Consider the following 57,671-nt stretch of genomic DNA (forward strand, 5'->3'; position numbering starts at 1 on the left):
TGGATAGCCTCGGCTTCAAGACCGCAAAGGCATTTAGCCTCAGAGTTAGGTTTAAGAGTCAGTGTAATAAGTGATGCTGTCTGGTGAGACTTTACTATTTTAAAGCCTTCCCAGAATGAAGATAGGAAAGTATGATTCGGCATGAAAACGGTAGTTTGTGTATGATTTTTGTTTGGCGACTAAACCATATCACTTACTACCGTTTTTGTTTTTAGTTCCCGCTAATCCGCGATGAACCATAAAAAAGCCTCGAACGAGCGAGGCTAAGTATATTTGTTGCTTCAAGCAAGTCTAACCAATGATGGCGCGTACTGCTTCCAAGTCTTCTGGAGTATCAACCCCTGCAGCTGGCGCTTCAACAGCAACATCTACGTGAATCTTCTCACCGTACCAAAGTACACGAAGTTGCTCTAGGCACTCGATACGCTCTAGGGTACTTGGTTCCCAGTTGATGTAGGTGTTGATGAAACCCGCTCGGTAAGCGTAAATACCAATATGGCGAAGTAATGGAGATTCAGCAGCAGTGCCGTTGTTAGCGTAAGCGTCACGATCCCAAGGAATCGTCGCTCGGCTAAAGTACAGCGCATAACCGTCTTTATCCGTTACTACTTTTACAGCATTAGGGTTAAACACCTCATCAACGTGAGAGATTTCCACACCAAGTGTGGCCATCGGTGCTGTGCTGTTTGCTAGGTTATTTGCTACCTGATTAATAATCGCAGGTGGAATAAGTGGCTCATCCCCTTGTACGTTCACAATAATGTGGTCGTTAGGGATGTTCATCACTTCAATCACTTCAGCTAGGCGTTCAGTACCAGACTCGTGATTCGGTGATGTCATACACACAGTCGCACCAAATGCTTTTGCAGCCTTTTCAACGCGAACATCATCGGTTGCGATAATAACGTTATCAGCCCCCGCTTTCATTGACTGTTCGTATACCCATTGAATCATCGGCTTGCCGCCAATGTCAGCCAAAGGCTTACCTGGCAAACGGCTCGATTGATATCTTGCTGGTATAACTACCGTGTAAGACATTACTTGCCCTCGTCCATTGAAAGAGTACGAGCTTCAGGTTCAAGAAGAACAGGAATACCCTCTTTAATTGGGTAAGCTAGGCGATCGATTTTACAAACAAGCTCTTGCTTATCCTTGTCAAAAGTTAGTTTACCTTTACATACAGGGCAAGCAACGATCTCAAGCAGACGGTGATCCATAGTATTCCATAACCTCTTTTATTCTTTTTAAAATTTGCTGTTGCGCTTCTTCTTCGAACTGCGCAGAAACTGGAAGATACCACCAGTTGTCTTGAGCATATTCTTCGCATTTTACAGCGTCTTTTTCTGTCATAATCATATTCATACCTTTCTTTGCTAAGGCATGAAGTTCATCTTTATTAAAATCCTGATGATCGGCGAAGCCTTGTGTGTAAACCACATCACCATCAAGATCGTCTAATGTTTTGAAAAAGCGTGGCGGGTGCCCTATTCCAGCAAAAGCCACCAGCTTTGATAGTTCTGAAACTGGCTTTTTCTGACCAGTCTTTAGATTAACGGCTTCACTCGGCGCCAAAGACATTGAGAACTCTCGCCCTTGTACCTTTCCACCATTGTTAATCAAGAAATCGACGTCAGCCAAACGTGATACAGGCTCTCGCAACGGGCCTAATGGAATCAGACTCTCGTTACCAAAACGCCTTACACCGTCGATAACTGAAAACTCAATATCACGCTCAAGCGCATAGTGCTGCAGGCCGTCATCAGTAATAATGACATTCACACCTTGATTCAATAAAGCCTTTACCGCGTTAGCTCTGACTGGGTCAACCGCTACCGGCGCGCCCGTTCGCTTTCTAATTAGACGCGGTTCATCACCCGAGTGTTCCGCGGGCGTGTTCTCATCCAAAACCAGAGGGTAACTCGGCGCTTTTGCACCGTAGCCACGAGAAACGACACCAGGTTTAAAACCATTGGCTTGAAGCATCTCTACCAACCAAATCACAACGGGGGTTTTACCGTTGCCACCAGCGGTAATGTTACCAACAACAATTACAGGTAGAGGTGGTCGATAGGTTTCTTTCTTTCCAGATAGATAAGCATCACGACGCTGCCCACTGATCATTTTAAACAGCAGACTCAATGGCCACAATAGCGGCCAAAGAAGGTATTTTAACGGGTGATTGTTAAACCAAATCTTTTCGATCACAACAAAGACCTAATCTTATCCGCTGAACTGAATTCGATGCAGTTGAGCATAGGCGCCGTCATGAGCGATTAGCTCTGCGTGAGGACCTCTTTCTACAATCTGACCATCATCAACCACTAAGATTTCATCAGCTTGTTCGATCGTCGACAATCGGTGAGCGATTACCAGTACCGTTTTGTCTTTTTGCAGTTCTTCTAATGCAGATTGAATCGCTCTTTCTGACTCAGTATCCAGCGCAGACGTCGCCTCATCAAGAATCAGAACTGGCGCGTCTCTCAACAGTGCTCGCGCGATCGCGATACGTTGTCTTTGACCGCCAGACAGACTCGCACCGTTTTCCCCCACTATAGTATCAATACCATTTTCCATGCCTTCGATGAATTCAGTCGCATGAGCAAGCTTGGCAGCATGTTCGATCTTTTCGCGGGTGTACTTCTCTTCAGCAGCATAAGCGATATTGTTCGCAACGGTGTCATTGAATAGGTGTACGTTTTGAGAAACCAGAGCAAAGTGTTCACGCAGGTTTTTCAGTTCGTAATCACGAATATCATGGCCATCCAGTTCGATAGAACCAGAATCTACGTCATAGAAACGAGTAAATAGGTTAGCAATGGTACTCTTACCTGAGCCCGAACGCCCAACAAGCGCAACCGTCTTACCTTTAGGTATATTGAAACTCACATTATCAAGTGCAGGCTTCTCGGCGCCTTCGTAAGTAAAGGTCACGTCTTTTACTGCAACATCACCACCGACAGTTTCAGGTTTCAATGTACCTGTGTTCTGCTCGGTGTCTAAGTCCATTAAGCCAAACAGTGTCGTACTTGCCGCCATACCACGTTGGAATTCAGAGGTTACGTTAGTTAATGCTTTTAGTGGACGCATTAGGCCAAACATTGCTGAGAACACCACCGTAAACGTACCCGGAGTTAGCTCAGCCTTAATTGAATCAACGCTTGCCAAGACAAGTACAACAACAATAGCAACCGATGCAATCATCTGAATGATCGGGTTAGCGGCCGCTTGAGCTGTTACTAGCTTCATGCTCTGTTGGCGCATCTGGTTACTAACTTTATCGAAGCGATGTTTTTCTAAATCCTGACCGCCGTAAGTAAGCACCACTTTGTGCCCTTTCAGCATTTGTTCTGCTGAAGAAGCAACGTGGCCCATACTGGTTTGCATGTTTTTAGAAATCTTTCTGAATCGCTTCGATACTATGCTGATTGCCCAAGCTACCAGTGGAGCAACCGCAAATAGAACCAAAGACAACTGCCAGCTGTTCCAGAACATCAAGGTTAACAAGCCAATGATGCTTGCGCCTTCACGAACAATACTCACCAGTGCTTTGCTAGTTGCTGCAGAAACTTGCTCTGAATCGTAGGTGATTCGAGACAGCAGAGCCCCCGTCTGTTCTTTATCAAAGAAAGAGACTGGCATGTGCATAAAGTGACTGAATATTTTACGGCGGATTTCCATCACCACATTGCCAGAAACCCAGCTCAAGCAATAGGTAGATACGAAACCGCTAACGCCACGAATGAACATCATGGCAAAGATAATAAGAGGAAGTGTGCGTAGGAAATCAGATTCTGCACTACCAAAGCCTTCATCAAGTAATGGCTTTAGCAAAGAAATCATGTAGGTATCAGAGACGGCATTTATAATAAGCGCAATAACCGCAACACCAAGGCCAGCCTTATATAGTCGAATATAAGTCCAAAGTCGTTTAAATGTGACCCAGGTAGTTTCATCTGTTTGTGTTGACATAAAATCGCTTAATTTTCTCACAATAATCTATCTATTCTACTCCCTTACGAAGCATCTGCCTATACCACTGCCGCCCTTGTTCCTCTCTAATCGTATGATAATGCCAACCTTCTTGGTCAATAGTGATGGTTATTTGTCCACTTTCACCCGTATCAAGCCAGGCACTTCCACTTTGTAGGTAACGCTGAATGACAGACTCACTTGGCATCCCCCATTGATTACCTTTTGCCAACGAAGCGATCGCTAACTTTGGTGAAACGGCTTCGATGAAGGGCGTAATAGATGAGGTGTCGCTGCCATGATGGGGCACTAGCATGACATCGCTTTTTAGCCGTTCGCCTTCGCGAGCAAGTAACCACTCACTCACGAGTTCAATATCGCCCGTGAGCAACATTGAAAAGCCCGAACCTGGTTCAATAATCCGTATGACGCAAGAGTGTGGGTTATACGCCCGATTCACTAGTTTTGGGGGCCACAACACCTCGAACGTCACGCTCTGCCATTGCCACACCTCACCTAGCGTACATGCTTGAACAACTGAACCCATTTGATGATTCAAACTCTGGCTAGCTTTTATCCATTCAGGCTGATAGTACTCAAGCAGCGCTGGGTAACCACCAGCGTGATCGGAATCGAAATGGCTAATGATCACTCCTTGAATTTCATCAATACCTCTTTGCGATAAAATAGGAATCAATAGTGACTCGACCATCGACCCTCCCGGCCACGCGTTACCTAAATCGTACACCACCACGTGACTGTTCTTTTTGAGGATGAGAGACAAGCCATGCCCTACGTCCAAAACATCAATAGTTAATCTGTCCTGTTTAACTTTGCCAAATTCCCACCACAACAGGAATACAGAAATGATGACAGCAGCTGCTCCACGTTTAAGGTATCGAGCAATAAAACCGAAGAATAAGATAAGAAAAACGAGCAACACGGTTACGTGATTATCTACCTGAATCCAAAACTGTTCAGAAAAAGGCAAGCTAAACACCAAGGGGTCAAGTGATAAATCAACCAGTTTCCATAACTGCGTAGAAAAACGAGCCATTGAGTCGCTCCCACCAATTAAAGACTCAGTGATCAAACTCAGAAACATCGACAAAAACAGTAAAGGTATGGTCACCATTGATACCCAAGGCAATAGCAGCAAATTGTAGACGATCGAAATCAAACTAACGCCTTTGAAAAACAACATCGAAAAGGGCGCAATTAACAAGGTCAGCATGACCTGTATTTGGATGAGCTTTAGTACTCGTTCAATAAAGGTAGAATTTGAAGAAGAGGTATTACTATTGAACGCAATAAAGAGAACCGCACCCAATGTACCAAAAGATAGCCAGAAACTACTGGATAACGCAGAAAAAGGCCAAATAACGAGGACAATACACAAGCTAACTAGAACATAGCGAACCACACCGATACTTTGTCCACGCCACAGAAAGTAACTCGCCACGACACACATCACTAGCGCTCTCAGGGTCGGCAGTGTAAATCCAGCAAACCAACTGTAGAAATAAGCGAAGCCTAAACCAAACACTGTCGGACACCATAACAACTGAGGAGACAACAAACGCACTAGCTTCCCCACCTGATAACCGATACCAAAGGCAATACCAATGTGAAGCCCTGAAATCGCCATCAAATGAATCAAGCCACTGCTCTTTAGCAAATCCCAACGCAAAGAAGGAATAAGCTCTCGGTAGCCGAAACTCAAAGCGACTATTAGGTCGTTATTGCTTAGCTGGCTAAGATTATCAAGACTGCGCTCGAACCACCGAGCACGTAGATGATTGCTAGAGTGGATTCTATATTTAGTATTCGTTCGGTAATTCGCATTTGCCGTAACCCCAGTGCTAAACAGGTGCTTTTCCAAGTCAAAGCCCGCTTCATTAAGCTTCCCAAAAACAGGCTTGATACTGACCGACAAATGAACGTCATCACCCAAAGTGAGCTTGAAAGGCGTAAACAATCGCAATTTTATCAATTGAGGAAAGGTTAATTTTTCACCGTCAATTGATCTAACTACTACTACGCTTTCAAAACCATGGCTATTTTTACTAAAAAGACTAACTACTGAGGCATTTATGGTAGTATTCTGCCCTGATTGAAATAAGCGACTTGTTTGGATTTCAATCGCATTCCCTAGGCATACAACGAGTATCAACGCAGTAGCTAGACCTCTTGTACGTCGGAAAACGCTATACTTTATTGATGCGATTAGTAATAACAGCATCAATGGTGCCAAGACCCAATGTGGCATCACAGGCCAGAAGCTGGCAGACACAACTGTCGCAGCAAATGAAATCAAGAACCAAGTGTTAAACAAGAGAGTAGCTTCCTCCTATGCCAAGAAAGTTTATCAAACGATTTATGCCTGACCATGAGCTCATCAAGCGTCAGAAAGCATTAAAAGTTTTTGGCAATGTTTTGTACAACCCCAACTTATGGTGCCTTAATCGTCGCTCCGCGGCCGGCGCGTTCGCTGTTGGGTTATTCATGGCGTTTGTCCCTCTACCAAGCCAAATGATTATGTCTGCAGGCCTAGCCGTTGTGTGTGGTGTTAACTTACCGCTGGCTGTCGCTCTCGTTTGGATCAGTAACCCTGTAACCATGCCGGTCTTGTTCTACTTTGCTTATAAAGTGGGAGCATTCGTCATGCATGTTCCGCCGCAAGCCTTTCACTTCGAACTGTCTTGGGACTTTATCTTGGCGCAAATGAGCACCATCGGACCTCCGTTCCTGCTGGGCTGTATGATTTGTGGTGTAATTTCAGCAATGATTGGTTATTTCGGTATTCGAGGCTTATGGCGCTACTCAGTAGTAAGAAGCTGGAAGAAACGACAAGCAAGATAGTGAATCTATACTGACGCGCTCTCCATTCTTAATGGATAGCGATCAAAATCAGACAAGTTATAAGCCATCAGATGATAGGCATGTAATGAAAGTCTTAGATAATACAGTTTGAATTCAATAAAAAAGGATCCCACAAGGGATCCTTTTTTTGTATCTGTCGAAACATTAGATTTGTTATTTGGAGCTCAACACAGAAGCAGGGTTTAACTTCGCTGCTCGAGATGCTGGGTACCATGTCGCCAGCAAACTTAAAGCGATCGCAGTACCTGATACCACAACGACATCCATCATATTCAGCTGTGATGGCAAGAAGTCGACAAAGTAGATATCACCTGACAGGAATTGGTGGTCGATCAACTTCTCAAGCCCTTTAATAAGAGTGGTTAGATTGAGTGCAACCAAAACACCTATCGCACTACCGACTAAGCTACCTAATACGCCAGAGAACACGCCCTGCCAAACAAAGATACGCTTAACTAAGCCATCAGAAGCGCCCATGGTTCTTAAGATTGCAATCTCCGAAGCTCTATCTTTTACCGCCATCATCAATGTCGAGACAATATTGAAACAGGCAACACCAATCACCAACACCATGACTAAATACATAATGGTGCGAACCAATTGAATATCTCGATATAGGAAGCCGAACTTCTGTTGCCAACTGCGCAAATAAACATACACATCAAGCTGATTACCGACCTCGCGGACAATCTCGTTCGCGTTCAGTACATCTGTTACTTTCAAAGAGACACCTGTCACTGCCTCCCCCAAGTTCGCGTAAACTTGAGCATCACCAATCGGAATGAGCGCTAAGCTATGGTCAATTTGTCCATTAAGTGTCAGTAAGCCGGCAACTTTTACTCGTACCCGCTTGGGCGCCTGAACCTTAACCGAACCGTTGACTGTGGGGATCATCAAGGTCAAATAATCACCCACTTGAGCACCAAGCACATTCGCTACACCAGAGCCTAAGATGATCTGCTGCTGTCCTGCTTTAAAATCGTTCCACACTTGCTTATCAATGAAGCTTGATAGACTCGACACCTGTTGCTCAAGCTGTGGGTCAACACCACGCACTTCAATCGCTTTAAGTTCTTTGCCCTTTTCAGCGAGCGCTGTGATTTTCACATAAGGCGCAGCTGCAACGACTTTGTCATTTTTTTCAGACTGCTCTACCACATGCTCCCAGCGAGTTACGGGTTCATTAACCCCTTCAAACTCACCATGTGGAATCACAGACAGCACGCGGGATTCTAGCTCACGCTCAAAACCGTTCATGGCTGACAAACCGATAATGATCACCGCTACCCCAACCGCAATACCAATCGTCGAAGACAAAGAGATGAAAGACACCATCTTGTCTCGCTGTTTAGCACGACTGAAGCGGCCGCCTATCAATAAAGATAAAGAAGAAAACACTTAACTCTCCTCTTTTTCTACGTTAACCAGCAAACCATCTTGCATGTGCAGTTGACGATCCATTTTAGCTGCGAGTTCGCCATCATGGGTCACGACTAAAAAGGCAGTATCGTACTCTTGGTTTAACTCTCGCATTAAGTCATAAATAGAAAGCGCAGTATTGTGGTCAAGGTTACCCGTCGGCTCATCCGCTAGTACAAGAGCTGGCTTGTTGACTAATGCACGGGCAATCGCCACACGCTGTCTTTCACCACCAGAAAGCTCAGAAGGTCGGTGATCAACTCGATGGCTTAGCCCCACTTTATCAAGTAGCAACTGTGCTTCTTGTTTCGCTTTCGCAGGCTTTTCACCACCTATCAGCAGTGGCATGGCGACATTTTCTAGTGCTGAAAAGTCGGATAATAAATGATGGAACTGATACACAAAACCAAGATGCTGATTACGAAGCTTAGCCTGCTTGTTTGAGCTCAGTGACGCTAGGTCTTGACCAAGAAAGCTCACGCTCCCCGCAGAAGCATCATCAAGCGCTCCTAAAATGTGCAGGAGCGTACTCTTACCAGAACCAGAAGTACCAATGATAGAAACCAATTCACCTTTTTCGATCTCAAAGCTCACCCCTTTGAGGACTTCAGTATCCAACGAGCCTTCACGGTACGTTTTACGGATATCATTACATTGAAGAAAATTACTCATAACGAAGGGCCTCAGCAGGTTTCACAGAAGATGCACGGTAAGAAGGGAAAATAGTAGCAATCAAGCTAAGTGCAATAGCAAGTACCACAACAACGGCGATTTGAACTGGGTTAATCAAAATTGGTAACTGACCACCAAACGAGAATAGAGCAACACCCATCGCTTCTAAAATCGGGTTAAGATTCATTGCTAAAACAACGCCTAATGCGCCACCCGATAGTGCGCCAATCACGCCGCTACTCGCGCCTTGAACCATAAAGATGCCCATCACTTGACCATCGGTCATGCCTTGGGTTTTAAGTATCGCGACCTCAGATTGCTTCTCCATCACCACCATAATCAGCGCAGAGATAATATTAAATGCGGCAACCCCGATGATCAGACCAAGCATTAGGCCCATCATGTTTTTCTCCATACGAACCGCTTGGAACAGCTCGCCACGTTGGTCGCGCCAATCGCTCCACAACCATCCATCTGGTAACGGTTGGCTCGATAGTTCCGCGACTTCAAATGGGTCTTCAAAAAACAGTCGCCAACCTGAAATGGTGTCTGACTTATAACGCATCAAACGCCCAGCATCTTGGATATCCGTCACCATAAGTTGAGCATCAATATCCGAGCCCGTATTAAAGATACCGGCTACCGTGAAATTACGTTGGCTAGGAATACGGCCAAGAGGTGTGTACTGGCTTGCGCTGGTCACCATTAGACGAACCTTGTCGCCCATCGATACTTTTAGGTTTCTCGCCAACGTGTGGCCAAGGAACAGCTGATATTGCCCAGCTTTTAGTGAAGACAGTCTACCCGCGATTAAGTGGTCTTGAAGTGGGTCATCAGAATTGGGTTGGATGCCAATCAACAGGCCGGCTGACAGCTGAGCAGGGCTCTGAATCACCGCCTCACTGCGAACAATCGGCTCAACGTGACCATTAAGCGAGATTTGCTTAGCAAAACTAGGGGCCTGTTCAGAGAGTAGCGTCTTACCACCTTGCTCATAAACCACTGCCTGAGGTAAAACGCCGAGAATTCGGTCTTTTAATTGCGCTTCGAATCCATTCATTACCGACAAAACAGTAATCAAAGACAGCACACCAATGGTGATACCCGCTGTCGACATATAAGAAACAAAACGGCTAAAGCGATCACCTGAACGGCCTTTCAAATAACGCAGGCCAACAAACATTGAAATAGGATGAAACATACTTTGAACCATCAAAAAGGGATGCGGGTTAATGTAACGGGTATTGCTGTTACTGTGTAGGGGTTAATTGAAAATATAGAGTGAATTAACTCAATTAGTTAGGCCTGAAAAACAGAACCCTGTCAAAACACCAAATTTCAAACAACTATTTGATAGTTTCAATTAACTGACCTTGATTACTGCCGCCACATAGCGATAATCAATAGATCACTTCAAGGAACTAACGCATGACAGAACAAGAGTTTTTCACTGTTCACCACAGTCTTACCGCTAATATAGAACCGATGGAAAGTAACTTCACTTTACCCTCTCAAATTCAGTTCGAATCCGAGATCCCTGCCCCTTTTGTTGTGGCGAGTGAATTTAGCCAGTTGGACCTATTAGCCGACAGTGCTCGCGCTGAACTGAAAAACAGCGACTTGAAGAATGTCACCAGTTTATTGGATGCACAGAACTCCAAATTAAACCTGCTGTTGAGCTTTATGTTATCGCAGCAAGATGATGAGAAGTTTCGAACTCACACCTACTCCTTCGGTGCGAGCCAATTTTCCTGTTTTTCTAAGACAGACATCGAACCAGGTCGCTTGGTAAAGGCAAAGCTGTTCTTGGAACATCCTGCCGCAGCGATTTACTGCTACGCGGAAGTGTTTGCAAGCCAACCTAAAGATTCAGGTTTCGAAATCAACTTCAAATACGCTCATCTTCGTGATACTGACCAAGACCTGCTGATCAAAGCGGCACTTCATCAACAACAGAAACTTTTGCGTCAACGCTCTCTAGACCGAGATAACAAGTAAATTAACATGACCAAACAATCTATTTTTACCCTACCAACCCTCAAAGGAGCCGGTGACAAAAAGCACATTGGTAACCTTGTCGGTTCGTCTCTCGCTCTTGCTATCGCTAAACTCGCAGAGCAACACAACAGTCATACTGTACTTGCTGTGCCAGATCCACAAATCGCACTCAAGCTGCAATCTGAAATTGAACAGTTTACGGCGAGCGAAGTTGCACTATTCCCAGACTGGGAAACTTTGCCTTACGACAGCTTCTCACCACACCAAGAGATCATTTCAGATCGTATCGCGCGCCTTTATGCCTTACCGACCTTAAAAGACGGCATCACGATCGTGCCGATCAGCACGCTACTCCAGCGCCAATCACCACGTGACTTCTTGCTACAACACACTCTAATAGTGAAAACTGGTGATCTTTACTCACTAGAGAAACTACGCCTGCAGCTTGAAAAATCTGGCTATCGTTACGTTGACCAAGTATTTGGTCCGGGTGAGTACGCGAGCCGTGGCTCTATTCTTGACCTGTTCCCAATGGGCAGTAAAGACCCTTATCGTATCGATTTCTTTGATGACGAGATCGACACCATCCGAACCTTCGATCCAGAGAACCAACGTTCTATCGAAGACATCTCTGAAATTCGACTATTACCCGCGCACGAGTTCCCAACTTCGGAAACAGCGATTGAAGATTTCCGTATTCGTTGGCGTCAACAATTCGATGCACGACGTGAACCAGAATCGGTTTACATGCAGGTATCTAAAGGCACATGGCCTGCTGGTATTGAGTACTGGCAGCCTCTATTCTTCGATCACACAGAAACACTGTTTGACTATGTCGCTGACGAAGCACAGATTCTGGTTTTAGGTGATGTCGAAACCGCCGTTGACTCTTTCCTTGCTGATGTCGCTCATAGATACGATCAACGAGGAGTCGATCCATTACGCCCTCTATTGGCGCCAGAACAGCTTTGGCTGAAAAAAGACGAACTGTTCGCACACTTCAAGCAAAAGCCACAGGTCAACCTAAGCCTAGAGTCTATTGAAGAGAAAGCTGGACGCATCAACCTTCCGGTTACTTCACTGCCTGATCTCAGTGTTCAACACCAAAACAAAGAGCCTTTAGCTAACCTAAGAAAATTCACTGAAGCCTTCGATGGCAAGGTTGTTTTTTCGGTTGAGTCAGAGGGTCGTCGTGAAGCATTGAGCGAACTACTTCGCGGTATCAAAGTACGACCAAACGAAGTTGAAAACCTCGATGCAGCCGTTAAGGCCAAAGACAAGTTCAGTCTGATCCTAGGTTCTGCTGAACACGGTTTTGTTCACGAAGAGAAAAACCTCGCGCTTATCTGCGAAAGCGACTTACTTGGTGACCGCGTTGTTCAACGCCGTAAGAAAGATAAGAAAAGCGTTAATAGCGACACGGTTATCCGCCACTTGGCAGAGTTAAAGCCTGGTCAACCTGTTGTGCACATTGACCACGGTATTGGTCGTTACATAGGTCTGCAAACCCTCGAAGCCGGCGGCATGAAAACCGAATACGTGACGCTTGAGTACCAAAACGATGCCAAGTTATACGTGCCAGTTGCTTCTCTGAACCTTATTGGACGTTACTCTGGTGGCGCCGAAGAATCCGCGCCACTGCACAAGTTAGGTGGTGAGGCTTGGCAAAAAGCGCGTAAGCGTGCCGCTGAAAAAGTGCGTGACGTTGCCGCAGAGCTGCTGGATGTCTATGCCAAGCGCGAACTTAAACCTGGCTATAAATTTGTTTTGGATCGTGGGCAATACGCAACCTTCAAAGCTGGCTTCCCGTTTGAAGAAACCGATGACCAAGCGATCGCAATCAATGCAGTTATGTCTGACATGTGCCAAGCCAAAGCCATGGACCGCTTAGTGTGTGGTGATGTTGGTTTTGGTAAAACCGAAGTCGCGATGCGCGCCGCTTTCGTGTGTACGGACAATAGCAAACAAGTTGCGGTTCTGGTTCCGACTACCCTACTTGCTCAACAACACTTCGAAAACTTCCGAGACCGTTTCGCGAATTTACCGATTCGTGTTGAAGTGCTTTCTCGATTCAAATCAGCTAAAGAGCAAAAAGCGATCATGCAAGATGTCGCAGACGGCAAGGTTGATATCCTAGTCGGTACTCACAAACTGCTCTCTAGTGATATCCAGTTCAAAGACCTTGGCTTACTGATCGTCGATGAAGAACACCGCTTTGGTGTCCGTCAGAAAGAGAAAGTAAAAGCGATGCGTGCCGATGTCGACATCCTAACGCTGACTGCGACCCCAATCCCAAGAACACTTAACATGGCGATGAGTGGTATGCGTGACCTATCGATCATTGCTACTCCGCCAGCACGACGCTTAGCTATCAAAACTTTTGTTCGTCAAAGTGATGATGCTGTGGTAAGAGAAGCTGTACTTCGTGAAATCATGCGTGGTGGTCAGGTTTACTTCCTGCATAACCAAGTTGACACCATTGAGAAAACCGCAGAGTCATTACAAAAGCTGATTCCGGAAGCGCGTGTAACGGTCGCTCATGGTCAAATGCGAGAGCGCGAACTAGAACGCATCATGAACGACTTCTACCACCAACGCTTTAACCTGTTGGTGTGTACAACCATCATCGAAACCGGTATCGATGTTCCGACAGCCAATACCATCTTGATGGACCGAGCCGACAACCTTGGTCTAGCGCAGCTTCACCAATTGCGTGGTCGTGTGGGTCGTTCTCACCACCAAGCTTATGCGTACCTGCTAACACCGCATCCGAAAGCGATGACCAAAGATGCAATTAAACGACTAGACGCGATTGCCTCTCTGGAAGACTTGGGTGCCGGCTTCACTCTCGCAACACACGATTTAGAGATTCGTGGTGCCGGTGAACTGTTGGGTGATGAACAGAGTGGTCAGATCCAATCCGTTGGCTTCACGCTATATATGGAAATGCTAGAGCAAGCGGTTGAGGCATTGAAAGAAGGTCGAGAGCCATCACTTGATGACCTGCTACGTGAGCAAACTGAGATTGAGATGCGCATCCCTGCGCTATTGCCAGACGACTATATTCCTGACATCAACACGCGCTTATCAACATACAAGCGTATTGCGAGCGTGAGTGACACGGATGAGCTTGCGGAGCTAAAAGTCGAGCTTATCGACCGCTTTGGTATTCTTCCTGACGCAACCAAGAACTTATTATCGGTTTCCGAGCTTAAGTTAGCAGCGGCCTCTATCAAGGCGAAGAAAATTGAAGCACACGATAAAGGCGGATTTATCGAATTCTACCCGGATGCTGACATAAACCCGAACTACCTTGTTAAACTGTTGCAATCTCAACCGCAAAAGTTTTCAATGGAAGGACCAACTAAGTTCAAGTTTACGATACCATTGGTCGACAGACGGAAACGAATTCAATTTGTTAGTGATCTATTAGGCGAATTCAGACAGAACTTGCTGCCTTCAGCATAAAGCCTAATCCACTTGCACATATAATTTATCCAGCCGGTAGTGCGGCTGGAAAACGGAGTAAAAATGAAAAGACTGATCCCACTGCTACTATTGTTCGTCTCACTGCCAAGTTTGGCACAGAGACAATTTGATATAGAAGTGATCATTTTTAAGCGCGCAGTTGATGCCGAGAAGGTGAATGAGTCTTGGCCAAACACGCAGCCAAAGATTTCACTTGAGCGCGTTGGTTCATTTCAGGACACCCAGTACCGAGCAAGCAAAGGGGTAAAAATGCTCCCTTACTCGGAGTACAAACTGACGCCTCAGAAAGATAAGCTAAAGCAGCATGCTGGCTTTGAAGTACTGATGCATACGGCTTGGCGTCAAGGCGATCAAGGTAAGAGCTCAGCACCCGTGTTCCACATTCAAGCAGGTAAAGACTTCTCGAAACAATTCAATGCTGACGGTTCAGAAAAAGGCGCAGTAACTGCATCTGCAGATGGCTTCCAAGAAGAGACTATCGACAAGCCGCTTTACGAACTAGACGGCAAGCTACAAATCTATGTTCAGCACTACCTATACGCTGAAACCACTCTAGATTTGAAAGCACCAAGCGTTCGCGAAGTGAAGCTGCAAGAACAGCAAATCGAACTCGACTCTCCAGTAAGCGGTGCTGAGAGCAATGTTCAAGTGGGTAACCTAACGGAAATCTCACCAACTGTTGAAGTCGAAGAGTTCCTTAAGAGCTACCGTATGGAGCAAAAACGTCGAATGCGCAGTACTGAGACTCACTATCTTGACCACCCGCTTCTTGGCATGGTGATTCAAGTTCGTCGCGTTGCTCAGTAAACAGCCCTAGTGATATAGCGACGAAGCTAGTTGGTTTGTTAGCACCCAAGCTATAATTCTACTAATCATTCAAAACGCCCTCCATTGTGAGGGCGTTTTATTAAGTGCTGGCTACTTTCAGCAGGTACTTACAAATTTAATTGGTACGCCCTATGAGTCCAGACTTCCAGATCAATACTCAAAACCTTAGCCTAAGAATTATTGAGCCTTCTGACGCTCACGAGTTTTCTCAACTGATAAAGTCTTCCCCTAGCTTGCTGCCGTGGGTCGACTGGTGTCATGATCGGTTCTCAATTGCAGAAGCTGAGAAGTTCATTCTGGCCACTCGTTTAAACTGGGTGAAAGCCGATGCGTTTGGCTTTGGCATTTTCGAGCGAAAAAGCGATAAGCTGGTTGGCATGGTGGCGATCAATGAGCTTTACCACACCTTTAATATGGCGAGCTTAGGGTATTGGGTTGGCGACCAATTTCAACGAAAAGGCATAGCAAAGGAAGCGATGCTAGCTCTGTTTGAATTTTGCTTTGCTCAGCTCAAGCTAACGCGTTTAGAGATTGTCTGTGATACCGAAAACCTACCAAGCCAAAAGCTCATAGAGAAGTGTGGTGCAGAACGAGAAGCCATTGCCAAGAATCGCTTTATCTTCAACGGCAAGCCAAAAGATGGTGTGGTTTACTCGGTATTGCCACCGGTGGCTTAGCAATACTCAACAAGGCAACCACTTAACTGACACGATCAAAAAAGAGCTCCGAAGAGCTCTTTTTTACTATCAGCGTTAAGCGTTTTGAAAGCTTAACTCTTCTTCGAAAAGCTAGCTAATTAGTGAAGCTTTAGGTTTGGACGTAGAACACGGTTAATACGACCAACCAACATCATTAGAGATGTCTTGATGATTCCGTGAAGCGCCATCTGGTGCATGCGGTACAAAGAGATGTAAACCACACGAGCAATACGACCTTCAACCATCATCGAACCTTTAGTCAGGTTACCCATCAAGCTACCGACTGTAGAGAAACGGCTTAGTGATACTAGTGAGCCTTTATCTTTGTAGATGTAGTCTTTCAGGTCACGACCGTTCAGCTTAGCAATGATGTTGCTGAATGCGCAGCTTGCCATTTGGTGAGCCGCTTGAGCACGAGGTGGAACAAATGAACCATCCGCCTGTGTACATTGCGCCAAGTCACCGATAGCAAAGATGTTGTCATCAAGTGTCGTTTGCAGCGTGTTTTTCACAACCAGTTGGTTGATACGGTTGGTTTCAAGACCACCAATATCTTTCATGAAATCTGGCGCTTTGATACCTGCTGCCCAAACCATAATTTGAGCAGGAATTTTGTCGCCATCTTTCGTTGTTAGGCCATCAGCGTCCGCTTGCGTCACCATAGTATTGGTACGAACGTTCACACCAAGCTTAGTCAGCTCAGAGTGTGCAGCGCTTGAAATACGAGGTGGAAGAGCAGGAAGAATACGCTCGCCCGCTTCTACTAGGTTTACATTCAACTTGCTTGAGTCTAGGTCACCGAAACCGTATGTACGAAGCTCTTTCACAGCGTTGTGAAGCTCAGCCGACAGCTCTACACCAGTCGCACCCGCACCAACAATCGCGATGTCTACCGTACCTTGACCATTCTTAGCGTGTAGCTTCAAGAACTGGTTGTTCATTTCGGTACGGAAACGGTGAGCTTGCTCTGGGCTATCAAGGAAAATACAGTTGTCACGAACGCCAGGAGTATTGAAGTCGTTAGACGTTGAACCCAGTGCCATAACCAGAATATCGTATTCAAGCTCACGGCTTGGCATCAGCAGTTCACCGTGCTCATCTCTCAGCTCACTAAGTGCAATCACTTTACGTTCACGATCGATGTCGTTCAGGCTGCCCATTTGGAAATCGAGGTAATGGTTTTTTGCGTGCGCGCGGTAACTTAACGCATCAACACCTTCATCTAGAGAGCCAGTTGCTACTTCATGAAGTAATGGCTTCCATAGGTGGCTTGCTTTACGGTCTACCAGTGTAATCTGGGCACGTTTCTTACGACCTAAAGTGCGGCCAAGCTTAGTTGCTAGTTCTAAACCACCAGCACCGCCGCCTACTACGATAATTTTTGTCACAATGACAATCCTCTACAAAATGAATTAATAGGGTTCGGCTCGATTACTCCAACCGATAAATTCTATGTATCTACCCGGCCTTTACATAAGGCTGTGACATATTGGATAACCGCGAAAAAGAATAACGACAGCGCACCGAGTAGTTAGAGGGATTACAAGCAACAAACATCCGCTTGTCGACTTGCTCACGTGGATAAAAAAGGTGACGACCTTAGAGGCAGTACACAAATAATGGGCAAGTTTTATCACTCGCTCTCAATTTTTTTTGATATTTATCAAAATATTTTGCTTTGGAACATTATATATAGCAAACCGATGACCGCAACTAAAATCCTTACCCTCAATGAGGATTCGCCGCCAAATAGTTAACGTTTGCGCAAACTTATCAACATAGCAGCTACGACAGCATCATCAATAGTAACGTTACATTCAAAATAAAAAAAAAGCGGCACTCATTGAGTGCCGCTTTTTATAAAATGCTTAGTATGTTAAGCGTCTTTGAAAGCTTTCATTGCTTGAAGATGTTGAGAGATTTTTTTGAATTTATGGCTCTCTTTCTCATCCCAAATCACATCGTAGTAATCTTCGAGTGCAGCAGCAGTTTTGCTATTGTCGTGAATTTCATCTTCGCGAGAAAGCACCACTAGGCAGCGACCTTTGTTTTTCATGCGGTATTGTTCCACACACTTAGTCGCAATATCTTCGTACTCTTCAGGACGATCGATTCGGCCCACCATGTTATTTTCAGGTTGAAGATTTGGATTGAAAATAACCTGTTTGATACCACACAAGAAGCCAATACGCTCAGACCAAAAACCGCCTAAACCAACACCACAGATAATTGGATGTGGGTCATCTGATTGCTCTATCACTTTGTGCACCTCTTTCAGTAGGTGCTGCATGTCGTGCTTTGGATGCAAAGTACTGTAGTTGATGAAACGAACGTCATCATCAATGAATTGCAACTGCAGTATTTTTTCGTGATTGCCCGGGCTTGTTGAGTCGAAGCCGTGAAGATAGATAATCATTGTACCTCCCCCATTGAATATTGGTACGTTTTGATCAATCTAACACGAAAAACAAGGTTTTAAAGGGAAGACCATCGAAATTATATTTTTCACTTCCTAAACGTGATCCTAGCTACAGAAAGTGTGACTGAGAGCCTCAGCTTCACGCAGATAACTTTCATCACCCCACAGTTGATGAGCAAGCAAATACCACAACATTGCCATCATTCGACTTCGTGGTAACCACGCTTCTACACCATCCAACCAAGGCTGAACATCGTGAATACCACGCAGCTGACAGTACTTTTCAACCGTTTCTTGCACCGGGGCACCGGCGACTGAAATGGTTAAGGTTAGATCTAATCTAGGGTCAGCAATTGCCGCGTATTCCCAATCAATGATTTTAATCCCGTCACTGTTCTTCACTAGGTTATAACCGCCGAGATCAAAGTGACATAAGGAGAGGTCAACACTCGGGATACTTGGCGTTGTGCGCCACTCTTTATAAATAGTCCTGTAGATTTCTGTCTTATGAACGGCATTAAGCTGAAGCCAATAATGGTCCACTCGCGCTGTAAAGCTAAACGGCTTAAGTGGTAATCGTGCGGTGTTAACCAAATGCACAGAGATAAGCGTTTTCAGAAGGTCATCAAGATCTAAACCTTCATAAAGCGTATCCCCAGCAACCCATTCAACCAATAAGCCCTGCTCATTCACCACTATCGGACTTGGTCCAATACCAAGACGCTCGATGGCAGACAACACTTGGTACTCTTCATGGCGGGAAATAAAGAAGGCCTTGGTAATTGGTGTGATCGGACGCCACACGTATTCAGTTCCATCAGCAGAAACCAGCTTCCAACATCGGTTAGTCAGACCACCGGTGAGTGTCTGAGCCTTCACTGGCGGCTGCGAAAAATAGCCATCAAGCGAACTCAAACTGGTATCAAGAAGCTTAGCCTCAGACCAAGAAAAAATTGCCATTGCTCATTCCCTATTAACGTATTCGTTTCCCTACAAAAAAGACACTGACCAGAGCCAGTGTCTTCAAATATCAGCACATCATGTACTGAATTGGCGTGTAACCAACCTATCCACTTTCAAACGTAAGTGTTCATAGTTGGCAGTTAAGCGAAATTAAAGACCTAGTAGGCTCTTAGATTGCTGCTTACGGATTTCAGTCTCGTCAGCCCACTCGATTAAGCCAGACTCAAGGTCCATCAGACGCATAGTCATTTTGTAGTACACGTCTTCGTCGCTGCCTGCTTTCTTAACGATGCTTGATAGGTTGCCGTACAGCATGTACTGAGCACCAACCATCTTACCGAACTGAATCGCAGAGCTTTGGTTCACTAGCTCATCGTTGTTTTGGAAGTTTAGTTGGTCACGAACAGACTCTACACGGTCCATGTCAACGAAACGGAACTTACCAGAGTTCAGCATTTTTGTACTGATTGTGTCAGTGATTGACTCAGTATCGATGTGCTCACTTGTTTTGTTCTTGATTCGCTCTACGAACACGATTAGACGCTGATCACGAGTAATGTAAGACACTGAACCAGAAGCCATCATGCTATCAACCATCTCACCAGCAATAGTTTGAAGGTCAGTTGAACCGAAATCGATTGTTGTGGTTTCTACTGCTTGTGCATCACCGTAGCTTACCTTGTTCGAACAACCGCCTAAAATAACCGCTAAGCCTAGTAGCGCAATGACACTCTTTTTCATGATGTTTCCTCAACTTATCATTGAGTGGGGTTACCCACACTCTTAAATTTTTATCTGTGCGAATCAATTCGCTTTCTTAAGTGCTAGTCCACGTTAACTAGCACCGGTTATAACTAAATCTGTTCTTACTGCTCTCGGAACTGCACTCGGAATTGAGTTGCTTTCGGGTTTACCGATACTTCCGACAACGAAATGCTTTCAAAGCCACGTACAATCGCTTGCTTCCAAGGCCCTTGTTTCAAGTTGACCTCAAGTCCAGCATCGTCGTACCAATAGAAACGATAAAGGATGTGTTGGTCACCCTTATAGTTACTGTTTAAGCGGACAATACCTCGAGTGTGACCATCAATCTGATCGGTACGAATATCTTCAACTTGTAAACGGCTGCCCAATACATTGTCGCCAAAGAATACGTTCTGAGTCAGACTATCAACCCTTACGCCAGCTGTATTATCAGCACAACCAGCCAGAGCCATAACCGCTGCTAAGCTCACTAACCACTTTTTCATTACAGCCTCCCTAGCTGTTTATGCCACATTGTTGCGTTGTTTCCTTGTCGAGAAATCCATACCAAAGTGGTCTGCCCTTCTCGAATATCAAAATCGTAGGTTTTAGCGCCCGCTTCCAAGGTATATTGGCCGCTGTTTGCTACAAACGTACTGCTCTTAATCTCAGCTGGTAATGATTGCCAACTGCGAGTGTCTGGTTGCTCTGTCAGCGTGTTCCACACATTGAACAAAATGTTGCCAACGTCATCACCCTTGGTTGCCTCTTTACGAATGCGATCTTTTGCGACCACACGCAGTGCTTGGCGAATAACAATGCTCGTCATACGCTCAGAGAGATCGTTCTGAGCCATGGCGTTTACGTCGGTAATCAAATGCTCTTGCAGCGGCTGCCCACTGATTCGTAACGGAGAAAAACGCTCTACGTTCTGACTTGGGTAATATGGCAGCGCAAGAGAGTATATTGCTCCCTGATCGCGACTGTCATAAACAGGTAAATCCAATCGCCAACTGTCCATTGCTTGAACAGCACTCTGCTCTTGAAGAACAATCACGCGCCCTTGCCCGCTACTTAGCTTATATGACTGCTTGTAACGCTTCTCGAGTGTCGCTAAATCCTGTCGCATACCTAAGCGTGCGGCCGTTGCCATAGTTCTGTCGATAATCTCTTGGTTATCAGGCATCACCGCCAATGCACGTCGATAATCAACATAAGCACTGTTTAAGTCGTTTGAAGCTTCATAAAGCAGACCCGATAAAAACATCAGATAAGCGTTCTGCACTGACTGCAGCTTTTTACCCGCATCTGGGTAATTCGCGAGAATACTGCCAACATTGGCAGATAGCCCCTGCTTCTTCGCATCGCTGGCTGCTCTTTCTAGCTCTGCCTCACGCTGCTTCTTTGCTTGCTCTTGAACTTGGTTGGCGCGACGCATTTCAATCACCGCACCTTCTAAATCATTTTTCTTTAGATAATTCAAACCGAGATAGAGATGAAGAAAGCCCAACTCGTAATCGGGCGGCACATACTCGGTAATATTGTCATTCACTGCCAATGCACCCACACTGGTTGCACTGTCTGAGATTGAGATGACGGCTTTTCTCTGCTGCTCAGTAACAGCCTGATCCGCCGCTTCAAACGAAGACTTACTCTCTGGGTATTTTTGATCCAACAGATTGATTCTGCCTCTCTCAAAATTATCGAGAATATCGCCTGCTGCGTAATCTGGTAACTCTTGTTGAGCCTCTGAATAATCTCCAGATTTAACGGCTTGATAGATACTTTTATTTTGTGCGCTGTAATGACTGAACAGGTTACCTGCAGACATACTCGCGCATCCCGCGGTCAGCGCCGATAGTAGGGCAATGGAAGCGAATCTAAACTGTTGCTTCACTTATCGTCTCCGTGCATGTTTAAAATGCCAACTTTATTAGGGTCTGCTGACCTTTCGTGGTTAAATCAGCTCGAAAGCCACTAGTCTCATTATCAAAACGAAACGTGCTGTAAAAAGGATCTCAAGCAAGTAAATACTTGCTTCATAGGGCTCTGGCTAAGCAAAACCGATATTCAGACAACAGATAACAATTAAAGTTGGCATACAAACAACAAATTTTCCAACTTGTTGTTTGTGTTAATTAACTCATTAACTTATTTGATTAGCTCATAAGTAAAGGACCAAGCGGACGGCCACCAACTAAGTGCATGTGGATGTGGTAAACCTCTTGGCCACCATGAGAGTTACAGTTCACGATAAGACGGTAACCATCTTCCGCGATGCCCTCTTCTTTCGCTAGCTTACGAGCAACAGTAAACATGCGCCCCATCATTGCTTCATCTTCCACTTCAACATCGTTAGTCGTTGGGATCAGCTTATTAGGGATGATAAGGATATGACTAGGAGCGCGTGGATTGATGTCACGGAACGCTGTCACTAAATCGTCTTGGTATAGCAGATCTGCTGGAATTTCTTTATTAATGATCTTACTAAAGATGGTTTCTTCAGCCATGTTTTTCTCCGATAAAACATTTACTTTTTAGTGTTTTGAGTATGCGCTATGCCGCATCAAACCACAATAAACCCGCTGTAAAGCTTAATAAAAAACACCGTTCAAATCAAAGAAAACTGGTCTTAGCTCTCAAGAATGGCATGTTGATTATAACTGAGCGCTATTTTTGACGTGTGCGTCATAAAATGCGTAAGAGGAGCTCAATAGAATGCTGACAATTTTGTTATTTTTACTTTGACCTGACATTAGGTCTGCATTTTATTTAGGGAGAAAGCCATGAAGGGATCTGTGATCAAGCGTATGTACGCTGGTTTCGCACTGATCATCATCATGTTCGCAGTCACGATAACCATCATGATGAACAGCATGAATCAGATACACAGCAATTTTGAGAGTGTTTCAGAAACCTCATTACCGCTTGTTGCGCTTTCCAATCAAACAAGTGTCCAATTGCTTTCTGCTGATAAGTCATTCAAAGATTTCTTAACCACACAAAACGCTGAACGCATGTCTGCAATGCGCACAGAATTTGCTGCATCACAAAACGCTTTTTCAGAAGTTCTTGGCAATCTAGAAGCAGCAAGCCAAAACAACACCTCCCTCATCGAACGCATTACTCAGCTTAGAGCCATGGAAGAGCGCTACTTTGCTGAAGCGGATGAAGCGATGAACAATTACGTCGCGATGTTTGAAGCACAAGAGCAAGTACAAAAAGCATCACGCGATTTCCAACGCCTACACTCTGAGTTGACCGTTGGCATGAAAGAGTACGTAGCCGATCAGAAAAGTATCTCTGTGAAAGTAATGGCGAAAAGCTACTTCATCAAACTACAAGACGCAGAAGTAATCACATCAGACGCACTCGCGAGCTCTGATGTGGCATTCGTACAAAAAGCCGTTAACCAAAACAAGAAAGCCGTTACTCACCTAAACTACGCCTACCGCGGTTTAGCAACACAGCTACCTGCTCTTAAGAATGTATTCGATGAATCAGTTCAGAAGTTCACTAAAGACGTAGGCCAAAAAGGCGGTGTTCTTGATAAGCACAACAACTACCTACAAGCGAAGCAAGCACTTTATGTGAACATCGCTAATCTAGCGGTTGAAGTAGACCAAGCGATGGCAGTGCTAGACTCATTCAACGTAACAGCCGAAGAACAGCTCAACTCTTCATTGGCAGACGCGAGCAGCATCTACGACAAAGGCCTATTCAATGCTATTGCTATCGGTGTCGTTGTAACACTATTTGCGGCAGCGATTGGCTACCACATTGCTCACAGTGTAAGAGAACCACTAACCCGTATCCTTAAGACACTGGAAGGCCTAACAGAAGGCGACATGACACAGCGTATCGATATTCGTTACAACAACGAATTCAGCCGTGTAAGTGGTCACATCAACACCCTAGCCGATAATCTGCACAATATACTTGTGAAGCTTAACGATGCGTCAGATGACCTAACCAAAACAGCAAGCGTTAACCAGAAGACCTCTTCAGAAACTCAGGCTCAACTGAACAGCCAGCGTGAGCAGACTGCGACTGTAGCGACGGCGATGACAGAGATGTCTCACTCAGTACAGGAAGTGGCGAATAGCGCACAAAGCTCTTTGACTATGGTTCAGCAAGTCGAAACCGCTTCTGAATCGGGTCGTCAGATCATGAACACCAACATCAGCACCATCAACCAACTGGAAACTCGTTTGACCGAATCAGTTAGTGCGGTGGGTGAACTACAACAGATGAGTAGCCAGATTGGCTCAATCCTGGACGTAATTCGCGGCATTGCAGAACAGACTAACCTACTCGCACTGAATGCTGCGATTGAAGCGGCGCGTGCTGGTGAGCAAGGTCGTGGTTTTGCGGTCGTTGCCGATGAGGTTCGTGTGCTCGCACAGAAAACAACGCAATCTACAGCTGAAATCGAAACCATGATCAGCAACCTACAGTCCAGTTCGAAAACAGCAAGTAACGTTATCGAAAGCTGCATGAGTGATATGGACATGTCGGTACAACAAGCATCGAATGCCAACAGTGCAATGGAAGAGATTCAAGCCTTAATTCTAGAAATCAGCCATATGAGTACTCATATCTCTCAAGCAGCTGCTGAACAGAGTGAAACGTCAGGCGATATTGCGCGCAATATTGAAGACATCAACCACATTGCCGATGCAAGTTATCAAGCAATGTCATCGATCGCTGAGGCGAGCCAAAACCTAACGATTCTTGCGAATCAACAAGGAGATTTGGTTCATCAATTTAAGCTATAGATAAATGATGAAACCATAGATATTAGGTGAGATTGTTGGGACTTCTTACCCAATAGTGGTAACTATTTGAACAAGGGCAACTTTTATCAAGAGTTGCCCTTGTTTTTTATGAGCTTTGTCATTATATGGTTATTAAGGCTTGCTGTTTCCCGTTTTCTTTCACCTTTATGAGCGAGCCGCTATTAAGGAATTTATATGGCTGTTCATGTTGGCATTATCGATCAAGACCCCATTCGCTTGCTTACCCCACTGCTTGATAACCGAACGATCAGCACGCACATCGTGTTCATCGGCGATAAGAATCAAGTCGATATGTATCAGCGCTTAGACAGCGTTTTACAAAAGCGTGATATTACGAGCGAGTTTTTTGAAATTCCGACGATCGTAAACACGTCAGTGATTAAAGAATCCATTCAAAACCTTGCAGAAGATTTAAAAGCTCGTGGCCAAGAAGTGAAACTCAACGCTAGTTGTGGCCTTCGTCACCGTCTACTTTCGGTTTACGAAGTGTTCCGAACTTACCACTGGCCTATCTTCGTCGTAGAACCAAATAGTGACAAACTGTGCTGGCTTTACCCGAACGGAAAAGAAGACGCGCAAGTTCAAGACCGCATCACTATCGATGACTACCTAACCGTATTTGGCGCCCGTGGCGAATTCAGTGATGTGCAGCTACCTCCGCAACTCGATCAGAAGCTATACGAGCTAGGTGAACGTTGGGCAAGTAACGCACTTGAACTAGGTCCTGGTCTTGCGACACTTAACTACCTTGCAACCACTTGTCGCAAAGAGCAGAAGCTGGATGTTGAGTTATCAGAGAAGCAACAAGGCTATCGTGAACTGAATATGCTGTTAAGCGATTTAGTAGAAGCTAAAATTGCGACTTATGAGAATGGCACCCTAACCTTTGCCAATGAAGATGCTCGACGCTTCTCGAATGGCGAGTGGCTGGAAACTCTCGTTCACAGCACAGTAAAACAGATCCAAGATGACATGCCGACCATTCAAGATCGCTCTTTGAATGTTCAGGTATACCGCCAGCTTGGCGAGCGTGAAGTTCGAAATGAGCTAGATGTGGCATCTGTGGTGAACAATAAACTGCACATCATCGAGTGTAAGACGAAAGGCATGCGTGATGATGGTGATGACACCTTATACAAACTGGAATCACTAAGAGACCTATTAGGTGGTCTACAAGCCCGCGCAATGCTAGTGAGCTTCCGCCCACTTCGCCATAACGACATCACACGTGCAGAAGATCTTGGCCTTGCTTTGATCGGCCCTGACGAGTTGAAAGATCTTAAAACGCACCTAACAGCTTGGTTTACGGCTGCTGGCGGTAACGAAGATCAAGAGTGCTAAAAAGAGCAAGCTTCTCTTAAACCAATATAACAAAGGCAAGTCACAACTTAGTGACTCGCCTTTTTCTTATCTGTTTTCTCTCTGTCACTTAACCAGTAAATAAAAATGGCCGCATCAATCGATGCGGCCATTTCAAAATTTGCTGTCAGATTAAGACTTAAAGCACTTTTGCAACTTAAAGCATTTTACGAGCAGCTTCTACAACCACTTTGATTGAGCGTGCTTCTGTTACTTTTAGTGTGTCGTGATCAGGCGTCTCTTTTTGAGTACGGTTGATGATTACACCAGCAACACAACCCGCTTTCAGACCAGAACTTGCACACATAGTTAGCAGCGTTGCAGATTCCATTTCGAAGTTTAGAACGCCCATGTCTTGCCACTCTTGCATAGAACCTTGGAAACGCTTAACTACACGACCAGAGAACGTGTCGTAACGCTCTTGACCTGGGTAGAAAGTATCACTTGAAGCCGTAACACCCATGTGAACTGTTGCGCCAGCCTCTTCAACTGCTGCTTTCATTGCTGTCGCTACTTCGAAGTCAGCAACCGCTGGGAACTCCATTGGAGCAAAGTGTAGGCTAGCACCGTCTAGACGAACAGAACCAGTAGAAACAATCATGTCACCCACGTTTACGTGAGGTTGGATAGCACCAGTAGTACCAACACGTAGGAAAGTGCGAACACCCAGTTGAGCTAGCTCTTCTACAGCGATAGAGGTAGATGGACCACCAATACCTGTTGAACATACAACCACTGGCTTACCGTCTAGTTCTGCGCGGTAAAGTGTGTATTCACGATGGCTAGCAAGAAATACTGGGTTCTCCATCTCTTCTGCAATTTTTTGTACACGAGCAGGATCACCTGGAATGATCGCAAGAGTAGCACCGTTAAGATCTGCTTCAGTAACACCTAAATGGAAAACAGCTTGAGACATAGTTCGCTCCTTTTGGCTTATTGGGCTTTTTACCCTTATTTAAGCTCATAGTAAATTCGTGGGGTACGAACACACTCTAACCAAGCTCATTATAAAATGAAGTGACACAGCTCACACCATTGGTAGCAACAAGATTTCAAGTTTCACAAAAAACCGATTGGTATCACAAAAATAAGCAATCTCAGAACCTTCGTTGCATACTAATGAGACAAAAAACGCCTTTAACGTATTACCGCTAAAGGCGTTTATATAGAGTGCAATTTTGTATAAGAGTGTTGAATTTAGTCTGCTTTAGAGTTGAATCGTAGCAGGCGCAATGCGTTCAATGTCACCAGTGCTGTTGCACCACTGTCCGCTAAAACCGCTACCCACAAGCCCGTGATACCAAATAAGCTCGTCACTAAGAACACACCTTTCAAGCCAAGAGCCAGAGCGACGTTTTGACGGATATTATTGATAGTAGCTTGCGACAGCTCAATCATTGCTGGTAATTCCGTTAGACGGTTATGAGTCAGTGCTGAATCAGCAGTTTCCAGAGCAACGTCTGTTCCCCCACCCATTGCGATACCGACATGCGCGGTTTTCATCGCTGGCGCATCGTTAATGCCATCTCCAACCATCGCTACATGCGACTGTTGAGACAACTCTTGTACGTAAGACACCTTATCACTTGGAAGCAGGCTCGCTTTGTACTGCATACCAACCTTGCCACTGATCGCAGCAGCACTGCGCGGGTTGTCCCCTGTCAGCATAATCGATTGAATACCAAGACCATTAAGGCGCTCAATCGCTAACTTCGCATCACTACGTAATGTGTCTTGCCATGCAATCAAGCCAATCGCGTTGTCTGCCTGATCAGAGTCTTTAACCTCTAATGCAACAACAACGGTTTTACCCTCATCTTCTAGCGATTCGATTTGCTTAGATACCTGTGCATCCAAAGCGAAATCAAGCTTAGATGGCGCAAGCACTCGATATTTCACACCATCGACGTCACCTTCCACGCCACTACCAATCAGCGCTTTCTTGTTGTGTGACTCAGGAATATCGATGCCTAATTCTTCAACTTTTGCCACCAGCGATTTTGCCAATGGGTGAGTAGAGCCAACTTCAATAGCACCAACCACACGAAGCATCGCATCTTTCTGCCAACCTGACAGTGGCTCAATATCAGTCACCTGAGGCTTACCTTCGGTCAGTGTACCTGTTTTATCGAAAGCAATGGTTTCGATCTTACCAAGCTGCTCAAGTGCTGCACCGCCTTTGATTAGCGCGCCACGTTTTGCAGCCGCAGCCAAACCAGACGTGATCGCTGCAGGTGTTGAAATAACAAGTGCACAAGGACATGCGATTAGCAGTAGTGCTAGACCACGGTACACCCATGTTTCCCAAGGTTGAGCAAACAATAATGGTGGCGTGATGATGACGAGCAAAGCCACTACCATCATCAATGGTGTGTACCAACGACTGAACTTATCAAGGAAACGTTCTAGTGGCGCTTTACGTGATTCCGCTTCTTCAATCAGGTGAAGAATACGGTCAATGGCGTTCTCCCCCTGTTTAGAGGTAATCGTAATGCGTACTACTTTATCGACCACTACGGCACCGGCCATGATGCTATTACCTTGGATATGCTCCACAGGCACAGACTCGCCAGTCAACGCACTTTCGTCAAAACTCGCAGCATCGGTAATCAACTGGCCGTCTGCTGGCAAACGAGAACCCGCAGCCACTTCAATCACATCACCAGGTACCAACTCGCTTACCGCTACTTCAACACGTTCACCATTGATAATCTTGGTCGCATTCTCAGGTACTAAAGCCATCAGCGCTTGAACGCCACTTCTCGCTCTAGAAGAAGCAAAAGCCTCTAAGCGTTCGCCAATCAAGAACAGAAGCAATACCATTGCCGCTTCTGCAGTCTCGCCTAGGTATATTGCACCCAGTGCAGCCACACTCATTAAGGTTTCTATCGCGAAAGGAGTTCCCGAGCGGGCTAGTTGAACGGCTTTCTTAGCGACCGGATACAATCCAAGTAGACATGTCGCGATGAATAAGCCTTCACTTAATTGAGGCGCTGAACTTTTCAGTAACGCCGCGAACAGCATCGCAGCAGCTATCGCTATGATCTGTAAATTAGGTTGGATATGCGCTTGCCAAAACGTCTCTGGTTGTTGTTTTTCTTTCTTAGAACCCACTTCCGTTAACGGGAAGCCAGTGGTTATAGAGACTTGTTCGATAGTGTCTGCAAGACTTTCATTGTTATATTTCACAACCAGTTTTTCGGTAGCAAAGAGCACCTTCGCTTGAATTACACCGTCGATATTACTGATCGCTTTTTCTATTTTTCTGGCACAAGCTGGACAGTCCATTCCGGAAACTAACCAACTTTTAGAAAATTGGGCATCGTTCGTTATCGTTGAGGACTGACTGTCTTCTTCTCCACTGTCTGAACTACAACAGCCATCACCCGATGACGCGACTGTAGCTGGAGAAGAGCTGCAACATGCTGATGATGTACCAGCTGCAGTAATGCTTGAAATTTTAGGGCTAGAGCAGCTTGTTGCGGCTGCTTGTGGTTGAACGTCCACTTTTACTGAGCGGCACGCTGCGTGTTTTGCGCACATAATGTATCTCCTTAATACTTCAATACCCTCGGAGTGGTTACTCAGTCATTAAAGCAACCAACCCCAAGTTCATCGAAAGTATAAACCTTGGAGGTAGCTCCAAGGTCAAGAAGAAGTTTTCGTTTAATACAATTTATTTAACAGTCTCAACCAAGTAGGTCGCTATTATTGAGGCTTAAGTTCTGCACACTCTTCTCTGTTCGCTGAAACATCATCAATCAACACGGCATCATGAGAACAGAAAGGCTGTGTATTCAAACTTACGATAGACACGTCATCTTCAACAGGCTCAACATTAGAGCCCTGCATCAATTCAGAGATGTGGTAACGAAGCACTAAGACACCCAACAATCCAAACAGAATATTACCCAGCGCTTGTCCGTAAAGAACGCCTAACGCGCCATACCATTGCGAACCTAAATATACAAAAGGCAAGGTACCAAGTGTCGCTTTACCTAAATTCAGAGCGGTGGAATACAGCGGCCTACCTAGATTATTAAACGAGGTGTTCGCGACAAACAGTGCACCATTAAAGATGAAAGTAATGGCTACATAGGTACAAAAAGCAGCAACAATGATCGCTGCATCCCCTTGCAGACTAAAGCCATGAATCACGAGATCTTGTAGGAAGTACAACAGGACACAAACCACAATGGTGTACACCGTGGTCACAAACAAAGAGTTATTGAGCGTCTCTTTGACTCTGTCCATTCTCTCGGCACCAAAGTTCTGACCAATGATTGGCCCTACCGCGCCAGACAAGGCAAAAATCACAGCAAAGCACACCGGTGTTAAGCGACCTATCACCGCAAAGCCCGCAACGAAGTCTTCACCATATTGTGCAATACCTGTCGTGACAATGGCATTGCCGATAGGTGTAGCGGTGTTAGTAATGATTGCAGGAATCGCGATTGCCAAGATTGGGCGGATATTGATGCGCCACTGCACGAATGATGGCGGAGCCACCAACTCATGACTGCGAATCAAAGGATAAAGTGAGAAGAAGAGAACCGAAAAACGTGCCACCACAGAAGCGATAGCCGCACCCTCAATGTTCCAACCAAAGCCAAAAATAAACAGAGGGTCTAAGATCGCATTTACGATCCCTCCCGACAATGTCGCCCACATTGAACGCTTAGCATCACCCGCGGCTCTTAGGCCAGCACCTGCAGCCATCGCAAGCGCCAAAAATGGACCACTCGGTAATAAAATCTGTAAATAAGCTTGTGCACGCTCTGCGGCCAAGCCTTTCGCGCCAATGGCTGCCAATAGCTCAGGGATATAAGCGTACATCACAGCAGTAACCGTCGAGCTAATGACAAATGCGGTCAGCATAATACTGGTGCTGAGGTTTCTAGCTTGGTCTCTATTTTTTGAGCCAATAGCTTTTGATACCAAGGCGCCCATCGCAATGGAAGTACCAATCGACACAGAAGTAGAAAAGAAAGTGAGTGTGCCAGCAAAACCAACCGCAGCAGCCAATTCAACCTGACCTAGCATACTGATAAACAACATATCGAGCAGGTCGACCACAAACAGTGCCATCAGGCCGACTGAGCCTGCTCCCGACATCACCAAGATGTGGCGCATCGTTGAACCTTCTACAAACTTTGCAGTTTGGTTTGACATGAAACCTCCAAAAGCAGAAACACCACAGACCAAATCTATCGACCGACAAACAGGTCTAAATAGAAAAGCTCCACGAAGAAAAAGGCGCTAGTGCGCCTTTTTTATTTAAGGGTGTTGAGAAAAATAATCGTTCTTAACACGCTACTATACAGGATGTTGGAAACATTCATCTAAGTTCTTGCCGATTGCTCTTAACACATCGGTTCGAGTGATAATGCCAACCAATTTCTGATTGTCGATGACAGGATAAGCTTTTGGTTTACCTACCTGCATCATGTCTGCCAATTCGATAATGGATAAGTCTGGTGCGACTGATAGCACCTCTTGGTACATACAATCACCAACAACGTGTGTGTCTTGGCAGAAGTAACTAACTTTAACTAGCTTCTCTAATAAATCTTGTTCAGAAAGGAAACCAATCACTTGTTCATTGTCATCAATAACTGGTCCACCCATGTGATGACTGCTCATCACTTTGTCTAACGCTAGACTTAACGGCATATCAGGAGTGAATGTCACAACCTGCTGCGTCATGTAATCTTTCACTTTAATTGAATGCATAGCGTTCTCCCTAAATACTTTGCGTCATGTTTTTATCTGCTTCTTTCATTTAATTGTTGTCTAAAATCTTGATTTTACTAAATGGATTTCAACAATTTTATTGATAGGCAAAACCTAACAAGACAAAAAAGCGAGGTAGATAAAGGGTTGAGCGCATTTTCAAACATCCAAAAAAAGTAAAAAAAAGAGCCCTTACAAAGTCTTACTTTCTCTTTCTCGACCTTACTTAGCCGCACTAGCCTGTATACATAAACCCTGTAATCTTCACCGCATCAATAATAAAAACACCACTTGAGAAAGTTTATGCAACACAACGAAAATACTATGTATGCGTATGTTTATAAGGGCCAGAACGGCACTGACAACACACTCATTGCCACTATCGGTAACCAAGAAAAGCCTCTGGTTTCAAATTGTCTCGATGAAATAAAAAACATGTCGAATCTAGCCATTGATTTAGCCGCTCAACACAATCTAAGGGTCAAGCTCGTCAAATATCAAAAAGAGCAAGAGATCGATTTCGGCATGTTCTTCAAATAACCATTCACATACTCCCCCTTCGCTATACGGCAGCCATGTTCGAGTGGTTGCCGAATTCAGACTGACAAGCTTGAGCAACAAACGGTATACTTGATAAACACCAAGTTCTCCTCTTTATTCGGTCTCGTATGTCTTTATCCACCGCCATCTCTAAGATCAAAACTTACTTCAGCACATTGCTGGATTTTCAGTCCCGTATTTGGGTGGTTCATATCTTTGAAGATTCGATTACTGACCAATCATTTGTCATTAATGAGGATGCCTTTAAAGAACCGCTAGAGTGGATGAGAAAGCGTGATTACCAATCAAAAATGCTCGATCGTGTCGATAAAATGAAGATATCACAGGTTATCGAGATTCAATTCGAAGACAAAATGCATAGGCTGATGCGAGTAAAATAGTGGTTCATTCCTGACCATTTAACCGAAACACCCGATACAAAAAAGGCCAGCAATCGCTGACCTTCTCTTACAAGCTCTGTCGTATTTCAACTAACGTGCACAGTACTCATGCCATAGACGTACCGCTTTTTGGTAGGCCTCAGTTTTGTCATGCGTCTCCGCAAACAAAATAGCGGTCATACTATCGACCACTGTGTTCGCCATCAAAGTCATCTCTTCAGCGGGTGTCCCGAGTATACATTCACTCGGCAATGGTAGATCTGAGTTCATCATCTCTTCCCAATAGAAAGACTCAACTTTATCAGGAGAGCTCATCCATACCGTTTGACTCACTTTCGGGTTGTATTCCGACTCACCGTTCATTCCTTTGAAAGAGATAACCGAATGGGATTTGTTGCCAATCACATGTTCAACTTCAGCATGAAGCTGTGGGAAGCCAGGGTGAAAGCTGCCACGTAAACCTAAACGGCCACCACCAGGGTTCAATGCTCGAACTACCGTATTGATCGGCGTTCTCAACCCATAACGATGCTTCCAACCAATCATGGTTTGCGCTTCAGGAGCAAAATTAGCCAACGGTAAATAGACAATGCCATCTTGCTCAAGGATCGACTTAGCATGTTCAGGGTTATCAGCACGTTGCACACCGACATCTTGCAAATGGCTTTCTACGTGCGTTCTACCGCTCGGCTTGTCCATGTAACCGTGCATTAATACCTTGTAGCCGTTATCCGCCAAGATCTTAGCCGCCAGCAAGTTCCATGGCTTACCACTTGCACTTTCATTGCGCTTACCGGCATAACACGGCCAATCAATATCAGCCCCTAAATCGGGTACGCGAGATTGAAACGCTTTAACAAAGCCAGCAATCTCTTCATTGGTCTCGTTCTGCACACGAATTAACATCAGTAGCATAGCCATCTGGTCGTCACCGACCTGTCCGCTTAAATACTCATCCATGATGCGGTAGGCTTGTTCGAACGACAAAGGCTTACGCCCTCTTTCCCCTCGTCCAACTGTACGAATACACTCTAAAATACTACTCATTGATTGTTTATTCTCTTCCGTTGATATCAATAAAATTCGAATACGCTTTCGATTCTATGATACCCACAGTGCATTGCAAAGCGATTCAGGTGCTAACACTCTAATTACCAAAACCATCGTGGGAGTTCTAAAAGTAAACTTCGTGGTGTAAAATTAACGTATGCAATGCTAACCGCGACATATTGAGTAGTATCCAAATGACTGTAAAGAAAACACTGAGCCAAAGAAAACGTGAATCGATCGTTGCCGCTGCTATCGCAGAATTTACTGAGCACGGTTATAAGGCCACCAGTATGGATAAAATATCGAACCGAGCAGAAGTGTCTAAACGCACCGTCTATAACCACTTTGCCAGTAAAGAGCTGCTTCTCGAGGAGATACTAGACAGTATTTGGAGTAAAACGCTCGCCGCCACGCACTTCCCTTATCAAGCTGAACTGCCTCTTGAACAACAGCTCGCATCAATCGCGAATCAAGAACTAGAGCTTTTAGAGTCTGAAGGTTTTATCGATTTATCACGCGTGCTTTTCTCTGAGTACTTCCATAATGCAGAACTCGCGAGCCAAGCAATGGAGAAATACTCTCAAGCAGAGAGTGGGCTGATGACTTGGATAAAAGCAGCGCAGGCCGATGGTCGCTTAGTCGAGCTCGACCCTCTGTTTGCTTCAACTCAATTCATTGCACTCATTAAGTCGTTCGCTTTTTGGCCGCAGATCATTGGTCATGCCCCTTCTCCAGACGCACAGCACAAACATATCATCGTGAACTCAACGGTTGAGATGTTTCTCAAACACTACCAGGCCAAATAAAAGTTGAGCCCTGCTAAGTTTTGCTGGGTTTTAATTAGAGATAGATAAACGAGTGAGGTATGATTTGCTCGTTTTGTGGCTGAGCAGTTTGCCAGTTGCAGAATCTGATTTATTTCAGCCGTTGTTCAGATACAAAGACCACTATTTCATGCCAAAGTTGATAAGCAAAATTTGGGTACACGTTTTTATGCTGCTTGCGATGTTAATGGCCACCATCAGTGTGGATAGCATTGCGAGTAACAATATCGTGGCATCTCAACATCTATCAACGCCGTCAAACAGTATCTCGCCTTCACAGCCAATTACCCAAGCTAACATTGAGCATCATTGTTGTGGCTCAGTCTGCTTGTTAAAAATGCCACCATTGATTGTGTCTGAGTCCTTCGATACTCAAATTGCCTCTTTGGCTCTTATTGAAAAAGAGCCTTCACACAAAGCGATTATTGCGCCTCAAGCACCTTATCGCCCCCCTATTTCTTAATCGTTTGTCCCAAATTGGCAATCCATGCCACCCAAAAACAGCAGTTTTGCTGTGCTTAATGACATTCAAATTTAGGAAATAAACACATGAAAAAACTATTTAGCCTTTTTGCTGCTCTAATTATGAGCGCTTCAGTCAACGCCGCTCAGTTTGAAGAAGGTACTCACTACAAGATCCTTGATGTAGCAAAAGCAGAAAAGCCAGTTGTGACAGAGTTTTTCTCTTTCTACTGCCCACACTGTTACAAATTCGAAGGGGTAATTAAGTACCTAAAAGAAGATCTACCGGAAACAGCAAGCTTCCAAAAAGTTCACGTCGCTTTTATGGGTAACAATATGGCCGTGCCGATGGCAAAAGCTTACGCAACTATGATTGCGTTGGATGCTGAAGAGAGCATGGTTCCTGCTATGTTTGCTCAGATCCATGAGAAGCAAAAGACACCACGCGACGAAGCTGAACTGCGCCAAGTATTCATTGATAATGGTGTCGATGCGAAGAAGTTTGACGCGGCATACAACAGCTTTGCGGTTAACTCGATGCAGAAACGCTTTGATCAACAATTTGATGCAAGCACCTTAACCGGCGTTCCTGGTGTGCTGGTCAATAACAAGTACATCGTAAAGCCGGACCAAATCAAAAGCTACGAAGAGTACAACCAGCTAGTTAACTACCTGCTAACGCTCTAAGTCGTATTTCATCTCCAAGCCAGTGAACTCATCACTGGCTTTTTTATCTCTATCGGCGCTCAGAGCGCATGTAAATTTAGACTAGCGCTATTGTTCACTGGCATCCGCAGTAAATTTTCATATACTGCACCTTATTAAGTCATCGACTATGTTGTTGTACTGAAAATACTCGTACTCAAAACCCTTAGCACTCAAATATTGGGACCTTTATGATCACTCTGACTACCAACTTTGGCGACATTGAAATTGAACTGAACCTTGAAAAAGCACCAGTAACGTCGAAAAACTTCCTTAAATACTGCCAAGACGGTTTCTATGAAGGCACGACATTTCACCGTGTTATTGAAGGTTTCATGATTCAAGGTGGTGGTCACACTATCGACATGACAGAAAAACCAACACGTGCGCCTATCGTGAATGAAGCAAACCGCGGGTTAAAGAACGTCATTGGCTCTATAGCAATGGCACGTACTGATGCACCACATTCTGCAACAGCACAATTCTTTATCAACCTTGATGACAACGACTTCCTTGATCACACCTCGACTACGAACGCAGGCTGGGGTTACGCGGTATTCGGTAAAGTATCGGCAGGTATGGATGTAGTAAATAAGATTGCAGCTGAACCAACGACAATTCGCTGGGGTCACGAAGATGTGCCTTGTGAAGATATTGTGATTACAAAAGTCACGATCAACGAATAAATCGCACCGAAAATTGCAACAAATGGTGAGACTCAGTCTCACCATTTATAACTATCAATATTATCAACTGTACTTATTGGTGTACGGTATATTTATATAATCAACCCTATCCTCGCTATTCATCAGTCTCAATGACGTGTTATGCTCCTGATCTGCAAGCTTCTCCAGCATTGCGATCAACTTACATTGGACGTAACTCTAACCATGACTCGACTCTCTTTGTGGACAACAGCGCTCTTATCTTCTGTTGCCAGTTTCTCAAGTTCAGCTTTCGAAGTTGATACGCGAGAATCACAAGAACCTGAACTGGATGACCAATTTCGTGTCATTGCCATTCCCTTTTACGATCCAAGTGTAGATACAGGCATTTCTGTCGTTCCTATCTATAACTTCTATGCTGACGGCGAGTCAAAGAACGCATCAACGTTATCTGCAACGCTGACTTACACGCAAAATGATAGCTATTACATCAAAGGGAATGCTGAGCTCTTATTGAAAGGCGATTCAATTCGGTTTAGCGGTGAAATGGGCTTCTCTAGTACCAACATTACCTTGGTCGATCTGGTTGATACTAACCACCAAGAGTACACGTTCGATGGTGATTTCTATTTCAAAGTCTACGACAACATCTATCTCGGGATGGGTTTAGACTACTCCACCGCTCGTTATCTTGCCGATACACAGCGAGACAAACTTTTACTCAAACTCACTGGGTTTAGTGATGAATACGAAGCCGACACAGGAGCAAAGTTCTCTTTCTTGTGGGATGAACGAGAGCACTACTACTACCCTTATCATGGCTTTTTATTCGAGCTGACCTATGAAGACCATGGAGAATGGCTTGGTAATGACAAAGATGCGACCTACTCTTCGCTCTTTTCAGATTACCGACTGTTTTACAGCTTAACGCACAATGACAATCACATCATCGCAAGCCGCTGGGTGACTCGTTATCTACTGGATGCTGAAAATGCCCCAAGTAGTGCATACAGCACCTATGGTCGACAAGGGCGAAATGTTCAACGTGGTTTCGTCGCGGGTGATCACATCGCTTCGCATATGACCAATCTTGAAATGGAATATCGCTATTCGATTTCAGGCTCGTCCATCAACTTCTTGAACAACGTCGCGGTGGTCGGTTTAACGGGTGTGGGCAAGGTGTTTGGTGAAAGGCTGAATCCAACTGACCCTTATCATAGCTTTGACGATGGTGACCTTCTGACGATGGTTGGTCTCGGGCTACGTTATCGTTTAATGCGCCAAGAACGCATCAATGTGCGAATGGATTTCACCTACAACAACGAAGATGAAGTGCTGGCCTACTTTAGCTTAGGTGAAAATATCTAGCCCAAGCTGTAGCATTTTTAAAGCCATTATATCTAACCGATGATTCCCCCAAGCCTGTAACAACTCGATTCGTACAGGCTTTCTGTTTGTAGAGCCTCAAGTAAAACCTACCAACGAGAGCGATAAGTGCGATGACAAGCTCGGCATGTATTATTGGCCGAGTCTAACCCACGCTCAGCTTTACTTTTGTCCTGTTCAAGACTGGCTTGCTGTAACTCAATAAAACCTTGATTCATCTGTAACATCAGTTGATTGAATTTCTCAGGCTTACTCCATACCGCCTCTTTCGCTTTACCGCCTTTATCACTCACAGCAAAACTGTTGGTGAGAATGAGTCCGTGCTCTACCAAGTTATCACTTAATCTCTCAACCTTTTGCCAATCTGTATTTCGATTCCCTAATTCTGAAGATACTTGCTTGTTGAGTTTTTCTATTGAGCTAAAAGCTTGTTGGCGATTGTCGACCGCTTCAGTTGCGGCAATAGTGCTCATTGGCACTGCGATAAGTAAAGCGATAGTCAGTTTTTTCATAGTGTCACTCCTGTTTATTGGTTGATTGATTTACTGATCTTTCAATTCGAATCGATGAGATGCATTTAATTTACACAACAACAGTTGCGCACGCAACTATTGTTGTGTAAATTAATATCACTTCGTAAACGACAACTGGGAAATGAACTATGAAAATTTGGGATCTACCAACACGACTGTATCACTGGTTACAAGCACTACTATTCATTGGCCTAGCGGCATCTGGTTTTAGTGGCAATGGTCCACATGTTTATCTTGGTCTCGCACTGTTTAGCCTAATTTTGTGGCGATTGGTTTGGGGATTCATTGGCAGTGACACGAGCCGCTTCTCACAATTTGTTAGCTCTCCTCACGCTGCATTCCAGTACTTACGAGGTAAAATCCAGCCAAAGCCAGGGCATAACCCATTAGGGGCTTGGATGGTCATCGGTATGATCACCACCTTGTTCATCCAATGTATTACAGGGCTTGTTATTGCAGGTTTCTTTGATGCGCTCCCGGGCTCGGAAGTCCTTCTTACCGATCGCGTATTTGAAGTTTCAGGTGTGGTGCACGGCATTGCAGCACGTATGTTAGTGGTCTGCGTCGTTCTGCACCTCTTGGCAATCATGACTTACAAGCTACGTTCAAAACCACTGGTGTTAGCCATGATCACAGGCAAACAAAACCACGCACCATCAGTGGAAAGTTTCGAAAGTGGCACTCAATTAGCTTTTTCATCAAATAGCAAAGCATTGTTGGTGCTAATTGCATCGGTATTAGTTACGATGACAATAGTTGTTATGTCATAAAAATTAGGTACTAACGAATGCCAGAAGAGTTTGATAGACAAAATAGTTTCGGATGGATGATCAATGTGATCGCGAATAAAGCGAGCAAGGATTTCGACCTTGAGCTAAAGAAACACGGCCTAACCATCGCTTTATGGCCAACTTTGATGTGTTTGTGGGAAGAAGAAGGCGTTACGCAGCGTGATATTGCCGAAAAATCTAAAGTAGAAAACTCAACAACAACACGAACCTTAGATAAGTTAGAAAAACTTGAGTTGGTCGAACGGAGAGCGGACCCAAACAGTCGACGCTCTTTTAGAATCTACCTAACAGAAAAAGGAAAAGCACTTGAAGAAGTGTTGATTCCTATCCCAATAAAGTTAAACAAAGAGCTGATGGAAGCGCTTGATACAGATGAGCAGCAACAAATGATCGGCTTGCTTAAGAAAATGGTCGCGGCTATTTAGCTTGGAGCTAACTCAGCAACGACCACTCAGTGCCCTAGTTCAATAGACCCTCACCACAGGCGAGGGTTTTCTTATTTTCGTGACCACTTAATGTAACAAAACAGGGACGCAATGATCACCGCTCCACCCAATAGCTTTTGCATCTCAACGGTTTCACCCAACATACTCACGCTGAGTAATAGTGTCCAAACCGGCTCTAGAATCATAATCAGCGCCGCCACTTCCATATTCACTGAGTGCTGCCCTACCGTTTGCAATAAGTAACGAATAGAAGTCGCCACAACCGCTGAAACAATAAACCAGAAAACCAAGGTTTTAGTGATCTCGAACTCAGGTTGAGCCGTCATTGAAGCGAACGCTAAGCCGCTCACACCCACAATAAATAGCTGCACGCAGATTGAGGCGATAGGCTTAATATTAGTAATCACGCGCTTATTCATTACAAAGTGAATGGACAGCAGCATAGAAGCCAATAAGAAGTAGAGCTGACTTTGTTCGACATGCCAACCGTTGGTCAAGGTGAGCAATAACATACCAATTATCGAAATCGGAAATGACATCCAAAAGGCGCGGTTAGGTTTGACTCGAAACAGCACCCAAGAGACAAATGGCGCAATGATCATCGCGAGGCTCATGATAAATGCCCCTTCAGATAAAGTCTCTGTCACCGAAACCGCAAATACCCACACCTGTAATGAAGCCGACAACAATAAACCCACTCCGCAAAGAGATAGAATCTGCTTAAAAGAGAGCTTGCGAATATAGTGAATACAAAACGGAAGTAGAATCAGGCTTGCCACAACAAACCGTACACCAATGAACACTGGCCCTGGCATTTCTAATACCACCAGCTTAGATGCAATCCATCCGACCCCAGCTAACAGGGTGGCAAATAGGAGATACAACTCCCCACGCATCGCTTTCACGTTCATCATTTTATTCGGTCCAATAACGAAAAAAGCAACCAGACTCTGCCAGGTTGCTTTTTATAAACATTCAACAGGATCAAGATACTATCTCAATACTCTGCTTCAAGCAGCTGTTTTTAGCCTGCGTATGCTGGGTAGTCTGTTAAACCTTTTTCAGCACCACCAAACAGTGTATTCGGATCGTGCGCTGCTAGCGGGTAACCATTTTGAATACGAGCTGGTAAATCAGGGTTAGCAACGAATGGACGACCAAAACCAACCATGTCCGTTACACCTTCAGCCACCGCTTTTTCACCACGCTCGCTGTCGTATTTACCTGCGTAAATCAGTACACCATCATAAGCTTCACGAACTGCAGCTTTAAACGCTTTTGGCGTTTCAGGTGCATCGTCCCAATCCACTTCTGCAATGTGTAGGTAAACAATCTTGTATAGGTTAAGTAACGCTGCTGCCGCTGTGTACGTTTCAACTGGCGTTGCATCAACCGTTCCATTCAATGAGGTAAACGGCGCAAGACGAACACCAACACGGTCAGCACCAATCGCTTCAACCATAGCTTCAACCACTTCACCTAAGAAGCGTAGGCGGTTCTCGATAGAGCCACCGTATTCGTCAGTACGGTTGTTTGCTTCTGAGTCGATGAACTGGTTAATCAGGTAACCATTTGCCGCGTGAAGTTCAATACCATCAAAGCCAGCTTCGATCGCATTAAGTGCAGCTTGACGATACTGTTCAACCACTTCTTTGATGTCTTCTTTGGTCATCTCACGAGGTTCAACAACGTCTACAAAGCCCGGTTCATCAGTACCATTATCGATGAATACTTTTACATTTTCTGCTTTTAGTGCAGACGATGAAATAGGTTGCTCACCGCCGATGTTATCTGGATGCGTCACGCGGCCTACGTGCCAAAGCTGAGCGAAGATTACACCGTCTTTTTCATGTACTGCGTCCGTTACCTTTTTCCAGCCAGCGATCTGCTCGTCAGAATAGATACCAGGTGTCCAAGCGTAGCCCTGACCCATTGGTGAGATTTGTGTACCTTCAGCAATAATCAGACCTGCAGTAGCGCGTTGAGCGTAGTAAGTCGCCATCATATCGTTAGCTGAGTTACCAGGTTGCGTTGCACGAGAACGTGTCATCGGAGGCATAACAATACGGTTTTTAAGCTCGATATTACCAAGTTTAATTGGTTGAAATAGTGCATTTGTCATTGTCATTTCCTCGATTAACCTAGTTGAATCAGTTCGATTTGGTAGCCATCTGGGTCAGTAATAAATGCGATGTGCGTAGAACCACCTTTTACTGGGCCCGCTTCGCGAGTTACGTTGCCACCTAGCGACTTAATCTGGTCACATGCTGCGTAAATATCTTCCACACCTAATGCTAAATGGCCAAATGCGTTGCCCATTTCATACTCATTAGTATCCCAGTTATGCGTTAACTCAATAGTCGTTCCACCTTGCTCGTAACCAACAAAAACCAAGGTGTAGCGGTAATCGTTATTTACGTGGCGCTCGAGTTCTTTCATACCCAAAACTTTGGTGTAAAACTCAATAGACTTTTCTAAATCAGCAACTCGGATCATTGTGTGTAGGAATTTCATATTTCACCCTTTTTAGCCCAGTGACGCAGGCCGATATAATTGAAGTGGAGACCATCCACTTATCTGATAGGGTCAATATACGAGTTGGCTACAAATAAAGGAAATTATCATAAATTCTCAATGTGATAATTTTTTGTTATGAAGGGTTAAGCTGAAGAAAATGTAAAAGTAGCAGGTAACGCTAGTATGAAGCCTTCCAGCTGTTTAACACCTTTGACATCTCTTCTACCGTATTAATAACTTGCTCTCGGAGCCACTTATGCGCGGGATCATTATTCTGTTTTTTTAGCCAAATCAAATGATGAGGAATAGGCTGACAATCAAATGGAGGCTTGAAAATTTGTAAATCGAGGCGCTCTTTGAACTGAATCGCCATAGAAAGGGGAGCTACTGTAATGCAATCGGATTGACTGCACAGCAATAAATTGCTGAACAGAGAACTGCCATGGATCATGATCTTTCTCTGAGACAAATCCAGTGATGTGTAGTGATTGAGGCTTCTCACTTGTCGGCGCGTTCGATCAAGCACGGCATGCTTCTCACTCAAGTATTGCTCAAGAGTAAGTTCACCTTTGATTCTAGGGTGACCATTGCGGCAGATGATCACTACCTCACTCTCGTATAGCTTCTCACTCACCGTGCTCGGGTGTTCTGGCAATACGATATCGATCATCGCATCAAACTTTTGCGTCAACAGATCTTCATGTACTTGATCATCAGAGTCCGCTTGATCATACACCTCTAACGAGAGCCCTTGGTTTGGTAATTCTAAGAACCGATTCAACAGTAACCATTGTAAGTGCTCTGGAATCGACACCGCGAACTTGCGCTCCGCCGTCATTTCGTCAAACGATGCCATGCCTTGGAAAACGCCGTTGAGTTCTTGTATCGGTGCTTTGATCTTCTCGTAAAGGCTTTGCGAATAAGCCGTTGGGACCACTCCCCGTCCCTTGCGCACAAACAACTCTTGATTAACTTCCTTCTTCAACCGCGCCAAGGAGGTACTTATTGTCGATTGGTTGGTATTCAAGTGATCAGCTGCTTTGCTCAAACTACCCTGCTCCATCACCGCAGAAAATACAGCTAACAAGTTAAAGTTCGGAATGTCATTACTCATGATTCTTTACTCAATAGGCGATAGATTGAATTATCTTATCGTAAAACCGATAGAATGGAACGGTCAATTATCGCTCGTTAGTCCAAACTGAGAATGGAGCAACATGCGGTAAGCCTACCTTGAATCACCATTATTGAAGTTCATTTTTATCTCAACGTCTTCATTCAGATCGATATTCCCACTCTAAACCAGCTTAATCATGAACAGTGACTCCGCGACATTTAGGGGCCAATTCAGAGTAAAAGCCTTCAAATTGTCTCAGTTAACATGACACTGTGTTTGCGTGCGGTTTGTTTATCTTCCTGTGCTGAACACTACAATGGCACCAAATCAAAACGACCTTCGGTATAAAAATGAACAATAATAAAATACTTTCACTACTTCTCAGTGGCGCAGCGGTGGCTTATTCAGGCGCGGGCTTGGCAGAGACCGAGCAGTTATCCGTTCAGGAAGCAGCAAAAAAATCGGCAAACCCGGTATCGGATGTGTGGATGCTTATCACTCAAAATGATTACACCTTCTTGGAAAAAGAAGATGGTCATCATGAGATGCAGAACCGTTTGAGCTTCCAACCCGTGATGCCTGTACCTATCATGGATGGCGAGTGGAACTTGGTGAACCGTTTGGTGGCGAACCATTACAGTGCACCTGGTGATCGTGATGAGGGTGACTTCTTCGAAGGTCGCACCAACGGCATGGGCGACACCGTTTTCCTCTCCCTAGCAGCACCAAACCGTGACGATGGCTTCATTTGGGGTGTTGGCCCTACCGTTATTGCTCCAACTGGTACGGATGGTTTGACCCAAGATAAATGGCAAGTCGGCCCTGCTGCTTTGGTCGCAAGATTGGGTAAAGAAACCGGCCAACCAATGAATATCGACAGCTGGAACGTAGGTATCCTCGCGCAGCAATGGTGGGATGTAGGTGGCAGTGATAGCGTCACTGAATCAACAAACCAAGCCGATATCCAGTACTTCTTAAACTACCGAGTCAGTAATACGGCATTAATCGGTATGACACCTAACATTCAAATTGATTGGGAAAAAGATGGTTCAGACCGTTTCACTGTACCTGTAGGCCTAGGTTACATTGATATGTTTAAAGTCGGACCGATGCCAGTTCGCTGGGGTGTGGAACTTCAATATTTTGTAATGAAACCCGATGCTAACGTAGGAACAGCTAACCCATCTGAATACATTCCGTATTCGCCAGATTGGAACTTAAAGTTCTTCGTTGCTCCAGTCACGCTCAACCCTTTCAAATACCCCCCCTGAGGCGGGTTAGTTAATTCAAAATTTTCTGACCTGCCTTCTAGCGAGCTTTTTAACCAATTCTTTGATCCAGGCTAGTTTAGCCCACATAATTTGTAACTCGACTTTGAGCCCGTTCAAATAAATCCATTTGCCGTTTTAATGACCTATCAACCTATCGTAATTACGATAGTTCAATATCGTTATACTGGGTAGATAGCGCCCTTCACACTTCCTATTATTTCGTCAACAAATCAATTCTTAAGCGATATAGAAAACCTAAAAATGTGTAGATGACTGTGTTGTGCACATCATGGACGACGGCCCAAAAAGCTACTGTAACAACCGAACTTCGCAATGGTTGACTCGAGTCTAAGAATGATTTCGCTCGGTGTTTTTAACACTGTGTTCGCGAGAATGCGTTGTCTCTTTGGGCAAAGCGATTTTTAATTGTCATCTAATACTTTTGACTCCAGTCGGCGGTACCGTTAACTGGTATTCAACACCTCTTGCAGATGTCATCTAAAAGTCTTGTACCAAGACTGCACTTTCTCTCTCCTTATTAATTAGGTTGAGATATGAAAATTCTTAAAATTGTTCTGCAGAAAGTTTGGGCCGTCGTGATGGTTCTCGTCAAATTCTGCCTATTTATGGCCCTGATGTTTGCTGGTGCTTGGGCACTTGCTCCTATGGGTAAAATCCACTCCAAAGACATCGACCTTTCTCAGTTCAATAACCACCCGAACGAAATGATGATGAACTTCTTCCAAAGCGAGTACTTCTCCGGTTACTTGTTCTCGGTAACTCTTGCGGTTGTGTTCGCTGCTATCTACGGTATGTGGCAAATCCATGAGCTCGGTGTGCACAAGGCAAAAGAACACAAAAGTGCTCACGTTCAGATTGTATTTGCACTCTCCCTTTGTGGTTTATTCATCAACAAAACCTTCTGGGTTATCGCTCTAGTCATTGCTCTCGCGAACTGGAAACACATCGGTCAGTCGATCAGTGATGTGATCCGCCGTGGTATTCAGCCGAAGCTTCAAAAGTCCGATAGTGACCAAACGATCGCTGAAGACCACAAGACTGATAGTGAACAAGCAAAAGAAACTAAGTCTGAGCAGACAGCAACTGGAAAAGAGGCCGCATAATGAAAGAGATGATGATCCCATACATTCTGATTGTATGGTCCCTGTTTGCGACTGGCGCACTAAAGAAGACAATTAAGAACTACACTTGGGCTGCGATTGGTGGCGTGGTAATTCTAGGCCTATTGGCAATTGTTTCTCGCCTGTGGGCTCCGGTAGATATGACCAACTCATCGACGGTAAAAGCGCCGCATGCTGTGATGTCACCGATCTTCGGCCAGCAAATTGATGAAGTGTTCGTTGACCACAACCAATTGGTAAAAAAAGGCGATGTGATTTACACGCTTGTCGATATCGACTCAGCAGCAGACAAAGCGAAGATCGAATCTTCTATTGTTCAAAAAGAAGAGCAGATCAAACAGATGACGCGTGATTTAGAGCGTGCAGAAACGTCACCGGAGATCTTCAATGCTCGTGATGTTGAAAAGTACCACTCAGATCTTCGCGTGATGCACGCAGAACTGGCTTCACTGAAAGCCGATTTACAAAAAGTGAATTGGGCTCAAGAGAAGAAAACTGTGCGAGCAGAATTTGATGGGCAAGTATCGATTGTAAACATCGCTGAAGGCTCAGTCATGGGCAACATGCACCTGTACAACACCAGTAAAAAGTTCTTAGAGATGCGCATCTCAGACCAGACTTACGGTTACGTGCAAGTGGGCGATTTTGCAGAGTTCTTTGTCGATGCGTATCCGGGTCACGTGTTCCGTGCCAAAGTACATAGCTTTACGGCAGGTACTGGTGAATCAAGCATTTCACCACTGCAAGGCCCACAAAGTGTTGGTCAGCACGTCGCTCAAAACGGCAATGGTTTAGGTCGTACGGTAGTGCTAGAAATCTTTGAACCAGAAGGCTACAACATTCCTATCGGTGCCGCTGGCGCAGCTTGGATTTCAGCGGAGAAGCCCCATCCTTTCTGGGGCTTCATTGACGTGATTGGCGCAGCAACCGTTCGCCTACAATCTTACAAGTCTTACCTAGGTGCTTGGTAAACAAACAACCTATTAAGAATAAAAAATACCCCGCTGATGCGGGGTATTTTATTAGTGCAGCGCTATAAAAATGGCAGCGGGATCAGTTCGAGTCCAAGGACACAGCTGATGCTCATCACCACCAGTAAAGAGACTTTAAAGACCGTCTTTGACCATTGGATATAGTTGGCGCAATCCACCTTACGGAATGTCACCTTGGTCCACATAAAGCATACTGCCGCCGACACCGCTAGGTATTCGTAACCCGCTTCTCCGAGCAAGAATAGCCCAAGAGCAACCGCGCCAAAAGCAACCACGTACGCTTTCATGTGTTTGTGGGCCTTATCGACACCCTCTTTTACCGGTAATACAGGAATACCCGCATCTCGGTAATCTTGAATGCGGAACATCGCAATCGCATACGAGTGCGGCATCTGCCATAAGCAGAACATGATAAACAGCAGCACCGCTTCGATACTCAAGTAGTTTGTCACGCCAAGGTAACCAACTAATGGTGGTACCGCACCAGAGATACTGCCTACGAGCGTGCCATACACCGAATTACGCTTGTACCACATGGTGTAGAAAAAGACGTAAAACACGTAGCCAAGCAACACCACCACCGCAGACATTGGATTAACGTATTGGAACAATAAAGCCGTACCAGCCAGCAACATGACTAACGCATAGATGAATGCGACGTCAGTATTGATGTTGCCCTGAACCAACTCTCGGTTCTGAGTGCGTTTCATTTTTTGATCAATATCGCGATCAAAAATGTTATTCACCACACAACCTGATGCAATCACAAGCCCCACACCCGCCAATGTTGTCAGTAACAACATCGCACTGGCTGGTTCTGTCTTTGCGGCAAGGAAAAACCCCGCCGCAACAGAAATCAGGTTGCCGAAAATGATGCCCGGTTTGGTAATAGACAAATAACTTTTCAGCATACCCTAGCCTACAACTTCATGTTGACGTTCATGTTGTAGATGATCCACACCGAGCCAGCGATCAGGATCAATACAACAATGGCTGTAAACATCAGTGATACTAAGTTCCACTGACCATCGGTTGTTTTCACTTCCATATGTAGGAAGTACTTAAAGTGTACGAAGATCTGCACTAGCGCACAGCCAAACAGAACGACGTAAGTCTCAGTACTTGGAAGCGCATGCGCCCACACAACATAGAACGGAATAATGGTCAGAATCAGTGATGCAACAAAGCCAATCACGTAATCTTTTGCGCCACTGTCTAGATGCTGTTCCATTACATCACCCCCATTAAGTACACGATGGTAAATACACAAATCCAAACGATATCTAGGAAGTGCCAGAACAAGCTCAAGCACTGAAAGCGCATCGACATATTGTCGTTCAAGCCTTTGGTTGAAAGCTGGTGATACGCCACTGCCATCCAAATAAGACCAAACGTTACGTGCAAGCCGTGTGTACCTACCAAGGTAAAGAACGCAGATAGGAACGCACTCTCTTGAGGGCCATAACCTTCAGCAATCAAGTGATGGAATTCATACACTTCCATACAGATAAAAGCTAAACCCAGTAGAAACGTTACTTTTAGCCACTTTTTCAGACCAGCAACATCTTGGCGTTTCATTGCGATCATGCCAAAACCGAAAGTGATACTACTGAACAGCAGTATCATGGTTTCGACAAACACGAACGGAAGTTCGAAGATGTCTTTGCCCGTTGGTCCTGCAATAGAGCCACTTTCTAACACGGCATAAGTCGCGAAAAGCGTGGCAAACAGCACACAGTCACTCATCAAGTAAACCCAGAAGCCAAACAGCTTGTTGCCCGCTGAGTCATGGTGATGATCATGCGAATGTGCAAGATCGTAAGTGTGCGACGGAGTATTAGCTTGCATACGTCGTCTCCAAATCATCTTTATTTGTGTTGTTATCACCGTCAGCGCTGTTCTCACCCACCGACTGTTTTTTCGCTTCTGCTAACTGTGCACGTCGAGCCGCTTCAATCGCTTTGATCTCTTCCACTTCCACGTAGTAGTCAACATCATCGTTGTAGCTGTGTTGAATACACGTCACGACAATGCCAACCAAACTTGCCGCCGCTAGCCACCAGATGTACCAGATCATTGCGAAGCCAAATACCAACGACCATGTAGATACATAAATACCTGTCGGTGTGTTCTTCGGCATATGGATACGTTCGTATTCTTCTTCCTGAGTTGGATCAAACTCGCCGCTTTGCTTTTGATACCAGAACGCGTCTAGCTCATCGCCCTTAGGCAATTTTGCAAAGTTGTAGAACGGCGGTGGTGAAGACGTTGCCCATTCAAAAGTACGTCCGCCCCACGGGTCACCAGTCAGGTCGCGGTTTTGGTCGCGGTCACGAACACTCACGAAGAACTGTACAAACTGACACACAACACCCATCGCAATCACACCAGTACCTGCAGCCGCAACCGCCAGTAGAGGGAAGAATTCAGGGTTAATATCTTGGCTCAAACGACGCGTCATACCCATAAAACCAAGAGCGTAAAGCGGTAAGAACGCCATCAAGAAACCGATGATCCAGCAGTAGAACGCACGTTTACCCCAAACTTCGTTCAGAGTGAAACCTGTCGCTTTCGGGAACCAGTAGCCAATTGCCGCAAAACAACCGAATACTACGCCACCGATGATCACGTTATGGAAGTGAGCAATTAGGAATACTGAGTTATGCAGAATGAAGTCTGCACCCGGTACTGCCATTAGTACGCCCGTCATACCACCAACGGTGAAAGTGATAAGGAAACCAACAGTCCACAGCATAGGTGTTGTGAAACGGATGCGGCCTTTGTACATGGTGAACAGCCAGTTGAAGATCTTAACCCCGGTCGGGATAGAGATAATCATGGTTGCGATACCAAAGAAGGCATTCACATTCGCGCCAGAGCCCATAGTGAAGAAGTGGTGCAGCCAAACGACAAACGCAAGGATAGTGATTGCAACCGTTGCCCAAACCAGTGAGGTGTAACCAAATAGCTTTTTACGTGCAAACGTTGCTGTCACTTCAGAGAACACACCAAAGATAGGCAAAATAAGGATGTATACCTCTGGGTGTCCCCATGCCCAAATCAGGTTCACATACATCATCACGTTGCCACCAAGATCATTAGTGAAGAAGTGCGTGCCGATGTATCTATCCAGCGTCAGTAGCGCGATAGTGACCGTTAGGATCGGGAAAGAGATGATGATCAGAATGTTGGCACACAGAGACGCCCATGTGAAAACTGGCATCTTCATCATTGGCATAGACGGAGTACGCATGCGCAGAATGGTCGCGAAGAAGTTCACACCCGTTAGCGTTGTACCGACACCAGATATTTGCAGCGCCCATATCCAATAGTCCACCCCGACTCCAGGGCTTGCCTCAATACCTGATAGTGGCGGATAAGCCAGCCAACCCGTACGGCCAAATTCACCAAGGCCTAGTGACATATTGGTTAGGATCACGCCCACGACAAATAGCCAGAAACTCAGGTTATTTAGATAAGGGAACGCAACATCACGAGCACCGATTTGCAGCGGCACGATAATGTTCATCAAACCAATAACCAGCGGCATCGCCACAAAGAAAATCATGATCACACCATGAGCGGTGAAGATCTGATCATAGTGATGCGGTGGTAAGTAACCGCTCTCGCCTGCCGCTGATAGCAACTGCTGACTACGCATCATTACCGCATCGGCAAAACCACGAATCAACATGATCATTGCAACAGCAATGTACATGAAGCCCAGTTTTTTGTGGTCTACTGAAGTAAACCATTCATTCCATAAGTATTGCCATTTCCCAGCTTTCGTTACCGCAGCAACAACAGCCAAACCAACCAGCGCAATCACCGCAAGTGTCACGACGATAATAGGTTCGTGGTAGGGAATGGACTCTAGAGTTAATCTTCCAAACATTACGATTATCCTTGGTTTTCCGGCAAACAGTTCATTGAACCAGGGTGCTGGGTCACAACATCAGTGAACAAAAATGGTGGGACACTAGAAAACAGCGTCACAGGTTCAGCGACACTTGGCGCTGCCAGTGAACGGAACTGCTCCCAATCTTCAATGCGATCAGGGCTTGCCTTCACCGACTCCACCCAGTTTAAAAATGCCACTTGATCAGGCAGTGCTGATGCTGTGAATTTCATCTGAGAGAAACCTTCGCCACTGTAGTTCGATGCAAAACCTTTGAAGTCACCTTCGTGGTTTGCAATCAAGTTCAACTTGGTCACCATTCCCGGCATCGCGTAGATCTGCGAACCAAGACGCGGGATAAAGAACGCGTTCATGATGTTGTCTGAAGTCAGCCTAAACGTAACAGGAACATCTTTCGGGAATGCCACGTAGTTAACCGTTGCAATGTGTTGTTCCGGGTAGATGAACAGCCATTTCCAGTCCAGCGATACCACTTCAATCACCATTGGCTGTACATCACTTTCTAGAGGCTTAGACGGCTCTAGTTCGTGTGTTGAACGCCAAGTGATGGTCGCAAGAATCGCAATAATGATGATTGGAATCGTCCATACAACGATTTCAATCTTGGTCGAGTGCGCCCAGTCAGGTGCATACTCTTCCGTGGTATTGGTTTCGCGGTATCTATAAGCAAAGTAGACCGTCATTAGGATCACAGGGATAACGACAATCAGCATCAGGAGTAAAGCAGTAATAATCAGCTCTTTTTCCTGAACGCCAACGCTACCTTTAGGGTCGAGCAATGCGGAGTTGCATCCTTCGAGCATTAGGGCAGTTGCCACCAAACCAATCCTCGACAGGTTTGCTCTCGATAAAATGCGTTTATATCTTGAAGCTTCCATTAACTTTCTCGATGGTTATCCAGTCTCAAATCGAACGTCCGAGTACTGGTTATCATGGTCATTAGAATATTTATGTGTTGAGCATGTGAAACGCTGCATCTCAAAGGGAAGCCGAATTGAGTCTAATTTTGTTTGGTGAAAACATTACCGCACGGTTAAAACCACACAAAAATTATGACTTAATTGTTACACTTTGAAATACATTGTTACATTTGGCGCATTATGGGGAGTTGGAATTGAAAGCTCACCCAGCAAACTTGAAAACTAACCTTCCAGTTATGAAAGTAGAATGACTGAAATGACTCGAGAGAAAGGTGCACGAGATAGATGTGCCACACCAACAAAGCTAATTGTGGAAAGGAATCGCAAAGAAACAATTGATGGAGAAACAGGTAGCCAACAACCACCACAGCGATGAACTACATTAGAAATCGTGAATTAAACAAAGCGTGATCAAGTTCAAGTTTATGAATTCACATACAAGTTTAGTGGTATTCATAAATAAAATTGTTAGCACGAAGTATTCATTGTCAACATGAATAACAAGCTTCATTTCATCGCGTTGATGGGTATCGAAATAGAAGGTCAACCAAGCTAAAGCAGAGTAAAAGGAGTCGTTTTGTCGTCAAAATACAGAGACAAGTACGCCCTTACTCTCCCACTTCGAGGAAAATAAGGGCGCTGGTTTGCCAATTATGCCGCTTGTTGTGCCACAGTTTTGCGTTGCTTTTTAGTCATCAAATGATAAACCACAGGCACAAAATAGAATGAGATAAGTGTGGTTAATACCGTACCGCCAACAATCGCAACCGCGAACGGAGGCCAGAATCCACCACCAGCAATAATCAACGGCATAAATCCACCGACAGTGGTGATCGTCGTTGAGCAGATATGACGAGTACACGACATCACCGCCTCTACAACGGCATCAACATTGCCAGATGAGGCTTGTTCGTCGAGCTTCAACTCCGTCAAAATAACGATAGCTGCATTAATCGCTAGCCCCGCAATCCCAAGCATCGCTATGATCACCGTAAAGCCAAATGGATAGCCGAAGATCCACACCGATAGTAACCCTAGCCCACCAGCCAATGCCGCTACCATAAAGATGATGCTACTTAGTCTAAACGAGTTAAACGACATCACGACGACTAACACCATCAACACCACCACAACGGCGACATTCGAGATAAGACTATTTACCGAATGATCGCGCTCTGCCGACTCACCGCCAAACTCGATGCTGTAGCCCGATGGAATTTCGTAACTTTCCAAGCGTTGTTGGAACTCATTGAGCACGGTTTGCGGCAAGACGCCCGCTTCAATGTAGCCCTCTATGGTGTTAACACGTTGCCCGTTACGACGAGTAATCGCACCACGACTGGTGGTCAATTCAAGCTCAGCCAAAGTCGAGACATTAATGCCGGTCGAGTAGACCTCAGAACTGATTGGCAAACGGATATTACTTAAATGCGCTAAGTTTTCACGCGCTTCATCAGCAACACGAACACGGATAGGCACCGACTCACTCCCCTCAATCACAGAGCCACTCTCTCGACCAGTCAGTGTAGTTTGCAACATGCCAGCAAACTGATTCAGTGAAATACCATTGAGTTTTGCCGTGTCTTCATCGACCTTCAGCCACACCTTAGGTGTACCCGGCTGCAAGGTTTCTCGCGTATGAGTTACATGAGGAACACCTGCTAATATCAAACGAATATCTTCACCAATCGCTTTCAAAGTATCGAGGTTTTCACCGTAAACACGCAGCTCAACTGGCGCAGTAAATGGAGGGCCTTGGTTAAGCTTACGTACCAAGATTTGTGCTTCCGGTACCTCTTCATCTAACACCTTTTGCAACTCAGGAATCAACGCATTCGCCTGAGTAAAGTTTTCCGTTTTGACCATAGCTTGCGAGAAGTACGGCGCGTTATTTTGTCTTGCTTGTAGGTTGTAATAGAAAGACGGGAAGTTTGCACCCACCAGCCAATCAATACGCTCCACTTCTGGGTAACGATGGATGATGTCGTCTATTTTTTCCGAGGTATTCTTGGTCGCATAAATGCTCGCCTGAGGTGGCATGTATACCTGAATCTCAAACATGTCTCTGTCTGATGGCGGGAAGAACTGCTCAGTCAGCTGAGACATGCTCCAGTAGCCAGTAAACGGCACCAACAATACCAACGCAATTGTGATGATTGGATGCGTGACGCCAAAACGGACTGAAGATGAGAACCAACGTGTTAGAGCAGGAATTCTTAAGCCCGTCATGTACCAGTGATGTTGCCCTTTCTTATCGACATCACTGAGTTGTTTCGGCAGTAACCTTGTCGCTAGGCCAGCAATTAAGGTGTGCGAGATAATGTAAGAACCGATCAATGAGAAAGAAACGGTAATCGCAATACCACCGACAAACTCACCCGATGCACCCGGCATCAAGATAATCGGTGCAAACGCCAGAACCGTGGTCAAGGTTGAGCCCAACAACGGCACCCACAAGTGCTTCAGCGCATTCATAGTCGCTTCTGCTCTGTGCTGCCCTTTCAATCGATACGCCTGAATGGTATCAACCATCACCACCGCGTTATCGACCATGATCCCGAGCGCAACAATCAAGCCCGTGACTGACATCTGGTTGATTGGCACACCGGTCATTTTCATGATCGATAGCGTAAGCAGTGAAGTGAGTGGCAGCGAAATAGCCACCAATATTGCCGCACGGACACCTAAGGTCACGAACAATACAATCAAGATCAACCCGAAACCGATCATCAAACTTTTACCTAAATCATCTAGGCGAGTTTCGGTATAGCCCTGCTGATTAAACAGCACGGTGACATCGATATTACTTGGCAGCTCTTGTTGAAACTTGTCGATCAAAGCGTTCGCACGTGAAGTCCAGTTATCAACCCTCAGATCAGGGTGCATTCGCGCCGCGACGATCACACCCGGTTCACCATCAATAATGGCAATCTGATCTTGTGGGGTTTTCTCACCACGCCTTACCGAAGCTATGTCTTCCATGCGGATGATGTGACCATTGCTATCCGTCGCGATAGGGACTTGCTTAATACGCTCAATCGAATCAAGCTCCGATTCAATCTCTAAACCAAATCGAGAATACGCGCTAACCAGTTCGCCTGCTGAGTTTTTAGCATCTGCCCCTTCTAGCGACTCTGCGATGTTTGAACTAGAGCGACCAAGCGCTGCAGCATCAGCTGTTCGTAGACTTATCTGGATTTCTTCTTGAGGCATCCCGTATTCATCAACGAACTCAGTGCCCGACAAGGTTCTTAATCGCTTGGCTAACTCTTTGGCATAACGCCCTAGTGTTAAGCGATCAGGCTCACCTGCACCAGACCAAGTCAAAGAAGCAATGGTGGTGAAAGCATAGGTATGGTCACTGTCGAAATCGGGAGAATGGGCACCCGCAGGTAAAATGGATTCGATGTCAGACAGCTTGTCACGTGCTTGCGACCAAACCGGTTCGGGCTTGGTGATAGTGTCATCAAGCTCAAGCGTCACAATAGACACGCTCGGCCTTGAGGTTGAGCTCACCAGTTTAACTTCACTCAGCTCACGAAGCTTATTCTCGATAACCTCCGTAACCAAAGTTTCCACTCGTTCGGCACTGGCGCCTGGAAAACTAGTGGTGATGTTCGCATAACGGTTGATGATCACCGGATCTTCTGCGCGTGGTAGCGTCATGAAGGCTGAAATGCCACTCACCATCAGCAACGCGGTCATTAAGATCAGCAGTCGGGTATTGGAAATAGTCTCTATGATTTTCATACTATTCCCTATTCAGCAGCAGTGTTTACTGGCTTCACGATTTGGCCCGGAACCAAGCGATGTAAACCACTCGCGATCACCTGCTCACCATCTTCAATCGCACCACTCACGTACGCTTGTTGATTGTTAGCAAACAACACCTGAACACTTCTACGTTCAACCTTGTTGCCATCGCCAATCACAAAGATATTCCACACACCGCGCAAGCCATCAATCAATCCAGTCAAAGGGACCCAATAGCCTTGCTCCTCAACCTGTTCATCAAATTGAAGGTAGGCCAGTTGCCCTTCCAATACCGAAGATTGCTCGGGAAATAGGTAGCGTAATCCAACACTGCGAGACTGAGTGTCGACCATCGCGCCCGGATTCAATAGCTCTACTGCATAATCGTTGCGTCCAACTCGAATACTAGGCGCGGAGAGTGAGGTTACCTTTTGCATTTGATGGGCTGGAATACCAATAAAGGCTTCTTTGCCTTCCGATGCCAATAGAGTGAGCGTTGGATTACCGACATTGACCACATCACCTAACGAGACAAAACGAGTGGCGATGGTGCCCGAATACGGCGCAAGAATCGTCGACTTCACTAGCTTGAGATCGTTACCTTTTACCGAAGCGTCAATGCGCAACAAGTTAGCTTGCAATACACGCTGTTCACTGGTTAACGAGTCGATTTCTGCTTCGGCACTGAAGCCTTTTGCTTTCAGTGAGCGTTGACGCTTTAAGTTCGCAGCCACCAGGCTCAATTGCGCTTTCACTTCTTCAGCTTGCGCTTTCAATTGGCTGGATTCGGTCTTCAACAGCTGAGTATCTAACTTGATTAACGGCTGACCTTCTGTGACTGAGTCACCGACATCCACCAGAATCTCGTTAACTTTCCCCGCCAATTCAAAACCGAGATTCGCCTGTTGGCCCGCTTTTACCACACCGACATATTCACGTTGTACTTCGTATGATGGAGAACGCTCTAGAGCGACAGTTTCTACCGTTAACACTGTCGAGCCAGCACCGTTCGATTCAGCAGTGCTCGCTGCATCGGTAGTTGTCTCGGCTTGTGTACTTTCACCACACCCAACAAGAAGAGTCGACAACGCCACGGCTACTGCGCTTCCCTTCATCAATTTATACATACTCACTGTTCCTATGCGGTACTCAATTATGTTCTTTTTTTAGACTAACCAAACCAAACTAGACTGTCTAGTTTGATTATGTTAAAAATAAGTTTCATCGTTAGTGATTGATAAAACCATCACAAAAAGCATAATGCTAGCGCACAACGAGTTAGCACTAGGTAGCGAGAAATAAGAACGTGACGAAAATCATCAAAAGTGAACAGAAGAGATCGCAGATCTTAACCGCAGCAAGTAAGCTTTTCTCTGAACATGGCTTCAAGATCAATATGGATCAGATAGCCAAAGCAGCGAACGTTTCCAAGCAAACGGTGTACTCTCACTTTAAAAACAAAGACGTTCTTTTTGAAACCTGCATGCAAACCAAATGCGCCGAGCGTGAACTGAGCCATTCAGCCTTTGATATGGACGCCACTTTGGAAGAAGAATTGGTGAAGTTTGGTGTGAAGTTTCAGGACTTATTGCTGGATGAACAGTCACGACAAACCTTTCAGAACGCGGTCAGTCAATCCAATACTCACCCAGAGATCGCCTCTATCTATTTAGAAAGCGGCCCTCAAAAAACGACAAAATTACTCGCCGATTACCTGCAATCGAAAATAGATTCTGGTGACCTTACTCTGTCGACGTCTAGCTCACCGATCATTGCAGCTCGTCAACTGCTGTTGATGCTTCATGGCAAATCAGCCTATTGGTCGTTCTTCGGTCATGATAGCGGTGAATCCGATGAAGAAAGACTCAACTACACGCGCGAATGCGTTGCACTTTTCTTGAATGGAAATCAGCCTCGTTAATCGCTCATAGATCATAGATCATAGATCATAGATCATAGATCATAGCTAGTTTCTCATAGCACTTAGTCCGTATTCGGAACTGATTCAAGAAGCAGCTCATAGAAACGTTTTGCGGCGGGCCCTGTCTTCACGCCTTTCGGCAGAGTCAGATGCAATGGAACCTGATAACCACTGCCATTTTCTACATTCAACACGGTGAGCTTGTCACTGCCTCGGCTATCAACAATATGCTTTGGCAGCCTGCAATAACCTACGCCCTGCTCTACCGCACCAAAGGCATGGTCGAAATTATCGACCGTAATACGCTGGCTCGACTTCAACCAACCCACATCTTTTTTCTCTC

53 protein-coding genes (1 of these 53 running past the window's edge) are annotated in these 57,671 nt (G+C 45.3%); 20 read left to right on the plus strand and 33 right to left on the minus strand.

Annotation, left to right across the window (positions count from 1 at the left end; translation table 11 throughout):
* Positions 1 to 291: 291 nt before the first annotated feature.
* The 5 genes from kdsB to L1D55_RS12355 are packed head-to-tail and all read right to left on the minus strand — an operon-like array spanning position 292 to position 6,304.
* Positions 292 to 1,038 carry a 3-deoxy-manno-octulosonate cytidylyltransferase gene (kdsB, locus tag L1D55_RS12335; RefSeq protein WP_239917604.1) on the minus strand — a complete coding sequence of 249 codons (747 nt, stop codon included), beginning with the start codon at positions 1,036 to 1,038 and terminating at the stop codon, positions 292 to 294.
* Positions 1,038 to 1,217 carry a Trm112 family protein gene (locus L1D55_RS12340; RefSeq protein WP_004741973.1) on the minus strand — a complete coding sequence of 60 codons (180 nt, stop codon included), beginning with the start codon at positions 1,215 to 1,217 and terminating at the stop codon, positions 1,038 to 1,040. The genes kdsB and L1D55_RS12340 overlap by 1 nt, the downstream gene beginning before the upstream one ends.
* Positions 1,198 to 2,205 (minus strand): tetraacyldisaccharide 4'-kinase, encoded by a 1,008-nt coding sequence (lpxK, locus tag L1D55_RS12345; protein WP_239917605.1) that lies wholly within the window; start codon positions 2,203 to 2,205, stop codon positions 1,198 to 1,200. The genes L1D55_RS12340 and lpxK overlap by 20 nt, the downstream gene beginning before the upstream one ends.
* Positions 2,206 to 2,220: 15 nt before the next feature.
* Complete coding sequence (msbA, locus tag L1D55_RS12350; RefSeq protein ID WP_239917606.1) at positions 2,221 to 3,969, minus strand: lipid A ABC transporter ATP-binding protein/permease MsbA; 1,749 nt, start codon at positions 3,967 to 3,969, stop codon at positions 2,221 to 2,223.
* A 31-nt stretch (positions 3,970 to 4,000) separates the two neighbouring features.
* Positions 4,001 to 6,304, minus strand: a complete 2,304-nt coding sequence (locus L1D55_RS12355) for a DNA internalization-related competence protein ComEC/Rec2 (RefSeq protein ID WP_239917607.1) — start codon at positions 6,302 to 6,304, stop codon at positions 4,001 to 4,003.
* A gap of 17 nt (positions 6,305 to 6,321) precedes the next feature.
* Here L1D55_RS12355 and L1D55_RS12360 point away from each other — a divergent pair, with 17 nt between their 5' ends.
* A complete protein-coding gene (locus L1D55_RS12360) occupies positions 6,322 to 6,831 on the plus strand; it encodes a DUF2062 domain-containing protein (RefSeq protein ID WP_008223866.1) in 510 nt (169 codons plus the stop codon).
* A 174-nt stretch (positions 6,832 to 7,005) separates the two neighbouring features.
* Here the strand turns inward: L1D55_RS12360 and lolE are convergent, their stop codons facing one another.
* From lolE to lolC, 3 genes are read right to left on the minus strand one after another with little or no spacing between them, the layout of a single operon-like run.
* Positions 7,006 to 8,250, minus strand: a complete 1,245-nt coding sequence (gene lolE, locus L1D55_RS12365) for a lipoprotein-releasing ABC transporter permease subunit LolE (protein WP_239917608.1) — start codon at positions 8,248 to 8,250, stop codon at positions 7,006 to 7,008.
* Positions 8,251 to 8,943, minus strand: a complete 693-nt coding sequence (gene lolD / locus L1D55_RS12370) for a lipoprotein-releasing ABC transporter ATP-binding protein LolD (protein ID WP_105024607.1) — start codon at positions 8,941 to 8,943, stop codon at positions 8,251 to 8,253.
* Positions 8,936 to 10,144: a lipoprotein-releasing ABC transporter permease subunit LolC gene (gene lolC, locus L1D55_RS12375; protein WP_239917609.1), complete on the minus strand. Its 1,209-nt coding sequence runs from the start codon at positions 10,142 to 10,144 to the stop codon at positions 8,936 to 8,938. Before lolC ends, lolD begins: the two co-directional genes overlap by 8 nt.
* Before the next feature lie 227 nt (positions 10,145 to 10,371).
* Here lolC and L1D55_RS12380 point away from each other — a divergent pair, with 227 nt between their 5' ends.
* The 4 genes from L1D55_RS12380 to L1D55_RS12395 all read left to right on the plus strand — a co-directional run bounded on the left by L1D55_RS12380 (position 10,372) and on the right by L1D55_RS12395 (position 15,935).
* On the plus strand, positions 10,372 to 10,941 hold the full coding sequence (locus L1D55_RS12380) for a hypothetical protein (protein WP_008223874.1): 570 nt from the start codon (positions 10,372 to 10,374) through the stop codon (positions 10,939 to 10,941).
* 6 nt (positions 10,942 to 10,947) lie between these two features.
* Positions 10,948 to 14,409, plus strand: coding sequence for a transcription-repair coupling factor (mfd, locus tag L1D55_RS12385; RefSeq protein ID WP_239917610.1), 3,462 nt, complete (start codon positions 10,948 to 10,950; stop codon positions 14,407 to 14,409).
* A gap of 63 nt (positions 14,410 to 14,472) precedes the next feature.
* Positions 14,473 to 15,237 carry a peptidoglycan binding protein CsiV gene (locus tag L1D55_RS12390; protein ID WP_061031792.1) on the plus strand — a complete coding sequence of 255 codons (765 nt, stop codon included), beginning with the start codon at positions 14,473 to 14,475 and terminating at the stop codon, positions 15,235 to 15,237.
* A gap of 152 nt (positions 15,238 to 15,389) precedes the next feature.
* Complete coding sequence (locus L1D55_RS12395; RefSeq protein WP_239917611.1) at positions 15,390 to 15,935, plus strand: GNAT family protein; 546 nt, start codon at positions 15,390 to 15,392, stop codon at positions 15,933 to 15,935.
* A gap of 119 nt (positions 15,936 to 16,054) precedes the next feature.
* Here L1D55_RS12395 and L1D55_RS12400 read toward each other — a convergent pair whose 3' ends face one another.
* The 7 genes from L1D55_RS12400 to hinT all read right to left on the minus strand — a co-directional run bounded on the left by L1D55_RS12400 (position 16,055) and on the right by hinT (position 22,592).
* Positions 16,055 to 17,344, minus strand: a complete 1,290-nt coding sequence (locus tag L1D55_RS12400) for an NAD(P)/FAD-dependent oxidoreductase (RefSeq protein ID WP_239917612.1) — start codon at positions 17,342 to 17,344, stop codon at positions 16,055 to 16,057.
* Between the two features lie 488 nt (positions 17,345 to 17,832).
* Entirely contained in the window at positions 17,833 to 18,372 is a 540-nt protein-coding gene (gene ycfP / locus L1D55_RS12405) for an alpha/beta hydrolase YcfP (RefSeq protein ID WP_004741955.1), read from the minus strand.
* A 108-nt stretch (positions 18,373 to 18,480) separates the two neighbouring features.
* Complete coding sequence (locus tag L1D55_RS12410; RefSeq protein ID WP_239917613.1) at positions 18,481 to 19,335, minus strand: phosphotransferase; 855 nt, start codon at positions 19,333 to 19,335, stop codon at positions 18,481 to 18,483.
* Between the two features lie 153 nt (positions 19,336 to 19,488).
* Complete coding sequence (gene lpoB / locus L1D55_RS12415) at positions 19,489 to 20,079, minus strand: penicillin-binding protein activator LpoB (protein WP_239917614.1); 591 nt, start codon at positions 20,077 to 20,079, stop codon at positions 19,489 to 19,491.
* Between the two features lie 125 nt (positions 20,080 to 20,204).
* Entirely contained in the window at positions 20,205 to 20,588 is a 384-nt protein-coding gene (locus L1D55_RS12420; protein WP_004741950.1) for a YcfL family protein, read from the minus strand.
* Positions 20,588 to 21,979: a hypothetical protein gene (locus L1D55_RS12425; RefSeq protein WP_239917615.1), complete on the minus strand. Its 1,392-nt coding sequence runs from the start codon at positions 21,977 to 21,979 to the stop codon at positions 20,588 to 20,590. The genes L1D55_RS12420 and L1D55_RS12425 overlap by 1 nt, the downstream gene beginning before the upstream one ends.
* Before the next feature lie 262 nt (positions 21,980 to 22,241).
* Positions 22,242 to 22,592 (minus strand): purine nucleoside phosphoramidase, encoded by a 351-nt coding sequence (hinT, locus tag L1D55_RS12430; protein ID WP_004736268.1) that lies wholly within the window; start codon positions 22,590 to 22,592, stop codon positions 22,242 to 22,244.
* A gap of 276 nt (positions 22,593 to 22,868) precedes the next feature.
* On the opposite strand from hinT, the gene L1D55_RS12435 reads away from it, so the two are divergent.
* Positions 22,869 to 24,860 carry a methyl-accepting chemotaxis protein gene (locus tag L1D55_RS12435; RefSeq protein WP_239917616.1) on the plus strand — a complete coding sequence of 664 codons (1,992 nt, stop codon included), beginning with the start codon at positions 22,869 to 22,871 and terminating at the stop codon, positions 24,858 to 24,860.
* Positions 24,861 to 25,055: 195 nt separating this feature from the next.
* Positions 25,056 to 26,222, plus strand: a complete 1,167-nt coding sequence (locus L1D55_RS12440) for a DUF1887 family protein (protein ID WP_128161344.1) — start codon at positions 25,056 to 25,058, stop codon at positions 26,220 to 26,222.
* A 175-nt stretch (positions 26,223 to 26,397) separates the two neighbouring features.
* Here L1D55_RS12440 and udp read toward each other — a convergent pair whose 3' ends face one another.
* From udp to L1D55_RS12460, 4 genes are all read right to left on the minus strand, one after another.
* Positions 26,398 to 27,156, minus strand: coding sequence for a uridine phosphorylase (udp, locus tag L1D55_RS12445; protein WP_008221668.1), 759 nt, complete (start codon positions 27,154 to 27,156; stop codon positions 26,398 to 26,400).
* Positions 27,157 to 27,437: 281 nt separating this feature from the next.
* The gene (locus tag L1D55_RS12450; protein WP_239917617.1) at positions 27,438 to 29,783 is read right to left on the minus strand and encodes a zinc/cadmium/mercury/lead-transporting ATPase; all 2,346 of its coding nucleotides are present in this window, start codon (positions 29,781 to 29,783) and stop codon (positions 27,438 to 27,440) included.
* A gap of 165 nt (positions 29,784 to 29,948) precedes the next feature.
* Complete coding sequence (locus L1D55_RS12455) at positions 29,949 to 31,412, minus strand: MATE family efflux transporter (RefSeq protein ID WP_239917618.1); 1,464 nt, start codon at positions 31,410 to 31,412, stop codon at positions 29,949 to 29,951.
* Positions 31,413 to 31,556: 144 nt separating this feature from the next.
* Complete coding sequence (locus tag L1D55_RS12460; protein WP_004741940.1) at positions 31,557 to 31,973, minus strand: CBS domain-containing protein; 417 nt, start codon at positions 31,971 to 31,973, stop codon at positions 31,557 to 31,559.
* A gap of 303 nt (positions 31,974 to 32,276) precedes the next feature.
* Between L1D55_RS12460 and L1D55_RS12465 the strand changes: the two genes are divergently transcribed.
* Complete coding sequence (locus L1D55_RS12465) at positions 32,277 to 32,513, plus strand: hypothetical protein (RefSeq protein WP_171369119.1); 237 nt, start codon at positions 32,277 to 32,279, stop codon at positions 32,511 to 32,513.
* Between the two features lie 128 nt (positions 32,514 to 32,641).
* The gene (locus L1D55_RS12470; protein ID WP_171369118.1) at positions 32,642 to 32,914 is read left to right on the plus strand and encodes a hypothetical protein; all 273 of its coding nucleotides are present in this window, start codon (positions 32,642 to 32,644) and stop codon (positions 32,912 to 32,914) included.
* Between the two features lie 90 nt (positions 32,915 to 33,004).
* Here the strand turns inward: L1D55_RS12470 and L1D55_RS12475 are convergent, their stop codons facing one another.
* A complete protein-coding gene (locus tag L1D55_RS12475) occupies positions 33,005 to 33,991 on the minus strand; it encodes a glycosyl transferase family protein (RefSeq protein ID WP_275665300.1) in 987 nt (328 codons plus the stop codon).
* A gap of 167 nt (positions 33,992 to 34,158) precedes the next feature.
* Between L1D55_RS12475 and L1D55_RS12480 the strand changes: the two genes are divergently transcribed.
* The 5 genes from L1D55_RS12480 to L1D55_RS12500 all read left to right on the plus strand — a co-directional run bounded on the left by L1D55_RS12480 (position 34,159) and on the right by L1D55_RS12500 (position 37,988).
* A complete protein-coding gene (locus L1D55_RS12480) occupies positions 34,159 to 34,770 on the plus strand; it encodes a TetR/AcrR family transcriptional regulator (protein WP_239917620.1) in 612 nt (203 codons plus the stop codon).
* Between the two features lie 148 nt (positions 34,771 to 34,918).
* Positions 34,919 to 35,251: a hypothetical protein gene (locus L1D55_RS12485; RefSeq protein WP_239917621.1), complete on the plus strand. Its 333-nt coding sequence runs from the start codon at positions 34,919 to 34,921 to the stop codon at positions 35,249 to 35,251.
* 86 nt (positions 35,252 to 35,337) lie between these two features.
* Positions 35,338 to 35,937 (plus strand): thiol:disulfide interchange protein DsbA/DsbL, encoded by a 600-nt coding sequence (locus L1D55_RS12490; RefSeq protein WP_239917622.1) that lies wholly within the window; start codon positions 35,338 to 35,340, stop codon positions 35,935 to 35,937.
* Positions 35,938 to 36,146: 209 nt separating this feature from the next.
* Positions 36,147 to 36,641, plus strand: coding sequence for a peptidylprolyl isomerase (locus L1D55_RS12495; protein WP_239917623.1), 495 nt, complete (start codon positions 36,147 to 36,149; stop codon positions 36,639 to 36,641).
* Between the two features lie 204 nt (positions 36,642 to 36,845).
* Positions 36,846 to 37,988 carry a BamA/TamA family outer membrane protein gene (locus tag L1D55_RS12500; RefSeq protein WP_239917624.1) on the plus strand — a complete coding sequence of 381 codons (1,143 nt, stop codon included), beginning with the start codon at positions 36,846 to 36,848 and terminating at the stop codon, positions 37,986 to 37,988.
* A gap of 107 nt (positions 37,989 to 38,095) precedes the next feature.
* Here L1D55_RS12500 and L1D55_RS12505 read toward each other — a convergent pair whose 3' ends face one another.
* Positions 38,096 to 38,518, minus strand: coding sequence for a cytochrome c (locus L1D55_RS12505; RefSeq protein WP_239917625.1), 423 nt, complete (start codon positions 38,516 to 38,518; stop codon positions 38,096 to 38,098).
* Between the two features lie 149 nt (positions 38,519 to 38,667).
* Here L1D55_RS12505 and L1D55_RS12510 point away from each other — a divergent pair, with 149 nt between their 5' ends.
* Together L1D55_RS12510 and L1D55_RS12515 are read left to right on the plus strand one after the other, a co-directional pair.
* A complete protein-coding gene (locus L1D55_RS12510; protein WP_239917626.1) occupies positions 38,668 to 39,309 on the plus strand; it encodes a cytochrome b/b6 domain-containing protein in 642 nt (213 codons plus the stop codon).
* A 17-nt stretch (positions 39,310 to 39,326) separates the two neighbouring features.
* Positions 39,327 to 39,755, plus strand: a complete 429-nt coding sequence (locus tag L1D55_RS12515; RefSeq protein ID WP_239917627.1) for a MarR family transcriptional regulator — start codon at positions 39,327 to 39,329, stop codon at positions 39,753 to 39,755.
* A 71-nt stretch (positions 39,756 to 39,826) separates the two neighbouring features.
* Here L1D55_RS12515 and L1D55_RS12520 read toward each other — a convergent pair whose 3' ends face one another.
* The 4 genes from L1D55_RS12520 to L1D55_RS12535 form a co-directional block, all read right to left on the minus strand.
* On the minus strand, positions 39,827 to 40,690 hold the full coding sequence (locus L1D55_RS12520) for a DMT family transporter (protein WP_239917628.1): 864 nt from the start codon (positions 40,688 to 40,690) through the stop codon (positions 39,827 to 39,829).
* 110 nt (positions 40,691 to 40,800) lie between these two features.
* Positions 40,801 to 41,898, minus strand: coding sequence for an alkene reductase (locus tag L1D55_RS12525; protein WP_239917629.1), 1,098 nt, complete (start codon positions 41,896 to 41,898; stop codon positions 40,801 to 40,803).
* A gap of 14 nt (positions 41,899 to 41,912) precedes the next feature.
* A complete protein-coding gene (gene gloA / locus L1D55_RS12530) occupies positions 41,913 to 42,290 on the minus strand; it encodes a lactoylglutathione lyase (RefSeq protein WP_061031810.1) in 378 nt (125 codons plus the stop codon).
* Positions 42,291 to 42,471: 181 nt separating this feature from the next.
* Entirely contained in the window at positions 42,472 to 43,407 is a 936-nt protein-coding gene (locus tag L1D55_RS12535; protein ID WP_239917630.1) for a LysR family transcriptional regulator, read from the minus strand.
* Between the two features lie 353 nt (positions 43,408 to 43,760).
* On the opposite strand from L1D55_RS12535, the gene L1D55_RS12540 reads away from it, so the two are divergent.
* From L1D55_RS12540 to L1D55_RS12550, 3 genes are all read left to right on the plus strand, one after another.
* Positions 43,761 to 44,681: a hypothetical protein gene (locus tag L1D55_RS12540; protein ID WP_239917631.1), complete on the plus strand. Its 921-nt coding sequence runs from the start codon at positions 43,761 to 43,763 to the stop codon at positions 44,679 to 44,681.
* 554 nt (positions 44,682 to 45,235) lie between these two features.
* The gene (locus tag L1D55_RS12545; RefSeq protein ID WP_128161376.1) at positions 45,236 to 45,805 is read left to right on the plus strand and encodes a magnesium transporter; all 570 of its coding nucleotides are present in this window, start codon (positions 45,236 to 45,238) and stop codon (positions 45,803 to 45,805) included.
* Positions 45,805 to 46,794, plus strand: a complete 990-nt coding sequence (locus L1D55_RS12550; protein WP_171369107.1) for a biotin/lipoyl-binding protein — start codon at positions 45,805 to 45,807, stop codon at positions 46,792 to 46,794. The genes L1D55_RS12545 and L1D55_RS12550 overlap by 1 nt, the downstream gene beginning before the upstream one ends.
* Positions 46,795 to 46,856: 62 nt before the next feature.
* Here L1D55_RS12550 and cyoE read toward each other — a convergent pair whose 3' ends face one another.
* From cyoE to L1D55_RS12585, 7 genes are all read right to left on the minus strand, one after another.
* Entirely contained in the window at positions 46,857 to 47,726 is an 870-nt protein-coding gene (gene cyoE / locus L1D55_RS12555) for a heme o synthase (RefSeq protein ID WP_239917632.1), read from the minus strand.
* Positions 47,727 to 47,734: 8 nt separating this feature from the next.
* Positions 47,735 to 48,046 carry a cytochrome o ubiquinol oxidase subunit IV gene (gene cyoD / locus L1D55_RS12560; protein ID WP_004740018.1) on the minus strand — a complete coding sequence of 104 codons (312 nt, stop codon included), beginning with the start codon at positions 48,044 to 48,046 and terminating at the stop codon, positions 47,735 to 47,737.
* Positions 48,046 to 48,663 (minus strand): cytochrome o ubiquinol oxidase subunit III, encoded by a 618-nt coding sequence (cyoC, locus tag L1D55_RS12565; RefSeq protein ID WP_239917633.1) that lies wholly within the window; start codon positions 48,661 to 48,663, stop codon positions 48,046 to 48,048. The genes cyoD and cyoC overlap by 1 nt, the downstream gene beginning before the upstream one ends.
* Entirely contained in the window at positions 48,653 to 50,710 is a 2,058-nt protein-coding gene (cyoB, locus tag L1D55_RS12570; protein WP_239917634.1) for a cytochrome o ubiquinol oxidase subunit I, read from the minus strand. The genes cyoC and cyoB overlap by 11 nt, the downstream gene beginning before the upstream one ends.
* A 5-nt stretch (positions 50,711 to 50,715) precedes the next feature.
* Complete coding sequence (gene cyoA / locus L1D55_RS12575; RefSeq protein WP_239917635.1) at positions 50,716 to 51,612, minus strand: ubiquinol oxidase subunit II; 897 nt, start codon at positions 51,610 to 51,612, stop codon at positions 50,716 to 50,718.
* 693 nt (positions 51,613 to 52,305) lie between these two features.
* On the minus strand, positions 52,306 to 55,404 hold the full coding sequence (locus L1D55_RS12580) for an efflux RND transporter permease subunit (RefSeq protein WP_239917636.1): 3,099 nt from the start codon (positions 55,402 to 55,404) through the stop codon (positions 52,306 to 52,308).
* Positions 55,405 to 55,412: 8 nt separating this feature from the next.
* Positions 55,413 to 56,534, minus strand: coding sequence for an efflux RND transporter periplasmic adaptor subunit (locus L1D55_RS12585; RefSeq protein WP_239917637.1), 1,122 nt, complete (start codon positions 56,532 to 56,534; stop codon positions 55,413 to 55,415).
* A 179-nt stretch (positions 56,535 to 56,713) separates the two neighbouring features.
* Here L1D55_RS12585 and L1D55_RS12590 point away from each other — a divergent pair, with 179 nt between their 5' ends.
* Positions 56,714 to 57,328, plus strand: a complete 615-nt coding sequence (locus L1D55_RS12590) for a TetR/AcrR family transcriptional regulator (protein WP_239917638.1) — start codon at positions 56,714 to 56,716, stop codon at positions 57,326 to 57,328.
* A gap of 62 nt (positions 57,329 to 57,390) precedes the next feature.
* Here L1D55_RS12590 and L1D55_RS12595 read toward each other — a convergent pair whose 3' ends face one another.
* Positions 57,391 to 57,671 carry the final stretch of a LysR family transcriptional regulator gene (locus tag L1D55_RS12595; protein WP_239917639.1) on the minus strand. The gene runs 616 nt beyond the window's last position, so 281 of the gene's 897 nt are visible here — the last part of the coding sequence; its start codon lies off the right edge, out of view; its stop codon occupies positions 57,391 to 57,393.

It is taken from the genome of Vibrio sp. Isolate22, from assembly GCF_022398115.1.
In the GTDB taxonomy this organism is placed as follows: domain Bacteria; phylum Pseudomonadota; class Gammaproteobacteria; order Enterobacterales; family Vibrionaceae; genus Vibrio.

Excerpts from the sequence above, each read along its gene's own strand:
- kdsB (WP_239917604.1), bottom strand. The coding sequence starts at position 1,038 with ATGTCTTACACGGTAGTTATACCAGCAAGATATCAATCGAGCCGTTTG.
- L1D55_RS12340 (WP_004741973.1), bottom strand. The coding sequence starts at position 1,217 with ATGGATCACCGTCTGCTTGAGATCGTTGCTTGCCCTGTATGTAAAGGT.
- msbA (WP_239917606.1), bottom strand. The coding sequence starts at position 3,969 with ATGTCAACACAAACAGATGAAACTACCTGGGTCACATTTAAACGACTT.
- L1D55_RS12360 (WP_008223866.1), top strand. The coding sequence starts at position 6,322 with ATGCCAAGAAAGTTTATCAAACGATTTATGCCTGACCATGAGCTCATC.
- lolD (WP_105024607.1), bottom strand. The coding sequence starts at position 8,943 with ATGAGTAATTTTCTTCAATGTAATGATATCCGTAAAACGTACCGTGAA.
- lolC (WP_239917609.1), bottom strand. The coding sequence starts at position 10,144 with ATGTTTCATCCTATTTCAATGTTTGTTGGCCTGCGTTATTTGAAAGGC.
- L1D55_RS12380 (WP_008223874.1), top strand. The coding sequence starts at position 10,372 with ATGACAGAACAAGAGTTTTTCACTGTTCACCACAGTCTTACCGCTAAT.
- mfd (WP_239917610.1), top strand. The coding sequence starts at position 10,948 with ATGACCAAACAATCTATTTTTACCCTACCAACCCTCAAAGGAGCCGGT.
- L1D55_RS12390 (WP_061031792.1), top strand. The coding sequence starts at position 14,473 with ATGAAAAGACTGATCCCACTGCTACTATTGTTCGTCTCACTGCCAAGT.
- L1D55_RS12395 (WP_239917611.1), top strand. The coding sequence starts at position 15,390 with ATGAGTCCAGACTTCCAGATCAATACTCAAAACCTTAGCCTAAGAATT.
- ycfP (WP_004741955.1), bottom strand. The coding sequence starts at position 18,372 with ATGATTATCTATCTTCACGGCTTCGACTCAACAAGCCCGGGCAATCAC.
- L1D55_RS12410 (WP_239917613.1), bottom strand. The coding sequence starts at position 19,335 with ATGGCAATTTTTTCTTGGTCTGAGGCTAAGCTTCTTGATACCAGTTTG.
- lpoB (WP_239917614.1), bottom strand. The coding sequence starts at position 20,079 with ATGAAAAAGAGTGTCATTGCGCTACTAGGCTTAGCGGTTATTTTAGGC.
- L1D55_RS12420 (WP_004741950.1), bottom strand. The coding sequence starts at position 20,588 with ATGAAAAAGTGGTTAGTGAGCTTAGCAGCGGTTATGGCTCTGGCTGGT.
- hinT (WP_004736268.1), bottom strand. The coding sequence starts at position 22,592 with ATGGCTGAAGAAACCATCTTTAGTAAGATCATTAATAAAGAAATTCCA.
- L1D55_RS12435 (WP_239917616.1), top strand. The coding sequence starts at position 22,869 with ATGAAGGGATCTGTGATCAAGCGTATGTACGCTGGTTTCGCACTGATC.
- L1D55_RS12440 (WP_128161344.1), top strand. The coding sequence starts at position 25,056 with ATGGCTGTTCATGTTGGCATTATCGATCAAGACCCCATTCGCTTGCTT.
- udp (WP_008221668.1), bottom strand. The coding sequence starts at position 27,156 with ATGTCTCAAGCTGTTTTCCATTTAGGTGTTACTGAAGCAGATCTTAAC.
- L1D55_RS12450 (WP_239917617.1), bottom strand. The coding sequence starts at position 29,783 with ATGTGCGCAAAACACGCAGCGTGCCGCTCAGTAAAAGTGGACGTTCAA.
- L1D55_RS12455 (WP_239917618.1), bottom strand. The coding sequence starts at position 31,412 with ATGTCAAACCAAACTGCAAAGTTTGTAGAAGGTTCAACGATGCGCCAC.
- L1D55_RS12460 (WP_004741940.1), bottom strand. The coding sequence starts at position 31,973 with ATGCATTCAATTAAAGTGAAAGATTACATGACGCAGCAGGTTGTGACA.
- L1D55_RS12465 (WP_171369119.1), top strand. The coding sequence starts at position 32,277 with ATGCAACACAACGAAAATACTATGTATGCGTATGTTTATAAGGGCCAG.
- L1D55_RS12470 (WP_171369118.1), top strand. The coding sequence starts at position 32,642 with ATGTCTTTATCCACCGCCATCTCTAAGATCAAAACTTACTTCAGCACA.
- L1D55_RS12480 (WP_239917620.1), top strand. The coding sequence starts at position 34,159 with ATGACTGTAAAGAAAACACTGAGCCAAAGAAAACGTGAATCGATCGTT.
- L1D55_RS12485 (WP_239917621.1), top strand. The coding sequence starts at position 34,919 with ATGCCAAAGTTGATAAGCAAAATTTGGGTACACGTTTTTATGCTGCTT.
- L1D55_RS12490 (WP_239917622.1), top strand. The coding sequence starts at position 35,338 with ATGAAAAAACTATTTAGCCTTTTTGCTGCTCTAATTATGAGCGCTTCA.
- L1D55_RS12495 (WP_239917623.1), top strand. The coding sequence starts at position 36,147 with ATGATCACTCTGACTACCAACTTTGGCGACATTGAAATTGAACTGAAC.
- L1D55_RS12500 (WP_239917624.1), top strand. The coding sequence starts at position 36,846 with ATGACTCGACTCTCTTTGTGGACAACAGCGCTCTTATCTTCTGTTGCC.
- L1D55_RS12505 (WP_239917625.1), bottom strand. The coding sequence starts at position 38,518 with ATGAAAAAACTGACTATCGCTTTACTTATCGCAGTGCCAATGAGCACT.
- L1D55_RS12510 (WP_239917626.1), top strand. The coding sequence starts at position 38,668 with ATGAAAATTTGGGATCTACCAACACGACTGTATCACTGGTTACAAGCA.
- L1D55_RS12515 (WP_239917627.1), top strand. The coding sequence starts at position 39,327 with ATGCCAGAAGAGTTTGATAGACAAAATAGTTTCGGATGGATGATCAAT.
- L1D55_RS12520 (WP_239917628.1), bottom strand. The coding sequence starts at position 40,690 with ATGATGAACGTGAAAGCGATGCGTGGGGAGTTGTATCTCCTATTTGCC.
- L1D55_RS12525 (WP_239917629.1), bottom strand. The coding sequence starts at position 41,898 with ATGACAAATGCACTATTTCAACCAATTAAACTTGGTAATATCGAGCTT.
- gloA (WP_061031810.1), bottom strand. The coding sequence starts at position 42,290 with ATGAAATTCCTACACACAATGATCCGAGTTGCTGATTTAGAAAAGTCT.
- L1D55_RS12535 (WP_239917630.1), bottom strand. The coding sequence starts at position 43,407 with ATGAGTAATGACATTCCGAACTTTAACTTGTTAGCTGTATTTTCTGCG.
- L1D55_RS12540 (WP_239917631.1), top strand. The coding sequence starts at position 43,761 with ATGAACAATAATAAAATACTTTCACTACTTCTCAGTGGCGCAGCGGTG.
- L1D55_RS12545 (WP_128161376.1), top strand. The coding sequence starts at position 45,236 with ATGAAAATTCTTAAAATTGTTCTGCAGAAAGTTTGGGCCGTCGTGATG.
- L1D55_RS12550 (WP_171369107.1), top strand. The coding sequence starts at position 45,805 with ATGAAAGAGATGATGATCCCATACATTCTGATTGTATGGTCCCTGTTT.
- cyoE (WP_239917632.1), bottom strand. The coding sequence starts at position 47,726 with ATGCTGAAAAGTTATTTGTCTATTACCAAACCGGGCATCATTTTCGGC.
- cyoD (WP_004740018.1), bottom strand. The coding sequence starts at position 48,046 with ATGGAACAGCATCTAGACAGTGGCGCAAAAGATTACGTGATTGGCTTT.
- cyoC (WP_239917633.1), bottom strand. The coding sequence starts at position 48,663 with ATGCAAGCTAATACTCCGTCGCACACTTACGATCTTGCACATTCGCAT.
- cyoB (WP_239917634.1), bottom strand. The coding sequence starts at position 50,710 with ATGTTTGGAAGATTAACTCTAGAGTCCATTCCCTACCACGAACCTATT.
- cyoA (WP_239917635.1), bottom strand. The coding sequence starts at position 51,612 with ATGGAAGCTTCAAGATATAAACGCATTTTATCGAGAGCAAACCTGTCG.
- L1D55_RS12580 (WP_239917636.1), bottom strand. The coding sequence starts at position 55,404 with ATGAAAATCATAGAGACTATTTCCAATACCCGACTGCTGATCTTAATG.
- L1D55_RS12585 (WP_239917637.1), bottom strand. The coding sequence starts at position 56,534 with ATGTATAAATTGATGAAGGGAAGCGCAGTAGCCGTGGCGTTGTCGACT.